The following is a 57,671-nucleotide window of genomic DNA, read 5'->3' as shown; positions in this document are numbered from 1 at the left end:
GGGCGATAATTGATTTTAGTACTGTATTTTATCAAAAGGAAAATTTATTCGTTTTGGGGAAATAAAAACAGCGAAAATTGGCTATAATTGCGTAATATTTAATTGTATGAAACTAAACCAAATCACTATCCTTCTTGCTGCTTTTATCGGCCTATCATCTTGTAAAAAAGAAAATACCGACAATTCGCAGAAACAAGGCTACACCCAATATTTTAACGGTACCGTTAATGGTAAAGCAGTTGATATTAAAACAGAGGCAACATCGCGCTATTTGCAATGTACGGCCTGCGATGTTGAATCTATTGCCGGCGATTGGACAGGCTTTACATCAATAGATAAGGAGGCTTACAAAGTATCGGTAGTTATTGCTGATGATAAGTCGGGAGTTTCAAAAACACAGCGATTGGTGTTCAGGGTATTTGATATTAAAAAGGGGGTATTCAGCTTAACAGGAACTGAGGATATTTATAACCCATTATCATCTTATGCTTTAGTGGTTAAACAGGGCAATACCGATAAGTATGATGTTTTTTATATGGCCGATCCTAAGAAAGCGCCATTTACTATTGAGATTAATAAATATGAGTATAACTCGGTGAGTGCCTTGCCAACTGTTGGGGGTAAATTGAATGGTACGCTTTATAACACCAAAGATGCCGGCGATGCCATAGAAATTAAGGATGCTACTTTTGAAGTAAGATATTAGGTACAATATACCCCATAAACAACAAAAGCGACCAAAATGGGTCGCTTTTGTTGTTTATAATCAAGTTGATATTATCTTGTACCTTTTGGTGCATCCGCCTTATCAACAACAGGGCGTGCATCGCGGTTAGCCAGTTCCCAGCCAGTATAGAATGCCAGTTGGGCACGTTTAGCCAATAACGGGAAGTTAATTTTGCTTACCTCATCACCAAGGCCATGGTAATCGGCGTGTACGCCGTTGAAGTAGAATATAATTGGCACGTTGAAACGGGCAAAGTTATAATGATCAGAACGGTAGTAGAAACGGTTAGGATCATTAGGATCATCGTATTTGTAATCCAGTTTCATTTTGGTGTAGGTATTGTTAGCCTCTTCGCCAATTTTATGCAGGTCTGAGCTCAGCATGTTTGAGCCGATAGAATACACGTAGTTTGCAGAATCAGGTTTACCAACATACTCCTCACCCACACGGCCAATCATGTCGATGTTTAAGTCGGCAATGGTATTAGCCAGCGGGAATACAGGATGATCTGTATAGTACTCAGAACCTAATAAACCTTTTTCTTCGCCAACGTTACCCAGGAAAAGCACGCTGCGGCGAGGGCCTTTTCCGTCTTTTTTAGCCTGAGTGAAAGCGCGGGCAATTTCAAGGATACCTGTAGTACCAGAGCCATCATCATCGGCACCATTGTATACTTTATCGGTAGCACCCGGCTTGGTGTTTAAACCAATATGGTCATAATGTGCCGAGAATACCAAAACCTCATCTTTAAGTTTTGGGTCGCTGCCCGGTAAAAAGCCTAATACATCAACAGCTTTTACATCTTTTTTAGTAGCGCTGATGGTAACTGCTGCAGTAGTTTTAACAACCTGGCTTTGTTTAGCAGTTGCAGCAGCAGTTTTCAATTCGGCAAAAGTTTTTCCGCTTGCTTTTAATGCTGCATCAGCAACAGGTGCAGTTACAATAAATAGTGGGGCAGCCGTGTTTTTTGCAGCAGCTGCGTCTTCAGCTTTTTTAAGTGATAGTTGGCCGCCACCGCTTGGGTTTACGCCATTAAAACGAGCAAGTGCAGCAGCAACGCCTTCGTTTGCAGCTAATATTAATGCAGGTTTTTTCTCCTGGATAGCTTTTACGATAGCACGGCGGCCTTCGCTCATGCGGTAACTGGTGTTAGCAGTTTTGCCTGCTTCTGGCTTGTCCTCATTTATCCAAAGTACCACTTTACCTGCAAGGTCAAGCCCTGCTAATTCATCAGGTGTGCCGAAACCAACAAACACTACCTCTGTACCATTTACTTTAACATCAGCAGAACCCTGAAACACAAAATCTTTCCAGTTAGCGAAAGACTGTCCGTTGATGGTTAGCGGGCTAACATCAACAGTGTTCTCTGTTAAGGGAACATCTAAGAAATATGATCCTTTAACAGGGGCTTGTAAGCCTAATCTTTTAAATTCGGTAGCAATGTAGTTTGCGGCTTTTTCGGCGCCGGGTTTACCGGTTTCGCGGCCCTCAAACTCGTCTGATGCCAGGATGCTCAGGTGTTTTTTTGCATCGGCAGGGGTAATCAAATTACCATACTTTACCGCCGTTGGGTTTTGTGCACATGCCGATGCCGTTATAGCAACGCCTGCTACCCATAGTGATACTTTTTTCATTGTTTATTTTAAATAATAGGTCAGTTATATATTTAGCAGCTTATTTTATCTACGCGCCTTGCGTGGCGGCCGCCCTCAAACTCTTCGGTAAGGAAGGTCTCGATAGTTTTCTTCGCCTCTTCCAAACTCATGTGGCGTGCAGGCAGGCAAAGCACGTTGGCATTGTTGTGGGTACGTGCCGGAATGGCAACATCCTGTTTCCAGCAAAGTGCTGCACGGATGCCCTGATGTTTATTGGCTGTCATGGCTACACCATTGGCACTGCCACAAAGCAATATGCCAAAATCGGCCTCGCCGCTTTCAACAGCGGTGGCAACTAAGTGTGCAAAGTCGGGATAGTCGGCAGATTCAGAAGAATAGGTTCCGTAATCTTTAAAAGAAATATTATCAAACATGCCCAGTATGGCTTGCTTGTAATCAAAACCAGCGTGGTCTGCACCAATGGCTATCTTTAACCCGTTTTTCATCAGCTCAAATTTAAAGTTTAAATATGTTGCCGAAGGTAAAGATTTTGTTGGAAATGGGGAGCGTGTGAGGGGGATAATATCGAACAACGAATGAAAAGTAAACGCGTCATTGCGAGGTACGAAGCAATCTCTTTTAGCAAGTCTGCCATGCAGGGAGTCAAATTGTCCTGAAGAGATTGCTTCGTACCTCGCAATGACGAAATGGGTGGTAACCTTAAACAAAAAAGCCGGATAACAAAGTCTAACTTCATTATCCGGCATTCAAAATTCAGTGTTCGATATTCAACAGGACTTATTCGCCTGCTAATTCTCTTGCTTTTTTGCGTTTTTCAACAACCCCTGCTACCACTATACCTACTTCGTAAAGTACAAACAGCGGGATACTTACCACGGTCATGGTGAGCATATCCGGCGTTGGGGTGATAACTGCCGCAATGATCAAGATGATCACAATTGCATAACGGCGGCCGTTACGCATGTATTTTGGTGTTAATATGCCTAAGCTTGACAATATGTAAACCAATATTGGCAGCTGGAATACCGCACCGCTGGCCAGTGTTAATGTGGCTACCGATGAGATATAAGAATCGATAGAGAACCAGTTGGTGATATCGGCACTTACCGTATAACTTGCCAAAAAGTTAACCGACATAGGGGTAATAATGTAATACCCGAACATGATACCGATAACAAACAGGATGGTAGCATAAAAAACGAAGCCACCTGCTGCTTTGCGTTCTTTCTCGTGCAGGGCTGGCTTTACAAAACGCCAAATCTCCCAAAGCAGGTAAGGGAAACCCAGTACAAGGCCTATCATTAATGCAGAGTTGATCTGGAGGGTAAACTGGCCCGCCATTTCATTATTCATCAATTTTATATTGATCTTGTTTACGCAAAAGCCATCCCGGTGCAGTGCATCGCCCAGTTTACAAAGCATCCGGTATGTCCAGAAACTTGGCTTACTTGGCCCCATAATTACTGTTGCGAAAATAAAATCGTAATAGTAAAACGCAACGCCCATGAATATACAAACGGCAATGGCCGAGCGTACCAGGTGCCAGCGCAGTTCTTCGAGGTGGTCAAAGAACGACATTTCGGCTTCCATGTTCTGGCCTTTTTCCTTAATAGCTTTGATTAATTTATTATCGCTCATTTGCATAAAATCCCCACGTTAGGGTGGGGATATGATTTACGTTGTATATTACTATAAAGATTTTTTGTGGTTATTAAAACTCAAAGGTTTCCATAAACTTGGTTGTGAAGTTACCCGCACGGAAGTTAGGGTCTTTCAGCAACTTTAAGTGGAACGGAATGGTAGTTTTAATACCCTCAATAACAAACTCACTTAACGCACGCTCCATGGTAGAAAGCGCTTCTTCGCGGGTTTGGGCTACGCAGATAACCTTGGCTATCATCGAGTCGTAGTTTGGCGGGATAACGTAACCACTGTAAACGTGGGTATCAATACGTACACCATGGCCACCCGGTGAGTGGAAGTTTGTTATTTTACCCGGTGAAGGGCGGAAACCGTTTGCCGGATCTTCAGCATTAATGCGGCATTCGATAGCGCACATTGTTGGTTCGTAGTTTTTACCTGAGATAGGAATACCTGCAGCAACTTTTATCTGCTCTTTTATCAGGTCAAAGTTAATTACCTCTTCGGTAACCGGGTGCTCTACCTGGATACGGGTGTTCATCTCCATAAAGTAGAAGTTACGGTTCTTATCAACCAAAAACTCTACTGTACCTGCACCTTCGTATTTAACGGCTTTTGCACCTTTGATAGCCGCATCGCCCATTTTTTTACGAAGTTTCTCGGTCATGAACGGAGATGGTGCCTCTTCAACCAGTTTTTGGTGACGGCGCTGGATAGAGCAATCGCGCTCTGAAAGGTGGCAAACTTTACCATATTGGTCGCCTACTACCTGTATCTCAATGTGGCGTGGGTCCTCAACATATTTTTCCATGTAAAGGCCATCGTTACCAAAGGCTGCACCAGACTCAGCACGTGCGCTGTCCCAGGCAGGTTCAAATTCTTCGTCTTTCCAAACTACACGCATACCACGGCCACCACCACCGGCAGTAGCTTTAAGTATAACAGGGTAGCCAATTTTTTTGGCGATAGTAAGACCTTGTTTCACATCAGATAACAAACCTTCTGAACCAGGGATGGTAGGTACACCAGCCTTTTTCATGGTTTCTTTAGCCGAAGCTTTATCGCCCATAGCATTAATCTGATCGGCAGTTGCGCCAATGAATTTGATGCCATACTCAGCACAGATAGCAGAGAACTTTGCATTCTCTGACAGGAAACCATAACCCGGATGGATAGCATCGGCGTTGGTTAGCTCTGCAGCTGATATGATGTTAGGGATATTTAAGTATGAATCGCGGCTTACAGGGGGGCCAATACATACAGCTTCGTCGGCAAAACGCACGTGAAGGCTGTCGCGGTCGGCAGTGGAGTAAACAGCTACGGTTTTAATGCCCATTTCCTTACAGGTGCGTATAATACGCAAGGCAATTTCACCACGGTTAGCTATTAATATTTTTTTAAACATAATTTTCAGATGTGCAAATTACAGATGTGCAGGTGTGCAGATTAATTGAATGCGCTTTATTTGCACATTTGCATATCTGCACATTTGCACACTTACTTAGGTTCAACTAAAAATAACGGCTGGTCGTACTCAACCGGAGAAGCGTTCTCAACCAATACTTTTACAATACGGCCTGATACTTCAGATTCGATCTCATTGAACAATTTCATTGCCTCAATAATACAAACTACGTTACCTGCGCTAATATCGTCACCAACGTTTGCAAAGCTTGGCTTATCTGGTGATGATGAACGGTAGAAAGTACCGATCATTGGCGATTTGATAGTGATGTAGTTTGCGTTTTCAGCTGCTGCAGGTGCCGCTGGTGCTGCGGCAGGCGTTGCTGCCGGCAGGCTTGCAGGTTGTGCTGCAGGTGCTGCTGCCAACGGAGCTGCTTGCGCAGGGATAGTAGCGCTTACATAAGTAGGAGCCTCGTTGGTTTTTATTGTAATTTTAAAATTTTCCTGCTCGATAGAAACTTCATTAACGCCTGATTTTGATACGAAGCGTATTAGATCCTGAATTTGTTTAATATCCATAGTAGCGATAATTGGTTTGGATAAAATTAGTTATTAATGTGCAATGTGCAAATATGCAGATGTGCAGGTGAATTTCGGTTATTTATTGTTAACATGTAGCATCTCAGGATGTTTTGATCTGTTTAACACAAACCATTGCACCTGAGAGGTTACGTTAATAAGCCCATTTAAGGTAGATAGAACCCCAGGTAAAGCCACCGCCAAAGGCAGCTAAGATAAGGTTATCGCCTTTTTTGAATTTGCTTTCCCACTCCCATAAACACAATGGTATGGTGCCGTTGGTAGTGTTACCAAAGCGCTCGATGTTAACGATCACTTTTTCTGATGTTAAACCAATGCGGTTAGCGGTAGCATCAATAATGCGTTTGTTGGCCTGGTGTGGTACTAACCATGCAATATCATCACCTGTAAGGCTGTTGCGTTCTAATACTTCGGCAGCAACATCGGCCATATTGGTTACGGCAAATTTAAACACCGCCTGGCCTTCCTGGTATGCGTAGTGCTCTTTAGCATCAACAGTTTCGTGAGTTGCAGGGTGTAAAGAACCACCTGCTTTTTGGAATAACAACTGGGCACCGGCGCCATCGCTTTTCAATACAGAATCAATAATGCCATAGCCTTCGGTATTTGGCTCAAGCAGGGCACAGCCACAACCATCACCAAAAATGATACAGGTTGCGCGGTCCTGGTAGTTAATGATAGATGACATTTTATCGCCACCTACAACCAATACTTTTTTATGCTTGCCGCTCTCAATGAACTGAGCGCCGGTAGTTAAGCCGAATATGAAACCTGAACACGCTGCCTGCAGATCATAACCCCAGGCGTTTTTTGCGCCTATTTTATGTGCAAGTACGTTAGCGGTTGCCGGGAAAGGCATATCGGGGGTAGTAGTACAAAAGATGATCAGATCGATCTCTTCGGCAGTGATGCCGCGTTTTTTAAGGAGACCCTCAACAGCCGGAACGGCCATATCAGAGGTAGCAAGGCCTTCGCCTTTTAATATCCTTCGCTCCTTAATGCCGGTACGGGTGGTTATCCACTCGTCATTAGTTTCCACCATTGTTTCCAGCTCGTGGTTGGTTAAAACGTACTCGGGTACATAACCATTAACAGCGGTGATAGCAGCAGTAATTTTGCTCATTCTATATTTTCTTTACTGAAAAGCCAGTTTTATTTTGTCAACAAGATTGGTCTCGATCATGTTTTTTGAAAGCAATACCATGTTCTTGATGGCCTCGGGGCTTGAGATGCCGTGGCCAACAACAACAGGGGCATTAACACCTAAGATAGGGCTGCCACCGTATTGTTCATAATTAAAACGATCTAAAAATTCGTCTTTTAACTTCTTTTTAAGTGTGATAACATAGAAAGATTCTGCCAGTTTAAGCATAACGTTGCCAGTGAAGCCATCGCACACAATAACATCGTTATTATCGTTAAACAGGTCGCGGCCTTCTACGTTGCCAACAAAGTTAAACAGCTTGGTATCCTTCATTAAGGGATAGGTTGCAAGGCTGAGTAAGTTGCCTTTTTCCTCTTCTTCGCCTATGTTCATAAGCGCTACGCGAGGGTTGGGGATACCGTAAACAGATTCGGCAAGCAGGCTGCCTAAAACACCAAATTGCAGCAGGTTATCCGGCTTGCAATCGGCATTGGCACCTACGTCCAAAATAATACCCAAACCGCCTTTCAGTTTGGGTACTATGGTAGTCATGGCCGGGCGTGTAACGCCCGGGATATTTTTTACGCTGAACATACTGCCAACCAGCATAGCACCAGTGTTCCCTGCCGATGAAAATGCATCAATAGCACCTTCTTTTAGCATCTGGAAACCCACGGCAATGCTCGAGTTTGGTTTCTGTACAATCGCTTTAGTTGGGTGTTCGCCCATACCAATAACCTCAGTTGTGTGTACAAACTCAAAGTTATCGGCACTAAAGTTATTTTCATTGAGAATAGCGAGGGCAGCTTCCTTGTCGCCAATAAGCACAAGCTGCTGCCCGGCTGTTAATGTTTTACAAGCTTCGATAGCTCCTAAAACCGCTGCTTTAGGAGCGTAGTCACCGCCCATAATGTCTAAGCCAATCTTCATTCTCAGAAAATTAAACTTAAACTGCTACTGCTTTCTCAATAAGGATTTTACCGTTGAAGTAAACGTTACCATCAACAGTGTATGCTCTGTGCGGCAAGTGTACTGCGCCGGTAGTTTGGCAAGTAGTTAATGAAGGCAAGTCAGCTTTGTAGTGCGTTCTGCGTTTATCTCTTCTTGATTTTGAAATTTTGCGTTTTGGATGTGCCATAACCTTTTTGTATTATTTTAATTTTTTGAGCGCTTCCCATCTCGGGTCTGCGTTCTGTTCCTGTTCATCATTTACTGAAAGCTTATTCAAGTTTTTCAGCATTTCCTCGTCACATTGTTTTCCGTCGCCCTGGTTGCTGCAGTTTGCAATAAACGGCAGGGAAACGTTAACATATTCATACACCAGCCCGGCAATATTGATCTCGTGATCGTTTTTGCCGAGGGTAATAATATCATCATCTTCGCCCATTTCCTCTTCGGTGAAGCGGGCAATTTGTTGCTCGTGCACATTAACCGGCTGCTCGTATTCAGCTAAGCACCTGTCGCAGGTGGCGGTTACGGTACCGGTAATATCAAAGTTAAGGATAAGCATCGTTTCCTGCTTGTCCAGTTCTACTTTGCATACCAGGTTAGCCTTTTTTACCAGCGAATAATCAAACTCGCCGAAAAACTCGTCGTTAATCTCGTATTCAAATAAATGCTTGCCCAGCTTTAAGCCGGCGAATGGTATTGAATATGTGCGTAGCGATTTCAATGAGCAACAATTAGCCCGCAAATGTAGGTATTTTTATTAAAACAGGAAAGTGTTTTTTTAATTGGTTTTTAGGGGGATAAAAGAGCTGAAAGTGTTTAGTAACTCATGTCATTTCGAACGAGCGAGAGCGAGGAGAAATCTTCTGCGCCACGCACTTACGCTTGCTTGTCTATGCAGAAGATTTCTCGTCGCCCCAAGGCACATTACACCCCGTCTGCTCTGTCGAAATGACAATAAGAGACCTTAAAACAAAAACGCCCGCGTTAAGCGGGCGTTTTAATATATCTGTGAGCCACTAATTACTTAGTAACGTACATCACCTCTTTAACGGCTTTAACTAAGCGCTCAGGGTTTGGCAGGTACTCCTGGATAAGGGTTGGTGCGTACGGCAATGGTACGTCGCCACCGGTTAAGCGCAGGATAGGTGCATCTAAATAATCAAATGCATCTTTTTGTACTTTAAAGGCAACCTCGGTTGCAATTGAACCTAAAGGCCAGCTTTCTTCAATAATTACCAAACGGTTGGTTTTCTTAACCGATTCGATAACGGTTGGGTAATCAATAGGGCGTACAGAACGCAGATCGATAACCTCAGCACTGATACCTTCTTTTTCTAACTCAGCAGCAGCAGCGTGGATCACTTTCATGATCTTGCCGAAACCAACTAAGGTAACATCGGTACCTTCTTTAGTAACTTTTGCTTTGCCAATTTCAATATAGTAGGTTTCTTCAGGCACTTCACCTTTATCACCGTACATTAATTCAGATTCCATGAAGATAACCGGATCCGGATCAAGGATAGCTGATTTTAAAAGACCTTTTGCATCATAAGGATTTGATGGAACCACAACCTTTAAGCCCGGGCAGTTTGCATACCAGTTCTCAAAGCACTGGCTGTGCTGTGAGCTAAGCATACCCGCGTTACCGGTAGGGCCGCGGAATACAATTGGTACTGAGAACTGACCACCACTCATTGACATCATTTTGGCAGCGCCGTTGATGATCTGGTCGATAGCAACCAGTGAGAAGTTGAATGTCATGAACTCGATGATAGGGCGTAAGCCGTTCATGGCCGAGCCGATACCGATACCTGCAAAACCTAACTCAGAGATAGGTGTGTCAATAACACGTTTTGCACCAAATTCATCAAGCATACCCTGGCTTACTTTGTAGGCACCGTTGTATTCGGCAACCTCTTCGCCCATAAGGTATATATTCTGATCGTTGCGCATTTCTTCCGACATGGCTTCACGTAGCGCTTCTCTGAATTGTATTTCTCTCATTATATTATTAAAAATGAAGTTTTTTAGCGAGGGCAAATATAAGCACTAATGTTAAATATGCAATCAGTATGTATGCATAATAAACCCGTTACATAAACCTTACGCTTTTATGGCATTGGCAAAGTTTAAAACAAGCTCCGGGTTGGGAATGTTTTGCGCGTATTCATCTTTGCGGCTGAAGTAACCTACGCCTGGGTAATCGCCTTTGGCATCGCCGATATGCAGCATTAGCTGAAAATGCAGGTGCGGCGGCCAGCTGCCGTTTTCATCAATATTGCCCAACGCAGCTATCTGCTGATCCTTTTTAATGATATCGCCTACGGCTAATCCTTCAATGCTTGTACGGCTCAAATGCCCGTATAAACTGTACAGCGTAAAGCCTTCCAGCTGATGTTGAAGGATGATGGTGGGCCCGTAATCGCCAAAGTAGTTGTTATCCGCAAAGCTGTGCACCACGCCGGCTATGGGTGCGTAAACCGGCGTACCGGCAGGCCCCCAGATATCTACACCAAGGTGCAGGCGGCGAGGCTCGCCTTCTGTGCCAAATAGTTCGCTGCGATTATAAATGGTACGATGTTCCATGTAGCCACCTACGGCGTACCGGCATTTATTTGCAGCTAAACGCTCATCAACATATTGGCTGAATGCAGCGGTGTCTGACACCAGCTCCGCCGTCAAGTCGGTGTTAGAGATGGTCAAATCAAGCGGGTAAAGCTTATCGCGCAGCAGATCAACATCCACTACTTTGCCAAAAGCATGGGGATGTGCCTTTATGTATGCTGCCAGTTTCTCGGTAGCGGTCATGATACGCTTAGTTCTCGTCGGTATCCGGCTGGCGGTCTTCTTTGCTTATTTTGTCGAATATCTTATCCATGCGCTCAACGTACTCGTTGGTGTCATCAACAAAAAACTCCAGTTGAGGGATAACCCTTACCTGGTCTTTAATGCGGGCACCCAATTTATAACGGATCTCTGATGCATGCGATTTTACCGTAGCCAGCGATTGCTGTGTATTGGTATGGTTAAAAAAGCTGAGGAATACGCGTGCGATAGCCAGATCTGGCGTAACGCGAACTTTAGTGATGGTAACCAGTGTGTTTGGCAGATAGTTCATGCCCTCGCGCTGAAATATTGCGGCCAGGTCTTCCTGAATTACCCCGGCAAATTTTTGCTGACGTTTAGATTCCATAGTATTGTAACGCCCTTAGGGCGATTGAGTTTTTTAATTGATTATATAAGGGGTAATAGCTAAAGCTATGATTTTATTTTAACAGTTTAAACAATTTAAAGGTCCTGCTACCATCAAATTAAAAGGGGAATGGTATATAAAAACAAAGACTTTTAACTTTAAACTTTTGCCTTTATACTTCTTAAAGGTCTTTCTTTATATCATCCAGTTGTTTAACACTAAGCCTGGCACTAATACCCGAGGCTATCAATGCAATGCCAATAACAGTTAAGAACACCAGCCCGAAATCGCTCAGTTTAAAAGCAACGGGGTAGGCATCCAGTACTGAAAGGCTCGATCCCATTTTTATAATTCCGAACTGCATCTGCACTAAACAAACCAGCGTACCAATGGCGAGGCCTACTACGCAACCTGCAAGGGATATCATCATCCCCTCAAAAAAGAAAATGCGTTGTATGAGCGACTTATCGGCACCCAGACTGGTGAGTATAGCAATATCTTTCCGCTTATCTATCACCAGCATGGTTAACGATCCTACTATGTTGAACAACGCTATAATAAGTACAAAAGTGAGGATCATGAAGATTGACCAACGCTCGAAATTGATGGTTTTGTACAGGCTGGTGTTTTGTTCTTTGCGATTTTTTACGGTGTATTTATCGCCTATTTTCTCAATAATAGTTTCCTGCACCTCATCAATGTCGGTGCCTTTTTTATAGTTAATATCTAATGATGATACCCGGTTAGGTTCATCAAGCAGGTCGCGGGTAAACTCAAGTGGTACAATAACAATATCATCAAAATCGGCCTGTATGCCAAACACGCCCGATGGCAGGATAGAGCGAAGTACAAAATCGTTCATGGGGTTGGTTGAGTTACCTGCCGTGCGCTTTGGCGAGAATATTTGCATAGGCACAAACTGGTTCTTTAAACTTACCCCAAGGCTGCCTTGTACGGTGGCGCCTATCACAGCAAAATCCTCACCCTTATCTTTCAAAGTGAACGAGCCAAATTGAATGGTGCTGTCTAACTGGCGGCCTTTCAAAAAATCGTCGCTAACGCCTTTTACCGTACCGATGAACGAGCGGTCGGCGTATTTCATTAAAGCACGCTCCTGTAATACTTCGGTGAAAGAAACAATGCTTGGGTCTTTCTTAAGCGATTGAAAGTATGGTTCATCAGGGTTAAACGTTTTACCCAGGCGCGGCTCTATCTTTAGTTCGGGCGTAAAGTTGCTGTATAAGCCAAGAATAACTTTCTCCAGTCCGTTAAATACCGATAGGATGATGATCAATGCCGCGCTGCCCACCAATACTCCAAGCATGGATATGCCCGAGATAATGTTGATAGCATGTGTCTGTTTTTTTGAGAACAGGTAACGCTTGGCTATATAAATTGAGGTATTCAATGGTTTGGATGTTTGCCTGTTATAACTTACAAATACGGATTATGTTGTTTCTCAAAACCGATTGTTGTTTCGGGGCCGTGGCCAGGGTAAACGGTACAATCATCGGGCAGTGCAAACAGTTTCTCTTCAATATTTTTTACCAGCGTGCTGTAGTTGCCGCCGGGCAGATCGGTACGGCCAATGCTGCTGCGGAATAGTACATCACCACCTATCAGGATATTAGCATCTTTATCATAAAAGCACAAATGCGCAGGCGAATGGCCCGGTGCAAATATCAGCTCCAAAGTAGTGTTGCCAAATTTAACGTTGCCTGTCTCAGGCAAAAATGTATCCGGCAGCGGCGAAGCAGCATATCTGAAACCCATGGCAGGAGCGTAAGCTACTACAGCAGCAAGCGTTTCTGATTCACCCTCGTGGAATTGTGGCTTCAGCCCGTATTGATCAAATACAAAGCGGTTGCCTAATACATGGTCAACATGGCAATGAGTATTTAATAATAAAACAGGCTTCAGGTTATTATCCTTAATAAAGTTTACCACTGCATCCTGCTCGGGGCGGGTGTACATGCCCGGGTCAATGATCACACATTCGCCCGTTTCATCATAAAGTATATAGGTATTTTCCTGGTAAGGATTATTTACAAAGACTTGAACTTTGGCCATGCGGCAAAGGTAAGCTATTGAGTGGAAAGGTAAAGGGTGAAAGGTAAAAGGCAAAAGTTTTCTGCGGATGGTGTGTGAAATTTGCATTATACAAACCTTTAACCTTTCGCCTTTTCCCTTTCACCTCATCTATCTCCACTTAAAGCTTTTGATCATCACATCCACATCCTTCTTAATAAAATTAAGTACTGGTTGTATCGAATCCAGTCGTGGTTCGGAGTTAAAGTATAGTGCCCCACGCAGGTAATGTTTGGTGCTATCTGTCAAGAAAAACTGGGCCGATGATGCCGCGTTGCCATCAATAGTGTAATAGATACCATAAACCTTACGATCGGGGTAATGGATAACGCCCTCATCAATTGATGTGGCTTTTACGGTGTGCTTAAAGCTGAGTTTGTGCGCATCCTCAATCAACTCATTAAATTCTTTTTTTGAGGTGATGGGCTGATAGCTCAAATGCAGCGTGGCATTAAACTGTGGGTATTGTATGTTTTGCCAGCAAGGCTTTGCCCCCGCCGACCTATCTGCTTCTATTTTGGTGTATTTTGGATATTGAAAAGTAAACGGGCAGCCCTGCGAATAATCCTGGTATTCTTTTTTAGGAAACTCGATACGGAAATAACCGCGTGGCTTCGGCGAAAAATCGCTCCCCCCGCAGGCCGCTGCAAATATTGCAACTGCCGCCATCAACACCAATAACTTTACTTTACCGTATTTGAATTCCATATCTCCCAGGCTTTTTCTGCTTGTAATACCAGCATTTCGTAACCGTTTTTAATGGTTGCACCACGCTCTGCACCTTTTTTCAAAAATAGCGTTTCGGGCGGGTTGTACACCAGGTCAAATAAAACATGTTTGTTGGTTACGCCCTCATAGGGTATAGGCGGGCATTCATCAACGTTTGGGTAGGTACCCAGCGGTGTGGTGTTGATAATGAGGGTGTGCTCCTCTACTATTTTAGCCGTCAGGTCATCAAACAAAATACCGCCCTCAACAGGTTTGCGGGTAACAGTTTTGTAGGCGATGTCCCTGTTCTCTAAAGCGCATTTAACCGCCCGGGCTGCACCACCATCGCCCAGTATAAGGGCCTTATCATGGCTCTCATTTATCAGCGGGCCTAATGAGGCGTCAAAACCGTGGATATCGGTATTATGGCCTTCCAGCCAAAGATCATCGTTGTTAAAAGCCAACTCGCCGCTAAAGGCAGTTGATACAGGGCTTTGCGATATCACTTTGATACAGTTTACCGCGCCAACGCGTTTGGCATCATGTTCAATCCAGTCAAGATGTTTTAAAACGTTGATTTTATGGGGGATGGTCACGTTTAGCCCGCAAAGGTGAGGGTTACTGTGCAGCAGCTTAGGCAAGTCGTCTATATTCTCAAGCGGGTATAACTCGTAGGTACAATCGTCAATACCCTCTGCCTTAAACTTATCGGTAAAATACTTTTTTGAAAACGAGTGCGAGAGCGGGAATCCTATAAGGCCAAAATGTTTCATCGCCATAAATATTAAACACAGGTAGTAGCAGCTACCACCTGTGCGGCAATATTAGCGATTTAAATTATTTAATGCACTCAAATTTAACAACCAGTTCCCAGCGTTTGGGGTTCTCCACCAATTTAAACATAGGGTCGGCCGAGTCGTTAAACTCGCAGCGGCGGATGTTCTCAAAGCCTGCATCGCGCAGCTCTTTCTCTGTCGATTCCCAATCCCAAAGCCAAAGGTGCTCCAGGTAACCGAACAGGTGTTTGGCTACAGCTTTCATATTGCGCGGGCGCACTTCGGTACCCATCATCATGCGCTGTATTAAACGGATAGATGCTTCCGGGTCATGTTTCTCGTCCTTATCAGTAATGTAATCACGTATCAAAACTTCCAGGTCGGGCATTATCATCCTGAAAATGCCGCCAGGCTTAAGCATTTTGTAGCTGTTGCGCAGCGCTATCCTGAAATGCTGTAATGACATGTGTTCTAACACGTGCGAGCAGTAAACGCCGTCGGCGGTGTTATCTTTTATGCCCGGCAGGCCTTTGGTGATGTCACCGTATTTTACATTTTTTTCAAACACCTGGCCCAGGCTTTTCTTAAGCAGGAAACCTAAAACCGGAGTATTTTGTATAACGAGGGTTGGTGATACGTCGAAATTTTGCCACTCGGCCGGTGAGGTTTGGCCGCAACCGTAGTGTACGTAAAGTTTCTTATCAGACATTGTTTATCTTGTGGGCGATGTTTTAACGGCTTAAATATAAACCATTTTAAGGCAATAAGGTTGATAATAAAAACAGATATTTATCACTTTAAGCTCTGTAAAACGCATCTTGCAGTATCTAAAACGCGTATTAGGGTAAACACAGTAACACAAGCGGCATGTTAAACAACCGGAATATACTTTGCATCAGCGGTACCGAATGGAGCGGCAACTACATTAAGGCTGTGGTTGAATTAATGAAAGTGCTCTCGGCAGGCAATAAGGTACTGTTTGTTGAGAATGCCTATACCTATAAGGATGCTGTGCTGGGCGTTAACAATAAAGAGAAGATTGATTTTAAGAAAGTGATGGGCCTTAAAAGCCGCATCCGCGAGGTAAAGGTTGAGGGCGGTGGCACGGTGCATGTACTTTTCCCGCCACTGGTTTTTCCCGTAAGTTTTTTGCCCGATGGTGCGCTTTACCGCAAATTATTAAAGTATAATGGCTGGCTGCTTAAACGCACTGTGCGGAAAGCGCTGAAGGAATTGGACATGGAAGATGAGTTGATCAACTTCACATCTTTTAACCCGGGCATGGGCGTGATGACCGGCCATAAATTCAAAGAGAAAACACTGATATATCACTGTTATGATGAGATAAAAGGAGCGCACTCGTGGCTTAGCCGGCACGGATTACGCCTTGAGTCAATTTTTATGAAAATGGCTGATGCCGTTATCGTTACCTCTCAGGGATTATATGATAGCAAGAAGGATGAGGCCAAGCAATGTTATGTTGTTAAAAATGCTGTAAAGGTTGATCTGTTTAAGAAAGGTTTTAAAGCCGAACCTGATAAATCAAAAACAGTTATAGGCTACGTGGGCACGGTTGATGACCGCAGTAATTACGAGATACTGGAACATTTGTTCACTAATATGCCCGATGCCGAATTTGTATTTGTAGGGCGCATATTGAGCGAACGTGGTGTTGCTATCCTTAAAAAATACCCCAATGTAAAAGTAGAAGGTGCCAAACGCCCCGAAGAATTGCCTGCCTATCTGCAAACCTTCAGCGTGGGTATAATCCCCTTTGTTAAGGACGACCTGACCAAAGGTATTTACCCGATGAAGATAAACGAGTACCTGGCAGCGGGCCTGCCGGTAGTAAGTACCAACTTTGGCGATATAAGCGATTTTGCCGGGCTGGTAAAGATAACCGATGATAAAGAAGATTTTCTGAGGGCCGTACTTGCAGAGATTATAAGCGATAGTGCTGATAAAAGGGCATCGCGTTTACAAACCGCCGAAGGAAATACCTGGAACAAACGCGCCGAAGAATTGTCTGATGTTATTGAGCGCGTTGAAGTAGGGCTTGAGCACTAAGCAAGAGGTTTCGCTGATCTCCGAAAATTTGCGTTATTTGGTTATTCTATGAATCCGTACGAACAGAAACGCCGTTGGAAATATTTTTTGCTTGCCTTTGCAGTGGTTATTGCCAGCGGCTCGGTGTTTTATACCAGCTACCTGGTAAAAAAAATCGCCCAAAGCGAACGCACCCGCGCGCAGGTATGGGCCATCAGCATGAAACAGCTGGCTAATACTTATGATAATGATTTCCTGTCGTACGTATTTGCTGTGCGCGATAGCCTGGTGGTGCCCGCCATTGTAACCAAAGCCAATGGCGAGATACAAACCACACGAGGACTGGATTCTACCCGTACCTATATCAAGCTTGATCCCGAAGAAGCCAAACTCAGCAAAAAGAAATACGACCCGCAATACTTTCAAGACGAGCTATCGTACATGAAAAGCCAGCACGAGCCTTTTAAGATCACCATGCTTGGCGAGCCTTTGCTGGTATATTATAAAGATTCGGCTTTGCTTACGCAGCTTAAAATGTTCCCCTACATACAGCTATCTGTAATTGCGGTGTTCCTTTTGGTAGCTTACACGGCCTTCAGTTCGTCGCGGAAATCGGAACAGAACCAGGTTTGGGTGGGCCTTGCCAAAGAGACCGCTCACCAGTTGGGTACGCCTATATCATCGCTGATGGCCTGGATAGAGCTCATCAAAGAGAAGTTTAATGCGGAGAACGACCCACTGATGGGCGAGATGGAGAATGATGTAAAGCGCCTGGAGATTGTGGCAGATCGTTTCTCAAAGATCGGCTCCAAACCGCAGCTTGAGGAGCATTCGGTTTATGGTGTGGTTAAGGAGTTTGTTGATTATTTTAAAGTACGTGTAAGTAACCGCATTACTTTTGAGATGACCGGCAACCGCCGCCTGATGGCCGGGCTAAACATCCCGCTGTTTGACTGGGTACTGGAGAATCTTTTGAAGAATGCAGTAAACGCTATTGAAGGCCCCGGTACCATTAAAGTGCAGATAACCGGCAACAAGCAAAAAAAACTGATATTTATTGATATAAGCGATACTGGTAAAGGTATACCGCGCTCTAAGTTTGACACGGTTTTTCAGCCGGGTTATACTACACGTAAAAGAGGCTGGGGACTGGGCCTGTCGCTTACCAAGCGTATTATCCAGAACTACCACAACGGGCAAATTTCTGTAAAAGATTCAGAGGTGGGCAAAGGTACCACATTCAGGATAGTTTTAAAAACCATGAGATATGATAAAGAGGCCAAAGTCTGACGATCACGCACCATACGCCGCCAACTACGTAAACCAGGTGCCCGATGGCGCAGATGTTTTGGCTTTACTTAAAGATAGCCAGCAGGTAACATTTGATCTGTTCAGCAAACTTACCGATGAACAGGCCATGTATGCCTATGCCGAAGGCAAATGGACGTTGAAAGAGGTGCTGGGCCATATAATAGATACCGAGCGGGTATTCTCATTCCGCGCTTTTGTATTCTCTCGCGAGGATATTTCCCTGCCGGGCTTTGACCAGGATACCTACGTAAACAGTACCGATTTTAATAGCCGCACCATACAAGATCTCGCCAATGAGTTCAAGGCCGTTCGCGAAGCAACATTATATCTGTACCGCTCGCTAAGTGAAGAGCAACTTGGCAGATCGGGCGTGGCCAGTGGTGCGCTGGTGAAAGTTGCCGCCCTGGTTTATATGACAGCGGGGCATGAGCTTTATCATATCAAAGCCGTACACGAAAAATATCTGCAATAAAAAAGGGGCGCAATCTGCGCCCCTTTTTTATTGGTATTAAATCTATCTTCGATGAGTTGCCATTTATTGATTCTCGTTGCCCGTTTCTTCCCGGCCGCCCTTTTGCTCGCTCTTAAATACGATTAAATTACCTGAGGTCTTGTAATTAGCATAAAGCTCTTTCTTTTCAATTACATAAGAGATAACCAATCCAAACCCGCCAAATACTGCTACTAAACCGAAGTATAGGGCTTCGTTCTCATCCTGCGTTGCAGTAAATGCAGTGCGGTCTAAAATATAAGCCACAAATAAACCTAAGCCTGAGCCTATTAATAGAAGGCCCCATTTAAGATTTTGCCAGGGGGCCGGATGTGGTTTATGTTCACGTGGGTCCATGCCTTTTTCAATCATTGCCATGCGTTCACGGTTCCTGATGTAAAAGATCCCAAAGATCATTGCAAACATGCCCAGTGGGACTAAAATTGGTATTAATATTCCTGCGTCCATGATATTTATTTTTTAAATGTGTTGTTGTTAATGCGTTGCACCACCATGGTGTATTTGTATGCTATGACCACATCATTTTTAAGCAGGTTACACCCATTATGAAAATATTTTTTGAAAGACTAAGTTCCCCTCTTGAGAAGGGTTAGGGGTGAGATATCCTGATCATCAAGCACGCGCTATTCATATATATAATATACACTCCCATTAAAAGTGTAAATTAGCATGTAACCTCATCCCGCAAAGTGTAGTCAGAGATGGTGTATAATATGCAAAGCAAGTTTTCTGACATAGAACTGATCCAGCAAACCCTTGGCGGCAACCAATCGGCTTACGCCGATCTGATCAAACGCCACCAGCGTTTTGTGTTTACGCTTGCTTTACGTTTTACTAAGAACCGTGAGGATGCAGAAGAGGTTGCACAGGATTGTTTTGTGAAAGCTTACCGGTCGTTAAGCTCGTTTCAACAACAATCAAAGTTCAGCACATGGTTGTACAGCATTGTATATACCACTGCCATGACATTTTTGAGGAAGAAACGGATTGATACTTCATCTATCGATGATGATGAAACCTATTTACAATTAGAGAATAAGCCCGGCAGTTTCGACGAAAATAACGTAGAGAACAAGTCGCGCTCATATTATCTAAATCAGGCTATTGGGCAGCTATTGCCTGATGATGCTGCCATTATCACGATGTTTTATAAAGGAGAGCAATCGCTTGAGGAAATTGCACAGGTAATGGGCATTGAGGCCAACACCGTAAAGGTGAAACTATTTAGAGCGCGCCAGCGTTTGAAAGAGAAGCTGGAGCGTAATTTAAGACACGAAGTTAAAGAACTGATATGAACACCATTGAAGAAAAGCTTTGGAATTACATTGATGGCACTTGCCCGCCCGAGGAGCAGCTGGCCATTGAGCAGCTTATTGCCACAGACGATGTGTACCGTAAAAAGTACGACGAGTTACTGCGATTGAACAGCGAGCTGGATATGGCAGAGATGGATGAGCCTTCTATGGGCTTCACTTATAATGTGATGCAGGCAATTCGTGCTGAGCATAGTTTGCAGCCTTTAAAGTCGCGCATTGATGGTCGTGTTATCTGGGGGATCGCGGCCTTCTTTATCATCACTATAAGCGCTTTGTTAGTTTATGCATTTAGTACAGTAAACTGGTCAGCCGGCAATACTGTAAATATCCCGGTAAAAGTTGACGCTACAAAACTTACAGGAATTTTCTCAGGCCCTGTGGGTAAGGGTTTTCTGTTCTTTGATGTGGTAATGGGCCTGTTCCTTTTAGACCACTATCTGCGTCGCCTTAACCTGACAAAGCAACAATAACTGTCACTTTTTGTGTATAAAATTCCTTACACTGTGGCAGGCTATTCAGCATTACAGGGAAAAAATACCGCAGAATTTGTGCGCGATAGTGTCCTTGTGACACATTTGGATATATATACTAAACTTTGGTACAGTCTTTGTTATTATTTTAACATACCGGTAATCTTACCGGTTAATTGTGATAAGGTTTAGGTTGAAAGTCCTCCGGAGCAAGTCTGGAGGGCTTTTATTTTTTTATTGGGTTTTGATAACTGTCAATTAAACCATTTCACTAAAAATTCATCTTTGTATTATTACCTTAGTGGTAAAATACTACGATGAGAAAAGCTAAAATTTACTTGTTTGCCACGCTCATGGCGTGCGCAAGCCTATCAACCTACGCCCAGCAGCAAGAGCCACGCATACCAGAAGCAAGTTCAACACAAACCATTATACAGGATTTTGGATTAGGAAAAATTACCATCACCTACTCGCGCCCAAATGTTAAAGGCCGTAAAATATTTGGTGGTATTAACCCGTACGGCCAGGTATGGCGTACCGGTGCCAATGCTGCAACTACCATCAACTTTACAGAGAATGTTGTTTTAGAGGGTAAAAAGGTTGCCGCGGGTACATATTCGCTGTTCAGCATCCCCGAGAAAGATAACTGGACCATTATCCTTAATAAAACCGTTAAACAATGGGGCGCGTACGATTATAAACAGGCCGATGATTATTTACGCTTCACTGTAAAACCGGTTAACGTAAAAGAGAAACGCGAAACCTTTACCATTGCTTTTGCCAACTCTACTACAAAGAGTACAGATATGTATATAATATGGGACCATACCGCGGTGCCTATCCACATGCAAACTGACGACGACGCACAGATAACTGCCAATATTGATAAGCTGATGCAGGGCGAGATCAAAAAACGCCCGTATTTTAACGCTATACAATATTACTATGAGAATGATAAGGACTTGAAGAAAGCCATGCAATGGGCTCTTGAGGCCGAAAAGCTTGAGCCAACCGGCCCATGGTTTAAACTATGGAAAGCCCGTATCCAGCTAAAAATGGGCGATAAAGCCGCTGCCATTGCCACTGCGCAACAAGGTGTTAAACTGGCAAAAGACAGCAAGGATGACGAATATGTTCGTTTGAACGAAGCGGTTATTGACCAGGCGAAGAATTAAAGTAATCCAACGATAGATGAACAAAAAGCCCTGAGAAAATCTCAGGGCTTTTTTATTTCACTTACAAGGCTGCCGGGCAATATGCTATACGTTTGCGGCTGGATGAAAACCAGTTTAATTAACGGGTACGCTTCTTTTATCGCTTTGCGGATACGCTCAATAGAACCCGTAATATCTTCGGTATCAATATCAGGGTCAAAATCAATGATGAGCATCAGTATCACATCATCGGGTGCCTGGTAGGTAGAGAGAACATTCACCACGCGAATAACGGCCTGGTCCTGCTCGGCAAGGGTGCAGATCTTGGTTTGGGTTTCGGGAGCAATGCCCTCACCCATTAACAAACTTCGGCTTTCGCGGGCCAATATGGCCGAGGTAAATACCAATAGCAATCCAACCAATACTGATGCCACGCCATCCAGATAAGGCAGATCGAGGCTTTGGCCTATCAACATTAAAATAAAAACGATCAGCAAGCCTAACACGGCCGCGCCATCCTCAAACAAGACCAGGAAACTGCTGGGGTCTTTGCTTTTAATGATGGCGTCCCACCAGCTTAATCCGTTGCGCACCTGGTTAAATTCTTTGGCGGCAATGATGAATGAAGCACCCTCAAATATCAGAGATAAGCCCAATACGATGTAGTTCCAGATGGGATTCTCTACCGGCTCAGGCTCAATAATATGGTGTATACCCTGGTAAATAGATATACCACCACCCAAGCCAAATATCAAAATAGATACAATAAACGACCAGAAATAAAGCTCCTTCCCATAGCCGAAAGGATGGGTAGCATCGGGCGCTTTTTTGCTGCGTTTTAACCCGTAGAGTAACAGCACCTGGTCAACGGTATCAACCATAGAGTGGATACCCTCAGATATCATAGATGAGCTGCGGGTAAAACCGCCAGCCACAAATTTTGTCACCGCAATTAGCAAGTTAGCAATGAGCGCACTATATATCGATTTTCTGTTTTTGGCCATTTAGCAAATGTGTACCTGTTAAATGCAGAAAGGCGGCTTTGTGTTTGGAGAAATGTTTACGCTGCCGCGGATGCCTGGTCTTTATTACCCATAAAGCTGTTAAACAACCATGCAATAATGATCACACCGATACAGCCGATTGCATTTAACCACAGGTAGGCCACAGTTTCATAGTAACCCATTATGCAGATAATAGCCTCAGTGATAGCCGCTGCAATAAATACCGGCGTAGCTTTGATGTTTTTGAGATAAAAGGCCACCACAAAAACGCCGAGAATGGTGCCGTAGATATAAGAGCCTAACTGGTTAACGGCCTCAAGCAAGTTGCCAATTTTGCTGGCGTAAAGCGCCATGGCGATGCAAACTATCCCCCAAAACAGCGTAGCCAGGCGGGATGCATTTACATAATTTCGCTCGGAAGCGTTTGGTTTTAGCACACGTTTATAGATATCAACCACAGTTGTTGAGGCCAGTGAATTTAACCCACTGGCGGTTGAACCCATGGATGCCAGGAAGATAATGGCGATAAGCAGGCCGATCATTCCCTTGGGTAAATACTGCGTAACAAAAGTGAGGAACACATAATTGGTATCGTTCACATTATCGTTGCCGCTGCTTTTTTTGATAATGTTTACAGCTTTCTTGCGGATGGTGTCCAGATCAGCATTAGCAGTTTTTAGTCCGGCTTTGGCATGGGCTATTTGTTGCTCGTCGCCGCTTTGTTGTACTTTGCTGAAATCCTCAATGTTTGTCTTCTTCTGCTCAAAGGCTTTGTTATACTGTTCTTCAAGCTGATTAAACTCCGGCGCGTACTGGCTTTTCTTTACCTGCTCAACTTCGTAATTATTAAAGAATACCGGCGGGCGGTTAAACTGGTAAAAAGTGAATACCAACACGCCGAGCAACAGTATCAAAAACTGCATCGGGATCTTTATCAATCCGTTCATGATCAGTCCCAAACGGCTTTGTCCAACTGATCGCCCGGTCAAATATCGCCCCACCTGGCTTTGATCTGTACCAAAATAGGATAGTTGTAGGAAGAAGCCGCCGATGATGCCGCTCCAGATATTGTAGCGGTTATTGGGGTCAAACTTCCAGTCGATGACGTTCATTCGGCCCTCATTACCGGCCAGTTTTATGGCATCCACAAAACCAACATGCTTGGGTAATAACCAAACCACAAAGCATCCTGCCAAAAACATCCCCAAAAAGATAATGCTCATTTGTAGTAGTTGCGTGTAGGATACGGCCTTTGCGCCGCCATAAACGGTATAGAATAACACCAGCCCACCAATAAACAGCGTGGTATAAGTAGTGTTGATATGTAATATGCCCGAGAGAATGATGGCCGGTGCATAAATGGTAATGGCTGTAGATAAGCCGCGCTGAATAAGGAACAGCAGGGCGGTGAGTGCACGGGTCTTCAGGTCGAACCGGTTCTCTAAAAACTCGTAGGCGGTATAAACTTTTAGCTTGTGGAATATAGGTACGAAGGTAATACATAGCACAATCATGGCCAGCGGAAGGCCAAAGTAGAACTGTACAAAACGCATCCCGTCGCCATAAGCCTGGCCCGGTGCCGAGAGGAAAGTAATGGCGCTGGCCTGTGTAGCCATTACCGAAAGGCCCACATGGTACCAGGGCAGCGAGCGGTCGCCGGCAAGGTAATGGTCAATGTTTTTACTGCGGCCGCTTTTCCAGATGCCGTAGGTAACAATGCCCAGCAGGGTAAGGGTGAGAACTATCCAGTCGGTTATGCTCATTCAAATGCATTAGTGATGAGCCAAAATATAAAAATTAAAAAAACCAGCCATACGATAACAATACCGTAAAACTGGTTCCAGTTTTTTATGAATGAAGGCAGGTCTGTGTCGTTAGACCTCTTCACGGCCTTTCACTATAAATTTAATGAAAATCGCTGCGGTTAATAAGCCTAAAACACCACCAACAGGTATCCAGATAAAGCCTCTTTCAACAATGGCGCCTACAAATAAACCACTTACCAATGCTACCAGGTAATAGATGTAATCGTAGTTTTTCTCTTCCTGGTGGTGTGGGTGATGATGATGTGACATAGTATTTAATTATAATAATGCGATGCAAATTTAAACTAATAACCTATTGCTGCCTAATGATTTTTAAAGCAAATTTAATGTGAGGCCGAAGCCAGAATTGGAATTACTGCTTATCCGTCCCATGAATGGGACGGCAATGAATTTTTTTGATTCATTGCCGTTGGCTTCAGCCAACGGATGACGGAATGCAGGAGTTGGCTTTAGCCAAAAACCGATCATGCTTTCACAACATGCCATCCATACGCAGCAGCAAACTCTTCAACTTCTGCTTCAAAAGATTTTTTGGCATGATGCTTTTCTTGATTTTTAATGTAGTTCGCTACAGCTTCTAACTGAGATTCGCTTACAGAAACTGCAAAATAATCATCCTGCCAACCGAAAACTTCATCCATAAAACCTTGGCGGTTAAACCAAAAAGAAGATTCACCCTTTATAAGATGAGCTACCTTTGAGATGCTTTGATCTTTTCCTAATGATACGAGGCAGTGGATATGGTCAGTATAGCCATTAATTGCCTGCAAGAAAATTTCCTTCTCTCTGCAATTCTCAATAATATGCTGCTGTAGTTTATATCTCGTTTGTTTGGTAAGCCAGGGTTGTCGGTTTTTGGTTGAAAATACTAAATGAACCCAAATCTTAACGAATGACATGATAGCTGGTTTTGGCTAAAGCCAATATAGCAAATATCTTCATCCGTCCCATGAATGGGACGGCAATGAACTGAAGTTTTAAGGGAACAGCAATCGGGTTTGGCTAAAGCGAGAAAGGAAATTCGCCTTATCCGTCCCATGAATGGGACGGCAATGAATTGAAGTTTTAGGGGAACAGCAATCGGGTTTGGCTAAAGCCAGAAAGGAAATTCGCCTTATCCGTCCCATAAGTGGGGCGGCAATGAAAAATATATTAACTCATTGCCGCCGGCTTCAGCCGACGGTTCTTAAAGCAATAGAAGCTGGCTTTAGCCGAACAACCAGAAGATTATCAGTTTTTAGGCTTACTCAATAAATTTATAAATAATCTATACGCGCCGGGCACGCCTGCAGGCAATTCCCTAAAGAAAGCCAGCGAGGTATATACAAAACGCCCTTTGCCATAATTTGTTACCAGCAATGAGCCTTTATTTGGTGCCATACCGGTGTCATTCATTTGCAAAGGGGTAGCGTAATGGCTGTCGATATTATCAGCAAAGTAAAGCCCGCGCTCCTGTATCCAGCCATTAAAATCGGCGTCGGTTATTTTGTTAGGATAGTTTAGCACAGCATTCTGCGGGTCAGTTACGGTTACTTTGGCATCTTCTTCGGTAACGCGTTGGTTAACCAGTGTGAAGGGGTACGGACCAATATCTTTGGTAACCAAACCGTTGTTCACATTGTATTGTACTACCAAATTGCCGCCGTTGTTTATATATTCCATTAAACGCGGCTGCTGGTAAGCAATGCGCTGACTAACATTAAATGCACGTACGCCCAATACAATGGCATCATAAGCAGAAAGGTCGCCGTTTAGGATCTCGTTTTCGCTTAGCAAATGTACATCGTAACCCACTTCGCGTAATGATTCTGGGATCAGATCGCCGGCACCGGCAATGTAGCCTATCTTTTTACCAGCAGTTTTCAAATCAATGCTTACCAGTTTAGCCTCTGCCGGCGGGAAGATGGTGATAGCCGGAATGTGGTTGTAGCGTATATCCAGGATGCCCTGAGAAAAGGTTTTGCCATTCACATTTACATCAGCCTGTAGTTGCGCAACATTGGTTTTGGAGTCAGTAGGGGCAATGCTGAAAGTTGCCGTCCACTCATCGCCTTTATGTTTGTTGCTGAAATCTATCTTAGCGGGGCTGATCTTCCAACCTGCTACTTGTTTCAGGCTGATGCTACCGGTTGAGTTAGTGAAGCTTTTTAATTTAAGCTGTACGGTTTGTGGCTGCGTGTTATTAAATACGTAAAGCTTCTCGGCAAGGTTGGCAGTTACCGGTGGCGTTATCTCTAATGGCTGATAGATCTCGCCACGGGCAGGATCAACGTATTTGTACATTACTTTTCTAAAGTATGTAAGCTTTTTCCCATCAATAGTGAAATCAAACTTTGCTGTAGGAACATCTTCGTTTTCAGGGTTGCCCGCAAGAGTATCGTTAGCAAGCGAGTAACTGCCTAAGCTACGAGGTGATTCCAGCCAATACGGTTGTGAATTTTTATTAAGAAATATGGGTGGCAACTCCCTTGTAAGTAATTGGTTCGGCTCCAAAACATATCCCTTAATATTTATGGCCGTGCTGCTTATCTCGTCGCCCAAATTTATTTTCAATGCACTGATAGGAAGTTCGTATGGCGTTATTAGTTGCGCAGTTATATTCAGCTTATCACCTACTGCATAAACCGGTTCTTTAGCATACGCTTCAAACCACAACCCCGCACACTGCGCTATCAGGTCTTTTAGTTCTTTTGTTTTTTGTTTGTGCCAGTAGTCGTAGCTGGAGTTGGCTACTTCGGTTAATCTTACTGTCTGAAATGCTTTGTTGGTAGCCACAGTTTGGTCAACATCGCCCAACAGATCTACCAAAGACTTCACCGACGCCTCCGGTGCATCGCTATTAAATGCTTTATTGATAGCGATAAGCTTGGTTGCGATAGCCGTACCGAACGGTATTCTGTTCCAGCTTAGATCAACGCCATCCATCAGATCATTTTTTGGGGCATCTCCCAGGATAGTTTTGAAATACTCAAAAGCATCACCGCGTTGGCGTGCCGAGCCAAAGCCTTGTGTTTTGTGGTTGCTGCGGCTTTCGGCTGCTATTTCACCATAGCTTTTTCCCAGCACAGCGTTGTATCCACCTACGTTTATCTTAAATTGATCTGGTGAGGTAGTATTCACACTGCCAAAACTGAAGGTATTCCATAATAAACGCTTGGCCTGCCATACGCCTACATATTTCAGTTGCTCTGGGTAACGTTTTGGATCTGCAGCAGCGCTGAATGCTTCCTGCGCCAATATGGCCGATGCGGTGTGGTTACCATGGCCGCCTTCGCCGGTGGTTGGAAAACGACAGATCATTACATCGGGCCTAAAGTTGCGGATCACCCATACCATATCGCCCAACACTTTATCCTTGTCCCAAAATTTTAATGTCTCTTCAGGATTTTTTGAAAAACCAAAGTCGTTGGCACGGCTAAAAAATTGCTCTGCACCATCAACACGGCGTGCCGCTAACAGCTCCTGGGTGCGGATCAGGCCTAATAATTCGCCTTGCTCGGTGCCTATCAGGTTTTGCCCGCCATCGCCGCGGGTTAATGAAAGGTAACCGGTGCGGTAATGTTTTTCCTGAGCCAGGTAGCCCAGCAGACGGGTATTCTCGTCGTCAGGGTGGGCGGCTATGTAAAGCACGCTACCCAGCACGTTCAGCTTTTTAAGGTTTTGTTTGATAGCGCCGATATCAGACGACGGCGCAGTTTGCGAAAAAGCCTGTGAGCAAATGAGTAGCAGGGAAAAAGTTAACGACGATAAGCGTTTCATGCTGGCAAATATATCTGAAAGATAGCGGGATAAATATAACTTAATTGTCAATAAGTAAGGCCTCTCCCCAAACCCCTCTCCGAAGGAGGGGGGCTTTTAAATGCCGAATGATTTAAGTCTCCCCTGTCGGGGGAGATTTAGAGGGGGCTTCTCAAAAAAATGAAAATCACGTGTTTTTACGTGGTTTTTTATGAACCCCGCTGTTTACTTTTGGCATGTCTAAACCTTATTATAATAAGACTATAGCAAACTTATAGTGCAAGTAAGTTTTAATATAGTGAATATCAGTTGTGTTATTGGAATAAGCTCTGATACGAAAGCCGCGCGACGCGGCTTTTCGTTTTTACAAACAATTGGTTCAATAATTGCTTCAAAACATATCGTTCCGTGTAACTCATACACACCCTTAATTTAATCAATCGATTAATTTTTTCTTTCTGTAAATCAATAACTTATAATCAGATGACAATTGTGTGACTACATTAATCAATCGCTTGATTAATTTTGTGCGGGACAAAAGAAAATGGAAAAAGAAAAAGTAGATAAAAAAGACCACATACTTGATGTTGCCGAGCGTGTTTTTGCCGAGCAAGGCTACGATGGTGCATCAACCCGTATGATATCTGGCGAGGCCGGTGTTAATATGGCTATGCTTAACTATTACTTCGGCTCTAAAGAGGGTGTGTTCCTGGCCATTTTTGAGCGCCGCATCTCTGCTTTCCAGGCTACCCTGTTAGGTATAGGTAACGATGAAGATCTTGATGCATGGGGAAAGCTGGCACAGTTTGTTGACCGTTACCTTGATAAGGTGATCAATAACAATTGCTTCCATATTATGCTTAACCGCGAGATCTCTAAATCTAAGAAGACCGACCTTACAGATAAGATCACCAGTATAGTGATGAAGAACGTTTATGTTTTTCAGGACATTATTGAAGATGGTATTAAAAGCGGCGCCTTTAATAAGGATGCAGATAAAGAGTTGTTGGTGGCTACTATGTTCGGTACTAAAAATTACATTGTTAATACCCCGCACATATCATCGGCAATATTAGGGCACGATGTGATGGATCTGAAGACACAGGAAGAGATCATCAAACCCCGCCTTAAAAAATATATGAAAACACTCCTCAAAGCTTATTTAACCCACGAAAATGACAACAAATAACATATCTCCGAAACCTTTATTTAGCAAAACGCTAAAGGCCGCCGGACGTATTGCCTTGCTTATGCTGGCTACGTTTGCTGCCGGTAGTGCTTTTGCGCAAGACAGGGCCATTACGCTTGAAGAAGCCCTGAAGCTGGGCATCGACAATAGCAAGGTGCTTAAGCTGTCGCAATCACGTATTGACCAGGCAGTATCGCAGTACCAACAAGCCAAAGACCGCTCGCTGCCTACCGGTAAAGCCAGCTTTGGTTACAACCGTGCGCAGATTCCTGCCAACACTTTAAACCTTGGCGAAGAAAAATTCAGTCTGCCAACCAGCGCCAATGCATGGTTAGGTACTTTATCGCTTAACCAAACTATATGGGCAGGCGGTAAACTGCGTTACGCACAAAAAAGCACCGAGTTACTTACCGAAGTAGCCCGTTTGGATGCCGATAACGATAAAGACCAGATAGCTTACGCCGTTATTAATGCTTACTACAACCTTTACAAAGTGTTGCAAAGCAAAAAGGTAGTTGACCAAAACTTAGCTACTATTGATGGCCAGATCAAACAAGCGCAACGCTTTTTCGATCAGGGCTTAGTTACTAAGAATGATGTATTACGTTTCCAGCTACAACGCTCAAACATCGAGCTGAACGGTATCGACCTGGAGAGTAATCGCAAGATCATCAACTATAACATGGATATCCTTTTAGGCTTGCCTGAAGGTACCGAGTTGAGCATTGCTCAGATAGATAATTCCGCCAAGGATATCGCACCGCTTTCAAATTACCTGGATAGCGCGATGATCAACCGCCCGGAGTTACGCCAGTCTGATGTACGTGCAAAAGTTGCCGATTACAATGTAAAAAGCATCAAAGCTAATTTGTCGCCAAGTTTATCGGCATCGGGTAGTGCTTACTACGTTGGTATCTCAAGCAATCCTATCCCTAAAAGCGGTAACTACATTACCCCTATATCATTAGGTTTAACCTTGGGTTGGGACTTTGGCGCACTTTGGACAAACAAGAACAAAGTGAAACAAGCTCAATTAGAGCGCGAAGAGGTGACCATTAACAAAGGCATCGAAACGGATAACATCCGCAAAGAGGTAAACGAAAATTACCAGACCTACAAAACCGCTGTTGAAAAGATAAACCTGCTGCAAACATCAATAAACCAGGCTCAGGAAAACAACCGTATCCTGGAAAATAAATACCGCAGCAACATATCATCATCAATAGACCGTGCTGATGCACAAACCTTACTGTACCAGGCAGAAATTAACCTGGAACTGGCAAAAGCCGACGCAGGCCTTGCTTACTACACATTATTAAAATCAACAGGAAAACTTAACAAATAATACTCAAACACAATGGCAACTCAGGAAACCGAAACTAAAAAGAAACCGAACAAAGTTCTCCCTATTATATTAGGTGTTATACTTATTGGCGGTGCTATTTTTGGTGTAAAAGAATATATATACTTCAGCAAACACGTTGATACCGACGACGCCCAGATTGACGGCGACATTAGCCCTGTTGTGGCACGCGTTGGTGGTTACGTTGATTCTATCTTATTTGAAGAAAACACCCACGTTAACAAAGACCAACTACTGGTTAAAATCGACGACCGCGATTACAAAGTAAAAGTTGAGCAGGCCGCTGCTGCAAGTGCAGGTGCAAGTGCCGGTATCAACGTAGGCCAGTCACAGATCTATGCTACTGCTGCTAACTCATCAAGTGCTAAGGCAGAAGTTGCATCAGCTAAAGCCCGTTTAGATAAAGTACGTAAAGATTACGACCGTTATGCTAACCTGGTGAAAGATGGTTCTGTAACACGCCAGCAATTTGACCAGGCTAAAGCCGACTTAGATGTTGCGCAAGCAAACTACCAGGCATCTCTTGACCAATACAAAGCTGCACAAGAACAAGTTGGTACAACCCGCAGCCAGTTAAAAGTTACCAATACCAGTGCAACCGGCCGCCAGGCTGAGGTTGATTTTGCTAAACTGCAATTATCATACACTAACATTAAATCGCCTGCTACCGGTTTAGCGGCTAAAAAGAATGTACAAGTTGGTCAGTTAGTACAGGCAGGTCAAACACTGTTCTCAATTGTTAACGATAACAGCTTATATATTACTGCAAACTTTAAAGAAACGCAATTAGAGAATATCCGCAACGGCCAAAAAGTAGATGTTAAAGTTGATGCTTACCCTGACCTGAAAATTGAAGGCCAGGTGTACAACTTCTCGCCTGCAACAGGTGCTAAATTCTCATTGTTGCCACCGGATAACGCTACAGGTAACTTCGTGAAAGTGGTACAACGCGTTCCGGTTAAGATCAAACTGAGTGGTAGCAAAGAGGATATCGCTAAACTGCGCCCTGGTATGAGCGTAGACGTTTCTGTAATTACAAAAGACTAATAAAATGGCTGAAACTGGCTTTAAAAAGTGGATAATTACCATTACGGTGATCATGGCATCGCTCCTGGAGCTGATTGACACGACCATTGTAAACGTAGCTATACCACACATACAAGGTAACCTTGGTGCAACCCTTGAGGATATTGCATGGGTGGTTACCGGTTATGCCGTTGCAAACGTTATCATCCTGCCCATGTCGGGCTGGTTAGGCGGGCGTTTCGGCCGTAAAAATTACTTCCTTACATCCATTATCGTATTTACAATAGCCTCGTTCCTTTGTGGTAACGCAACTACGCTTAACGAACTGGTTATCTTCCGTATCCTGCAGGGTATTGCCGGCGGTGGTTTGATCTCAACCGGCCAAACCATCCTGATTGAAACCTGGCCACGCGAGCAAATAGGTACCGCTACTGCACTTTTCGGTTTAGGTGCGGTGGTAGGCCCAACAGTAGGCCCAACCATTGGTGGCTGGATAACTGAGAATTACTCATGGCCGTGGATCTTCTACGTAAACTTACCTGTTGGTGCATTGGCGGCATTCCTTACGTTCACTTATATAAATGAGACGCCCAAGGAAGCCAAGAAGCCCATCGACTGGTGGGGTATTATCCTGCTGGCAGTTGCGGTTGGTAGTTTACAAACCATCCTTGAAAAAGGTGAGTCTGAAGACTGGTTTGCTAAAACGTACATTATTGTATTAACTGTTGCAGCGGTACTGGGTTTCATCCTGTTTATATGGCGAGAGCTGAGTACAGATCACCCGATAGTGAACTTCAGTATTATGCGGCATCGAAGTTTTGCCGTGGGGATGTTTACATCCTTTATACTCGGATTTGGTTTGTATGGTTCGGTATTCGTGTTCCCGGTGTTCTGTCAGAACCTTTTGGGCTTTAACGCACAACAAACCGGCGAGCTGTTGTTCCCTGGTGGTTTGTGTACCATTGCCATGATGCCTTTCATCGGTAAAATGCTTAACAAAGGTATCCCGGCGCAGTTTATGGCAACATTGGGTATGTTCTTGTTCTTTGTATTTACCTGGATGCTGAGCAACTCAACCCTGGCAACAGGCGAGAAAGATGTATTGATACCATTGCTGATTCGTGGTGTAGGTATGGCCCTGTTATTCGTACCATTAACTACCCTTGCAATGGCCGATCTTAAAGGCCCCGAAATTGGCCAGGGATCTGGTTTGAACAACATGATGAGGCAGTTAGGTGGATCATTCGGTATTGCGGCTTTAACTACGTTGATACACGTACGCCAGGGCTTACACCGCTCGAACCTGATCACTAACATTAACCCTTACAACCCGGCATTTACCGAGCGTTTTAACCTATTGATGCATGGATTTATGGCAAAAGGTAAATCGATGCTTGATGCTACGCACATGGCTTATGCAGCCATCGAAGGTACGGTAATAAGGCAAACCATGTTGCTTACGTATGATGATGCTTACTGGGTATCAGGACTGATCATGCTGTTCTCTATCCCGTTATTATACCTGCAGCCGTTTAAGAAATTGAAAGCGGTGGCAGATGCCCACTAAAAAACAAAGCCGTTCTGTTATTTCAACAGAACGGCTTCTTCCAAAAAATCAACAATTAAATTCTGTATTAACCCTTCGCCACGCTGCCTATACACAGTAATGTTGTAAAACAGCACAACATTGGGAGATTACTATCTTTAAGCCTTAAAATTAAGCCTTTTTAATTAACAAAGCCAAATTAAACAGGATTATTATTTTTGCACACAGGCCTTTTTAACCGTTGATTAGAAAATAATTTTACCGGTAGCGGTAACCAATGACGCTATTCTTACGGCGTCAAAAATGCGCTCCTCAGTAGTGCCTAATTTTATCAGCGAATCTTCGTGCGCGTTCACACACATCTCACAGCCGTTAACTGCAGATATAGCCAGGCTCATCAGTTCAAAAAACTCTTTACCGGTAACAGGTTTCATCATTAACTGCATACGGATACGCGCCGGGATCTGGGTGTATTTCTCTTTCTGCGTAAAATGCCTAAAACGGTAAAATATGTTGTTTGATGCCAGTAACGATGCGCAACCAACAGCTTCGGCAACATCGGCATCAGTAGCTTCGTTTTGCTTGGCAACGGTGGTATAATATTCTATAAGCGGTTTGTTTTGGTTGTTTACCGCGGTGCTCAGCGCCAGCAGGGCACACTCTTTAGCGCTGATGTGCTCTGAAGTAAGTACGCTGGTAAAGTTCAGTTTAAAATCGCGCAGGTAGCGGCTTTCGCCTGTTTCTAAAAGTTGCAGGGCATCGGTACGGTAATCTGCCGGCTGGCCTATAGTACCTAATATCTCTTGTATCAATTCGGTGCTTTCGCTCATGGGAAGTATAGATATAAAAATGTGCAAATTCCAAATGTGCAGATGATACTAATTTGCACATCTGCACATCTGAAATTTGCACATCAAATAATTATAAGATTAAATAATTATGCAGTTAAAGTTTCCTGGCCTTTTTCCCAGTTACAAGGGCAAAGCTCATCAGTTTGTAAACCATCTAATACACGTAATACTTCTTTAACGTTACGGCCAACGCTCAGGTCGTTAACTGATACCCAACGGATGATACCTTGTGGGTCGATGATGAAAGTAGCACGGTAAGCAATTTTCTCGTTTGGCTCTAAAATACCCAGCTCTTCTGCTAATGATTTTGAAGTATCAGCAAGCATCGGGAATTTAAGGTCGCGCAGGTCATCGTGGTGAGTTCTCCATGCAGCGTGAACAAATTCGCTGTCAGTAGAAGCGCCGATCAAACGGGTTTCGCGGTCACGGAACTCGCCAAAGTTTTTGTTGAACTCAGCAATCTCGGTAGGGCATACAAAAGTGAAATCTTTTGGCCACCAGAACATTACGGTCCAAACGTTATCTTCGTTAGTAAGGTAGTCTGAAGTTAAAGTTTCAAACTCTTTACCTTTTTCTAAAGAAACAACGGCAGTTTTACTAAAAGCAGGGAATTTTTGTCCTATTGTTAACATAACGGATGTATTTTTAAAATTTATGCAACAAAGATACGGTTTTGAGAGCCTCAAAGCCCATCTTTAGTTTCTATAGGATATAGGTTTTTTCTATGTTTTTAAAGGCTTGTATGTAAGTGTGTTATATACACAACTCCATCCAAAAGGCGTGTAAATAATGCGGTTTGCGGGGCTTTGAAACGCTTTTATAAATCAATTTGTTTGTTTATAATTGATACATGAAAACCAAACCTGTCATCATTATCGGCGCATGTATTATTGCATTTATAGCCGTTTTTTTGTTTGTGCGTTCAAAGCGCTTAGCCAACCCCGAGAAAGCCGAGGTTATGGCCTTCCTTAACCAGTTTAACGGCGCACTGCAATTACAGGATACCAAACTTGCCGCTACCTTTTTTGATGAAAGTATCGACAAAAAAACAGTTAACGGCCTGGTGAATGTATTAAGCAACAAAACCGGTCTCGGCACAAACGCAAAACCTTTATTTAAACTCGACCTGAATACCGAAGACAGCGAGATAAACTTTAGCAACCCCGAGTTAGCTGAGGTTTTCAGCGTTGTGCATCTTAATTATAAAGACATTCCGGAGAGTACTACCACATTAACTTTCACGCTGCATAAAACCGGCCCGCAGCAATTCAAAATATTTAAGGTTGATGCGGCTAAGCTGGCGGCTACCTATACCGCTTTTCAGAACAACATTATTAACCTTACCGTACCCGAAGAGAAGTTATTTAGCCCGCAAACGCTGGCTGCATTCAAAATAGCAGAGAGCCTTAAATCGCGTTACGATAGTATCTTATGGTTTCAGCAGATCAATAACAAACCATGGTTTTATGTTACTAAAGGAAAGCTGCCTGAGAGTTTATATTGGCCTACTGATGCAGAACGCGCAAAGCCGGAGTATAAGATGGGCTTGGTTAACGCTGATCTGAAAGAAGTGATACCTGTTGAGTACGATCTGATCCACAATATAGGCGGCACTATAGATGGGCTTATCGAGGTAGAAAAAGGCGATAAGAAAGGTTTTTATAGTACCGAAGGTAAGCTGATAGTGCCCGTAAACTACGAGCAGATATTACCGCTGAATGATGATGATAATATAGCGCTCCTTAAAAACGGGGCCGACTATTCTTATCTTAAAAAAGATCTCACCACAGGCGAACCCATAGCTGATTTTAAGATAGCTGATATCTTACCTAAGATCAAACATTATGGTGATTCATATAAGGTTGATGAAAAAACTTCTGACAAGTTATTAGAGTACAATAGCCGGGTTCAATTTACATCACTGATCATATCGCCATCGTATTTGGCAGAGTGGCACATGATGCCCAAATTTTTAGACCTGCCTGATAAACTTCGTCACCCTGGTGCTGATATGGAAGGCGATGGAGAGGGCTATGGCTATGTGGAAGTTAAATTTAGCGGAGAACAAAAAAGCGAGGACAATTGGTTTACAACGGCATTTTATTCTGTATTGGAAGATTACCTTGGCGGCAGGGGTGGTTTATATGAAAACAGAGCAATGCTGCTTGTTGATAAGAAACAGAACCGCATCCTGGGTTTTGATGCCAGCAGCTATCACGGTAACGGAGAGGGCGGCGCACCGGTAGATGGCATTTGCCGGGAAAACTTTGTTAAGGCTATTAACGATACGCTTTTTGAGTTTAAAACAACTTCAACCCTTTTTGCAGAAATGTATGCTAAAGACACCTACCTGGATGAGGGGCCTTATTATCATTATTTAGAGCTTAAGGGTGGCAAGCTGGTGGCAAAAGAAAGTTCGAGATTGTTCCCCACGCAGTTTGTAAAACTGGACGATTCTTACCTGGCGGGATGTTACAGTATAACCAACGGGCAGTATGATGAAAAACTGAAGCAAAAAACTTTAGACCATTTAACGCCGGAAATGCTGCAGTATATGAAGAACGAGATATATGCATCATACCATTACAAGTTTAAAAACCAAAGATGGGATAAGATATTTGATGACAGGTATTACGTGAATGAGAAGGATAAAAACGTTTCGGTAGAAGACTCATTAACCGCCATTGATAAATACAACATCAATTGGATAAACAGTAAACTAAACCCGCAGAAACCGGCGGTACTGGCCGCGCAATGAGGGTTGCTTACAGTTTATTAAGATACTTCGCTTTGTTTTGGGTAACGGTACTCTCAGTAGGTACTGTTATCCAATATGCTTTCTTTAAAGAAGGGAATTTCTTCCTGCGGATAAAAGAGCAGGCTGTAGCCACCGGCTGGTACATGCCTGCATTTTACTGCCACGTATTCGGCAGTAGTTTGATACTGATAGCGGGCTTTTTTCAGTTCTCAAAAACGGTGTACAGCAAGCCGCGTTTGCATAAAGCATTGGGTAAGCTGTATGTGTTGGGGATATTGTTCTTCGCAGCACCCGGCGCTTATGTCATGACGTTATTTATTAATCGTGGTGTGGGCGTATTTACATCATTCCTGTTGCAGAACACGCTTTGGGTGATATTTACAACCCTCGGCTGGCTTACCATTTTAAAAAAGAATGTTGGCAGGCATATAAAAATGATGCGCCGTAGTTATGCCCTCGCTTTTGGCGCTGTTACCCTCAGGTTTTATATATGGCTGTTCACGGTGCTGGGGTTCGGGGTAAATTTTAATCATAACTATCTTATCATCGCCTTCCTGAGCTGGGTGCCCAACCTGCTTGTGGCCGAGTGGCTTAACCGCAACAGTAAAGCCATAGCTTTGCAATAATGCCATGCGCTGCAATTGTAATTGGCAAACAGAATATTACATTTGTAACCCCGCGTAACATTCCATTTATATTATTTTAATGTTGTACGATATCTGTTGTATTGGGCATATTACCCTTGATAAAGTTGTAACCCCCAAAGCCGAAAAACACATGGCCGGCGGTACTGCCTTTTATTTCTCAAACGCCATCCGCAATATGGATGTGAAATACAAACTGGTTACAGCCGTAGCCGATAGCGAACTGCCGAGCGTTGCCAAACTCACCAACAAAGGCATTGAGGTTAAAGCCCTGCCCAGCCAGCATAGTGTATACTTCGAAAATATTTACGGAGAAAACCAGGATAACCGTACCCAGCGAGTGCTGCAAAAGGCCGACCCATTCACTGTTGATGACCTGAAAGATACCGAAGCTGTGATCTTCCATCTCGGTGCTTTATTGGCCGATGATATGTCGACAGAGTTTATTAAAGCGCTTTTTCAGCGCGGGAATGTTTCAATTGATGCGCAAGGTTACCTGCGCGAAGTATTAGACCAAAAAGTACACGCCATCGACTGGGCCGATAAACGCGAAGCTCTGCAATATGTTGATATCCTGAAAGTGAACGAACACGAATTGGAAGTACTAACCGGCCACGCTGATATTAAAGAAGGAGCTAAAGTATTAGCCGAATGGGGTGTAAAAGAAGTGGTGGTAACCCTTGGTAGCATGGGTTCTGTTATCCTTAACGATAATAACTTCTACACCATACCCGCGTACAAACCAACCGAGGTAGTTGATGCCACCGGTTGCGGCGATACCTATATGGCAGGCTACCTATACAAACGCGTTAAAGGTGCCGATATACAACAAGCCGGCGAATTTGCCGCCGCCATGGCCAGCCTCAACATAGAAGCATACGGCCCTTTTGAAGGAACTGAAGAGGATGTGCTGGCGATGATGAAGAGGTGATCCGATTATTACGATCGTAATTAAACAGTTTTAAACGATAGATTGGTATGGCAAAAACAATCCTGCTTCATTCCACGGTTACCTGCCCGGCCTGCCGGTTTCAAAGCGACGAAGAAATGCCGGTAGATTCTTGCCAGTATTTTTACGAATGTAAAAACTGCGCTGTGATCTTAAAACCCCTTAAAGGTGATTGTTGTGTTTTTTGCAGCTACGGTACCGTAAAATGCCCGCCTATACAACAGGGGGAGTCTTGCTGTGGGTAGTTGAACAAAACGCAAGCAGGGTACTTATGTAAGTTGAAAGCTTAACTCATTTTAGGACGAAATTAGAAACTTAGACCGGCGGGAGCGAGTGTAAATTTTATACTTTGTATTCTTCGCCAGTTGAGTAATTGTCAAACACATCTATTAGATAAGAACAAAATGCGGATGTTTCATTCAGTCTTGATTCTAACCGATTTATTTCAACGCCCGCACCTACTTCCGCAGCTGTTAGATTACCATGGGCGATATTAATTCTATGGCCAACAATTTCTTTTAGAGCTGATTGGAATTTAATATCGTGGCTATATGGCTTAGAAATGTTAAAGACGTTACAAATGCTTTGAAGTTGAGGAGCCTGAATATTTTTACCATCGGTGGGAAACAAATGTCCCTCAATCGCAACCTCGCTATTCAATAACAAGTGGTTAAACACTTCATGCCTTTTATCCCATTTAGCTCTATTTGCATTATTTAAAGATTCTAAATTTTGATGTAAGGCTAAACTGTAAAGAGAAGGTTTTAATTCAGTTATTTTTAACTTAGCTGAGTTTATATGCTCTATAGTTTGACTCACTAATTGGATTGCCACGTATTCAATTAAACCATAAAGTTGAACATAAACTAAACCTTTCAGTGTGTTTAAATGACGAGGAATACCCTTGGGTGCGGATGGAAGTTGTGGTCTCACAAATTCGATGATTTCTCGAATCTCAACAATGCGTTGAGTAGTATTAAGTTTTAAATCGTCATACATTATTTACCTAAAAACTTATCTCGGGAAAATTCTATCCTCTTTTTTACTTTACTTTTTGTGTTGGTAGCTCCAATAGTTGCACTTCGCAATTCAGGATCTATTATCCAGTCGAAATTTTTTAGGAAAAGCTTCTGGCCTGTTTTAATTGCTAAAGCTGCACCTACAGCAATACCTTCAAATAAATTAGTAGGAGTGGTTGTCCTATTTAAAGTAATTCCGTTAGGCATGCCTTTTAGTGCATCAAATGTTTTGTTGAAAACTTCTTCTGCATTTTTGTAGTCAAACTTTTTGGTAGATTCAGCCATGAAATCATTCAAAAAATCAACTACGCTATGATCGAAGAATTTATAGTTGTAATAAAACGCAAAAAATCTCAATATAAATTCTTCGCTTGTTGCATCACTTTGTTGAGCCTTCGTTAGTTTAACTGTCTTTTTAAAATTGATATCTGATGATAAACGTTTTAAAAAGTCATTAAATCGCCCTCGATAAACACAGCTTCTGATTTCTTGATTTGATAGCGCAACCCCGCCAGTATTCAATCTTTCAAATAAATCGAATCGTACCATTAAGTCACTTTTATCGCTTAATGTGGTTATTTTTAGTGGTTTGAGTAAAAAGTCAAGTTGTACTGTTTTTGGAAGTTGCTCGAATTTTTTATCGTTGAATGTTGTTAACTTGGTTAGTTCTGATAATGTTAGTACAGAAGAAAGTGTAGTCTTATCTCTTGCTTCCTTACTTCCTGCAAAAGATATTATGCTACTTAGTCTTTGAACACCATCAATGAGTTCCCAAGTGCCGTCTCCATTCGCAGCCATGTATAGACTCGGAACAGGAATTCCTAAAAATATAGATTCAACTAATTCTGATTGTCTTTCGGTGTTCCATCGAAATTGGCGTTGATAGTCTGGTGCTATATCAATGATATTATCAGAAACCATTGATATTAATTCTTTAACGCTTATATCGTAGGTGTTGAAATCTACCTTGCGCTTTTGTTCACTTAGTTGAGATGTTAAATCCATGGAAGAAAGTATAAGTTAAAACAATAAGTGTTTAGTCGACAAACAAAGTTAATCATTTACGTTTTACATCCCCAATTGGTTCATCACATACTCAAACACAAACGTCCAGTTATCAATGGCTTGTTGGGTACTTTGGCCGCTACCGTGGCCGCTGTCAAAATCCATGTGCAGGATGATAGGGCTGGTTTGGCCGGGATTGTTCTGCAAGGCTGCCACGAACTTTTTGGCGTTCATTGGGTCAACACGGGTATCGTTGGCACCGGCAGTTACCAGCATTGGCGGTACGTTTACACCCGCACGGATATTCTGGTACGGCGAGTAACGCAACAACCAGCGGAACTGCTCTGCATCTTCAGATGAGCCGTACTCCGGGATCCAGTAACGCGCTATCAGGAATTTGTGGTAACGCAGCATATCCAGCAACGGTACTTCACAAACAATAGCTTTAAACAAGTCAGGACGCTGGGTTGCGGCAGCACCCATCAGCAGGCCGCCGTTGCTACCGCCAAGGGCAACTATCTTACTTTCGGTGGTGTATTTCTCTTTTATCAGCCACTCGGCACAGGCATAGAAATCGTCAAAGCTGTTTTGCTTTTTGGCAAGCATACCATCAAGGTGCCATTTCTCGCCAAACTCGTCGCCGCCACGGATGCCCGGCTGCACTACAATGCCACCTGCTTTAATGAACGGTGCATAAAAGCCATAATACCCCGGCTTAATACCCGACTGGAAACCACCGTAAGCTGTTAACAGCACCGGATTCGTGCCATCCAGTTTAATATCCTTGCGGTGCACCACAAATACCGGTACGCGGCTGCCATCTTTAGAAGTATAGAATTTTATCTCGCCGGTAATATCGCTCATATCAACCGGTAACTGGCGCTGGTAAAACAGCTTCCACTTATAATCTTTAGGTGAGCAAACGTAGGTTTTTGGCGTAGAGGTAAAGGTAACCAGCGATATGTAAAGCTTATCTTCCTCGCGGTCGTAGCTCATGCCGCCAATGCTGCCCTGCTCGGGCAGTGGAACGGGGCGCAGTTTTTTACCGCTGATGTTGTAAATGGTAAGGCTGCTCTGGATGTCTTTTTTATTCTGTACAATAATGCTGTTGTCTTTGGTGATCACTACATCTTCCATAACATCCTTGCTCTCCGGTATCAGTACTTTCCAGTTCTTGTACTCAGGGTGTAGTTTATCGGCCACCATTAAGCGGCTGTTTGGCGCATTATCATTGGTCTTGATGTACAGCTTATTACCGATAGCCTCAGGATAAGCCTGGAACTTTTTGCTGTTGTAGATCAGCTTGCCATCCTTCATGCTGCCGGTTGGGCGCATCTTCAGGCTGTTTGAGTAGAAATCGCCCTCGCCGCTGAAAGTTACATCGCTGTAGCGGTTATCGTAAATAAAGAAACTGTTTTTAGCATCGGCAGTAGTGCCTACAAATACAGCCTTCTCAATAGGCTCGCCAACTTTTATGTAATAGGTTTTTAGCGGGCGTTGCTTATCCACATCTTCTTGGCTACGCAGGGTTACATAAGCATGCTGCTGATCTTTACACCACTGGAAACCGCTGGTGCCGGTCAACGGCTCGTGGATCTGTTTGCCGGTACGGGTATCAATAAAGTAAACCGTATTTACTTCAGCGCCGCTCTTTTGCGCGCTTATGGCAGCGCGTTCACCATCGTAAGTATAAGAAATACCACTGGTAGAGATCTTGCCATCAGCATCAAGCGTAACCGGATCCCATATCAGGATCTTTTTGCCATTAATAATGGTGTAGGTTTTATATTGCTTATCGCCCTTCTTTTTCACCGTTTGGAAAACGCGCTTGCCTACGTTGTTCAGCGGGCCTTCGTAATCCATGTTGAGGTAAGCGGCAATGCCGGCTTTAAGATCAGGGTGTGTTTTTTGGGTCTTGTTCAAATATTCAACACCATAATCGTGTTGCTTTTTGGTCCACTCAATAACATCCTCATCTTTTTTGTCTTCCAACCAGCGGTAGTTATCGGTTAACTGAACACCGTGCAGGGTATCAACAACGGGTTTAGCTTTAGTTTTAGGCGGATCGAATTTTACTTGCGCATTTGCAGCCATAGCAGCAGTAGATAATAAAGTAATCAGGGTGATCTTTTTCATTGTGATGGTTAATTGAGCTAAATATAGCAAAAAGTCCCTTGCTGTTGGGCAAGGGACCTCTTGTGAATATCGAACATCGAATTTTGAATGTGGAATGATGAAGTTGGAATAGAACTTCGATGTTCAAAAATCGACATTCAGTGTTCGATATTATCAATCTTTACACCGCCTCTATCAGCGGCTCTTCGGGCATTATAGCATCTTTCTTAAGCTGTGCACGTTTCTTAGCCAGGTTGTTTACACGCCACATCAAACCGATGCTGATGATGGATATCACCACAATCACATAGCCTACTACATCGTAATGTTGTATAGGCGCGCCTTTGTGTGCCTGCACCACTATTTTACCGGCAGCTATGGCGGCAATACCACCTGCAATTTGCTGCAGCGATGAGTTGATACTCATAAAGGCTCCACGATCGGCAGCATCTGGTATGGCACTGGTTAGGGCCGATGAAGGGATCATTCGGCTCATTACGCCAATCATCATGGCTATGTTAAATACCATGATCAGCGGTAGCGGGGTTACACCCAGGTTGGTATACAGTAGGCAGGTGATCATCATCCAGATAGATGCCGCAACGAAGATCTTAAACTTGTCTATCTTATCGCTCAGTTTACCTATGAACGGCATCACCACCAGCGAGCTAATTCCTGATACCATCAGCAACATCGTTAATTGCTTGTAGTTAACGCCCAGGTTATTCACCGCGAATGTGCTCCCGAAAGGCATCATCATAAAACCACCTATTGATAGTAATGCTGTTGAGGTGAACGCAATCCTGTAATTACTGTTTGACAACGTTTTTATTAAATGCGAGAACACAGATCTGTCATGCTGTAACGCTAAGTGTGCCGTAATTGGTTTAAGGTACATGGCAATGGTAACGGCAATTAATACGCTTAAGCCTGCCACCATCCAAAACGGTGCTTCCCACTGCCAAAGGGTGGCAATGTAGATACCAATAGGTACACCCAAAACCTGACTGGCGCCAAAGCCCATCTGTATAAAACTCATTACCTGCCCGCGTTTCTGCATCGGGAAAACATCGGTGATGATAGCCATAGAGATAGAACCTATAACGCCACCAAATAAACCGGTGATGATACGCGCGGCAACCAGGGCTACGTAGCTATGCGCCATTCCGCAGAAAATGGTACCGATGATAAAGCCGCAGTAAAAGAATAACAGCAGTTTCTTACGGTCAAACTTATCGGCGAATGCAGCAGTCAACAGGCCGCTGATACCTGCGCTGATGGCATAGCCCGATACGGCGACACCAAAGGCAGATGGTTTTAATGATAGGGATTTCATCAGCATATCGCCAAGGGGCGACATCACCATAAAATCCAGTATCACCGTGAACTGGGTGATGGCCAGTATAAATATTACAAATTTTTGGTAGCCTGTTAAGGCTCCCGATTCTTCAGTTTTCATTTTTGTGTGGGGTCAAGTTAATTCACAGCACTGGTGGCCGTGGGTATTTAATAATTCAATAATCTGGCAATGGCTGAGGTGGTGCGATACTATACGCAGTACGCAATCCTCATCTTCCATATCAATACTCCAGCTTTCGATAGCATGGTTACCATCAAGCAGGGTATGAAGCAACTGCTTATCGCCATCGCAGTTGATGTTGGTTTTAAATATCAAAATGTGGTCAAAGCTTTCCATAGTTCTAATGTTATTTCTTTAGCGCCTTTACAGCAAGTTCAAAGGTTTTCCAGAGTACTTCATCTGTAAGTTTAAACGCTCGCCCGCCCATGCTTTGGCCTTCCTGGTCAAACCTGATGAGCGAGTACAGCGGGCCGTAGGCTATAGACCAGTAGGCTTCAAACGGCATTGTTTCAACCTCACCGCGGTTTATTGCGTTATGCATAAAAGTCCCCATAGCTATTTTAAAATCGGAGAGAAAAGTCTCCAGAAATTTTTCCTGATAGCTGGAGTTTCTCAGTTGCTCAAAAAAAGCGTTCATCACCGGGTTCTCTTTTACATATTGGTAGCGGTTGCGCCACTGTACACGCAGGCCATCCTCAAACCGCATATCCGGGTCAAAGTCTTTGGTCATTGCAGCACTCATTTTTTGGCCTTCGTCTACAGCTATATTGACGATCAAATCGTCTCTATCTTTGTAATAGATGTAGAGTGTGGCTACCGAAATGTTACAGGCACGCGCCAATTTATTCATGCTGAAGCCTTCCAGGCCATCTTTTACCATCAGCTCAATGGCCGTTTTTTTAACGAGTGCAACTTTATTATTATCTCTTGTACGCATAGCTTTGATACAAATATAAATGAATATTCATTTATTTATAAAATTAAATTTTTATTAAATGCTCTTAACATTGTTGTTACATCCAGAAAATGAGGCAGATGTTAGGTTGAGATGGGTATATTAGCTATAACCAATCTATCGAGACCTTGAAAAGTATTTTATTGACTACAGCTGTTTTATTAACAGCTTACGTTACGTTTGCCCAACCAGGTAAAACAGAAATTGCCCGCTGGCAGGATAATAAAACAGGGGCAATATCCATTACCTGGGATGATGGCTCCATTAATCAGTTTAAAGTGGCGTTGCCCATATTAAATAAACTGCAGTTGCCTGCTACGTTCTTTATCATTACCGGGCAGATCCCCGGCTCAAAGTATCATGGTAAATTTATTGGAAGGCCTGTGGCTGATATTATTAAAGAGACGGCTACCGTCCCTACCAATAAAGATAACCTTTTTGAACGGGCATCTGCAGCTGGATATCTTGGTTTGGTAGGCCCGCTGGATTATCATTATAAAGCAGGCTCATTAGTTGATGCCGGTAAAACCGATGAGGCCATAAAAGTAATAGATGAGTTATATACTAAGGTGCGTAATAACCAGTTTAAGCCCGGTGTACAACATAACGACGAATACAAGGATGCCCACGGCACTACCTGGGATGATATAAAACGATATGCTGCGCAAGGCCACGAGTTTGCCAGTCACATGATCACCCACCCGCGTTTGGCTGTTTTAGATGAGCCCAACATGCTTTACGAGATGGAAAAAAGCCGGGAAGAGATAAAGGAACATCTTGGTGAGCGATACACCTTCTCTGGCGAGGGGCCATTTGGGACGGAGAACGAACGGGTAATGAACTATGCTTACAAAGTTTACCCTGCGCTGCGCAACCGCATGCCAGAGCCTTGGTTAAAAGAGATAAGCCGTAGTGATAAAGAAAACCCCGGCAACAGTGGTAAAGAATATGTACAGTTACAGCGTGGCGCAACCACAAAAACACCTATGCCTATGATGAAGGCTTGGGTTGATACAACGATGAACAGGAAAGATACCTGGCTGGTGTTAACTATTCACGGTGTTGACGGCATTGGCTGGGAGGCGCTATCGCACCAAACACTTCAAGAGTACTTCAACTATATTAAAACCCGGAAAAATAAGTTATGGGTAGCCACTTTTGGTGATGTTGCTAAATACATGCGCGAGCGCCAGGCAGCCGCCGTGAAGGGAATAAACACCACGCGGGGAATACAGGTTACGTTAACACACTCGCTTGATAAAAGCCTTTATGAATACCCGCTTACACTTAAAACCTATGTGCCGGCAATATGGGCCAGGGTTAGGGTTAAGCAGGGCACCAAAACTATAATCAATATAAACACCCATAAAGACGCCATTGGAACCTATGTAACGTATAGGGCGCAACCCAATGGTGCGCCCGTAATACTTAATAGGTTATAAGCGGTTAGTAGAAATATGTTGATATACGATGTTGGGGATGTAACACCGATTACACTATCGGGCATAAGCCCGATAGGTAACGATGTACACAGTGATTCAGAAAATCCCCCTTCTAAATCGTATTAATCAGTGTTTTTTTTTTATCGGCAGTTTCCCATACGCTGCCATATACGTATGAACTTTTATGGCAGGTGTTACATTCGTAACGTTTTAGGGGTAACCAAAAAAGGAAAGTTTTTACCAATGCCTGTCGCCTTACTCGGCTGGTTAAGCGCCCTCGCCCACAGTGCGGGCATTTTTTAGTTTGTCTTGTTTGCATTGTAGGGGTTTGTAAACGTCAACAATTTTAGTTTAATCAATAGTTTTAATGTTGCAGCAACAGATCCATCTGTATTGATACAGCTATTAGGGTAAGGGTATCAGATAAAGACCTACCTCGTTTAATTATTACATTAAGCAGGTAAATCCTTAATTAAATTGGATCGGCTGGTTGCGTTTGTCAAATATCAGCTTAAAAATCTCTTTTAAATCATTTTAAGGGGTGGACAAAATCGCGACAAATGCGGTATTTAATTCCAATTAGTTGTAATTACAGCATATTTACCACGGTTTCTACCTCTTCATTGTCATCTATATTCATTTTCTTGCGCAGGCGTTGCTTAGCTTTCTTTACACCGTCAACAGTAATCCCCAGCATGCCGGCCATTTCTTTATTGTTAAGTTTTAACTTAATTAATGCTAAAAGTCTAACATCAGTATCTGATAAACCTTCGTACTTATGCCTCAAGTTATGAAAGAAATTGCGATGAACTTTTGTAAATAATTTTTTAAAATCTTCCCAGCTTTCATCCGTCATAATATGGGCCTGCATCAGTTTCTCCAGATTGGCAGCAAACTCACGGTCGTTAACGGTTATTTGTAAACGTTCAAGTTCGCGCTTAAAGCCTTCTATCATTTCGTTTTTTTGCCTTAGGTTTTCGGTATACCCGCTTAAGGCAGCTTCAGCATTCTTTCTTTCCTGCTCAAGCCTCAATAATTCTGACGCCAGGAGCGCCCTGTCTTTTTTTGCTTTAAGGCGTTGCCTGTTAAACACTAAAATGCCTATAACAATAAGCAGTAGCAACACTACTATAATTGTATTTTGCTTGTAGGCAGCAACGTTGGCGCTCTTCTTTAAATTATTGAAATCCTCGCGGCTTTTTTGTTTTAACCATTGCAGTCGTATGCGTTCTATGGCAGCAATATTGTCGCGCTTGGCAAGGCTATCCATTAGCTGTTCAGAGATAAGGCGGTAATGTTCTGCCTGTGCCGGTTGTTTTAACTTGCTTTTTACCTGTGCCAGCAAATCATAATATTTTATTCGCTCGTTTAATACGTTCTCTGATGTTACCGATAGTACCTTGTCAACGGTGTCTAATTGTGCGGCGGCAAGTGTTGCATTGTTAAATTTAAGGCTGATACGTACTATACGCAACATCGCGATAGCTGAATTTACATCCTGGCCATATTTTAATGATTGACTGTAATCTTCGCGAATAAGCGGCAAGGCTTCATTATATTTCTCTTGTAGTAGATAAACGGAGCCTATGTTGCCTTTTGCAAGTGCTACCCAAACGGTATCGTGTATTTGCACCGCAAGTTTTAAAGCACTGTTAAAGTAATTTAATGCGGGCGGATAGTTACCGCTGTTACGGTAGGTTAAGCCAATGGTGTTAATGATGTTTACCCGTGTGCGTGAAGGTTCGGGCTGGTATACCAGTGCGTTTTTTAGGTTTTCACGCGCATCGTCATAATCGCCTAAGGCATAATAAAAATTGGCAGTTTCAGAAAACAGGTTACCCATGCCCGGCACACTTTTAAAGCCAACCTCTTTAAGGTTCTTTTCTGATAAGAGATAATACCGGCAGGCATCGATATTTTTTTTGTAGAGGAAAAAGTAATTGGCCAGCCTGTGCTGGTATATACCGGTTTCCATCTGCCTCTTTTCATTTTCAGCAAATTCTACTGCTTGTTTATAATACCGGGTGCTTAAATTATTGTATCCGCGGTTAACAGAGTAATAATCGGCACGTATATCAAATACCGCGCATTGTAGTGGAATATCATCAAGTGCAACAGCTACCTTATGCAGATCGTCAATAGTGCGCATAGCGTCGGCCTCTGTCATTTTGCGGCATGGCCTTGAAAGCGTGCGGGCTATATCAACTCTCCTGTCAGCAGCAGAATCTTTTAAGCTGTTAAAAACGCCCGGGCGATAAACAGGAATTTCAACTACCTTTTTGGCAGTACACAGTGTCGGGATGCAAAGCATTATCCATAGCAGGATACCACTAAACAAACTGACCTTTAAGATGTGCAATCTCTTTGCGGCCACGGAGTTTAAACAGGTTAAGTAAGCAGGGGGATTTGCTTGCTAAGTTAGTAAACCTGCAGGCAATAAAAAAACGGTTATTTTAGCTAATATAAAGGCCTTTTTTACCCTGTTAATCAACTACTTTATCGGCCTCTGGTGCATGTATCTCCGTTAACGATAACGGAATGAGTTTTTTGGTTTTTAAGAAGGTTATTGTAACGATAAGGAGTGTCATGCTGCCACCAAAAATTACGGCTGGTATGGTGCCCATAAGCTTCGCCGCCATGCCCGATTCAAAGTCGCCTATTTCATTTGATGAGCCAATGAACATCGAGTTTACCGCCGATACACGCCCGCGCATGTGGTCTGGAGTAAGCAATTGCATTAGTGTGCCGCGTATGATAACGCTTACACTATCAAACGCTCCCTGCATAAACAAAAATACCAGCGACAGGTAGAACACGCGCGAAAGCCCGAAACAGATGATGGATAAACCAAAACCTGCAACTGCTATTAACAGGTTGCGCCAAGGGCGGTTCATGGGCGAGAAGCGCACCATTGTGATCATGGTAAGTGCGGCACCCAGTGAGGTGGCCATACGCATAATACCCAAGCCTTCGGGGCCAACTTTTAATATATCTAAAGCAAATACAGGTAACAATGCTACCACGCCGCCAAAAAATACCGAAAACAGATCGAGGCTCATGGCATAGAACATTATCTTGTTGGTAAACACAAAATCGAGGCCCTCTTTAAGACTTTTCCAGATGTTCTCTTTTGGAACAAACACAGGTGGGAATTTGCGTAGCCTGTAAACCAGTACCAGGGCTACCAGCATAAACGCCAGTATCACTATAAAGGTTGCTGTCATCCCGCTTAAACCGGGGATAAGGTGCCCGGCAAAGCCATAAATGGCACCACCGGTTAAGGGGCCTAAGATGGATGCCACCTGCCAGCTTGAGCTGCTCCAGGTGCTGCCGTTGGGGTATAATTCTTTGGGGATGCTATGCGCATAAATTACAAAAGTTGCCGGGCCATAGAAAGCGCGGGCAAGGCCGTTACAAAATATCATAGCGTATAATACAGGTAGTATCCACGTATGGTGTATGTATGGCCGCAAGTCATCAAGTGTTACAGTGAACATAGCCAGTGCAGCCACGAAAACCCCTGCAAATATGATGAGAAGCATTTTGCGTTTTTCGTACTTATCGGCAATATAACCACCATACAGCGCAATACCTACCGCCGGGATAGCCTCGGCCAAACCGATGAAAGCTATGGCTATTTTACTATGCGTTAGCTGATATATGTAGAAACCCAACACCGTTGTTTGCATTTGATAAGCAAACGTGAAAAAGAAACGCATCCCGATGTACGAACGGAAATCTTTGTATCGTAATGCGGCAAATGAATCTGGTTTTTGGGGGGCGGGTTCGTCTGTTGGCACGGCAGTGTGATTAATGGCCGCAAGTTACAACAGCAAACTTGCGGCTCAAAGCTTTTAAATGTAAAAGTTTTACAGGTTTAAGCCATGCTGGTCAATCAAGTATACCATTGTGGCTATTGCTGCAGCACCTAAATGTAGTTCGCGTTTGTTTACGTTCTCAAACACATCATTTGCAGTGTGGTGTATATCGAAATAACGCTGTGAATCTGGTCTGAAACCTATGAGTTTTATAGAAGGGATGGTTTCTTTAAGCGGTTCAATATCTGTACCGCTGCCACCTGCAACTAAGCGGTCGGCCTCGTACGGCTCAAGCAGGCCTTTAAACTTAGCATTGATCTGTTTCAGGAGAGCCGGAGATGCATCCTCAAAACTAAAGCCGCGCGGGGTAAAGCCACCCTCGTCGGTCTCGATAGCTGCAATATGTTCTTCTTTATCTGCGGCGGCTTGCTCAGCATATTTTAAACCACCTTTATGGCCGTTTTCTTCGTTCATGAAAAATACCGCGCGAATAGAGTTTTTGGGCTTATAACCGGTAGCCTTTAAAATGCGCAAAACCTCTACAGATTGTACTACACCGGTACCATCGTCATGTGCGCCCTCGGCCAGGTCCCATGAATCCAGATGGCCACCAACCGTGATGAACTTGTTAGGGTTTTCGCTGCCTTTTATCTCGCCGATAACGTTGTATGACTTTACATCGGGCAGGGTTTGGCAATTTTGTTTAAAGTAGAATTTTATAAGCGGCAGTTTACGCAATCTCAGCATATTGCTCAGCTTGTTTGCTGCGAGGGTTGATATGGCTGCTGCAGGTATCTTCTTTACACCGTCAACATAAACTGTACCGCCGGTATGCGGATAATCATCTAAAGCCGGTGTTATCGAACGCACGATGGCACCCACCGCACCATATTTAGCTGCTGCGGATGGCCCCGCAAAACGCTGGATACCCGCTGCACCGTAACCGGAGCCGGTTTCGATAAACCGCTGATCAAACGCGCCGTTAAAGAAAACTATTTTGCCTTTTATTATACTTTCGCCAAGCGTTTCCAGTTCTTTTAAACTTTTTACCTCAACGATGTTGGCTGTAATACCATTGGCAGGGGTAGCTATTGATGAGCCTAAAGCGGCAATTGGTACTGATATCTTTTTGCTGCCATCAATAATATAAGCCTGTTCTTTTGCGCCGCGTACCCAATGCGGTACCATTACTTCCTGCAGGTAAACTTTATCAAAGCCGTAGCTGTCCATCAGTTTTTTGCTCCATGTAACGGCTTTTTCGGCGCCCGGCGAGCCGCTCAATCGCTGACCGATCTTTTTACACAGGTACCGCAGGTTTTCATAGGCCTGGCCGTTAACTAAAGCTTCGTCATAAAACTTGCGGATGATAACAGAATCTTGCGCCTGCGAAGCGGTAGCAGAAAGGAATAATGCAGCTAATAGTAAATATCTTTTCATGATAAGATGCGTTTAGGCAAATGTAATATTTGCCTGCGCAAAAGCCAACCTCAGGAGATCTTATCCCAGGTTAAGCCATCATTTTTTTGCTGAAAAGCACGATTGAGGATCTGGTTTTCAGGAGCAGCCAGCTGAGGGTCTTTTTCAAAGATCTCTATCACTACGTTGCGGGCTTGTTGCAGTACTTCCTGGTCGGTGGTAAGGTCGGCAACTTTAAGGTCGAGTACGCCGCTTTGCTGGGTGCCGGCAATATCGCCGGGGCCGCGTAGCTGCATATCGGTTTCGGCAATTTCAAAACCATTGTTGGTTCGCACCATAGTATTTAGGCGTATACGGCCATCATTGCTCAGCTTTTCTTTACTCATCAAAATACAGTATGATTGCTCGGCGCCACGGCCAACACGGCCTCGTAACTGATGCAATTGCGAAAGGCCAAACCGCTCGGCATTTTCAATGATCATTACCGACGCATTGGGTACGTTAACCCCAACTTCTATCACGGTAGTGGCTACCATTATCTGTGTTTGGCCTTTTACAAAGCGTTGCATCTCGGCTTCTTTGTCAGCAGCTTTTAGTTTGCCATGTACTACGCTGATGTGGTATCCAGGCAACGGAAACTCGCGTAACATGATCTCGATACCGTCCTGCAGATTTTTAAGATCAAGCTTTTCGCTTTCCTGTATTAGCGGGTACACTACATAGATCTGCCTGCCTTTGGCAATCTCTTCGCGCATAAAACCAAACATGCGTAAACGCTGTGCTTCGTAATAGTGGTGCGTTTTGATGGGTTTGCGGTTGGCCGGCAACTCGTCAATAACTGATATATCCAGGTCGCCATACATAGTCATGGCCAGGGTGCGTGGAATAGGGGTAGCAGTCATCACCAGCATGTGTGGCGGTACGGCAGCTTTTTTCCAGAGCTTTGCACGCTGCTCAACGCCAAAACGGTGTTGCTCGTCTATCACAACCAGGCCAAGGTTTTTGTATTGTACCTTATCTTCAATAAGCGCATGGGTACCAACCAGTATATGTAACCTTCCATCCTCTAAACGCTCATGAATACCCTTGCGCAACTTCTGCGGGACCGAGCCGGTAAGCAATGCAATATCAATAAAACCTTCGCCTACCAGACTTTTAATGGTTTCGTAATGTTGGGTGGCCAAAATCTCGGTAGGTGCCATTATACAGGCCTGGAAACCATTATCAAGGGCCAATAGCATGCACATTAGCGCTACCACTGTTTTGCCGCTGCCCACATCGCCCTGCAGCAAGCGGTTCATTTGTACACCGCGCTGGGTATCTAACCTTATCTCTTTTAAAACCCGTTTTTGCGCATTGGTTAGCGGGAAGGGAAGTTTGTGATGGAAAAATTCGTTAAAGTAATCGCCTACCTTATCAAATATATTCCCTTTGAATTTTTGGGTATGCAGTAACTTGTTTTTAAGCAGTTTGAGTTGCAGAAAAAACAGTTCTTCAAACTTAAGGCGGTATTGTGCTTCTTTTAGCTGGGTGGCATCTGCAGGGAAATGGATGCCGCGATATGCTTCGGCACGGCCCATTAGTTTAAAACGGTTAATGATGTATACAGGCAGGTTTTCTTCAATGTGTCGGCCGTTTTGTTCTAACAGTATGGTAACCAGCTTTTGAATGCCTTTGCTATCTAAGCTAAACTGTTTTAACTTTTCGGTAGAGTTGTAGGCAGGCTGCAGGGTAAGGTTGCCTTTTTGCTGCGCTCCGGGAACATACAATTCCAGCTCGGGGTGCGGCATCTGGGTTTTGCCGTTAAAGAAACCGGGCTTGCCAAACAGTACATACACCTTGCCGGGCACTACCATTTTCTCTACCCATTTTATACCCTGGAACCAGGCCAGTTCAATAACGCCGGTATCGTCTTTGGCTTGTACAATAAGGCGCTTGGTGTGTTTCTCGCCCATTATCTCTTTTGAGATAACACGGGCCAACACCTGCACATAAGGCATATCCGGTTGGATGTCCTTTACCTTATAAAATCGCGTACGGTCAATATACTTGTAAGGGATGAGCCTTAACAGATCCTCAAAAACGTAGATCTGCAGCTCTTTCTTCAGCACCTCGGCACGTGAGAGGCCTACACCTTTTAAATACTCAATGGGTGTTTGGAGATGCTGATTGTTCAAGGCTAAATACTCAGTCCTTTAATGCAATAACAGATATTTCAACATTAACGCCTTTAGGCAGGGCAGATACCTGTACGGTTTCGCGTGCCGGGAAATCAGCAGTAAAATATGAACCATAAACTTCGTTAACCTGTGCAAAGGTTTGCATATCGGTTAAAAAGATGGTTGATTTGATGATCTTATCAAAACCAACACCGGCCTCGGTTAAAATGGCTTTAAGATTTTCCATTACCATTTTAGCTTCGTCGGTAATGCCGGTGGTTACAATTTCGCCGGTAGCAGGGTTTGCCGGGATCTGGCCCGAGATAAACAATAAGCCGTTTGCGGCAACAGCCTGGCTGTACGGGCCTATTGGTGCCGGGGCTTTATCGGTGTTGATAATAGTTTTCATGATGATGCGTAAGTGTTTTATTTAGAAAAGAAAAACCATTGTACAAGCTTGTATACAATGCCGGCTAAAAACATGATAATAGCAATAGCATTTATAGTATGCATCACTTTAAGGTTAAAGCTGGTTGGCCTGTTTGGGTCTTTTTTCCTGAAAAAGTACATATCACAAAGTTAATAAAAAAAGGAAGCCCCCCGAGTTATTCGGGGGGCTTCTTAATAATATTTAATTAGATATTATCTTACTTGGAAAGCAACACGACGGTTAGCGATACGACCTTCTTCAGTTGAGTTATCAGCAATTGGTTTAGTTTCACCAAAAGCTTTAACTTTTAATTTTGAAGCAGATACACCAGAGTTAACTAAGTAAGTTTTTACAGAGTTAGCACGGTCACGTGATAAAGTCATGTTGTGAGCAGCAGTACCTTCAGATGAAGCGAAACCTTGTACTTCAACAGTTTTACCTGATGAACGTAGGTCAGCTGAAGTAGCATCTAAAGCTGGGTAAGAAGAAGTTCTTAATACTGAGCTATCAAACTCGAACTGGATGTTAGAGTAAGCTACACCTGCAGCAGTTGAATCTGCTTTAGGGAACACGATAACACAACCAGAACCGTCAACAACGCTACCAGCAGGAGTGTTAGGGCATTTGTCAAATTGATCAGATACACCGTCACCGTCAGAATCTTTTTTAAGATCGTTAACTGCGTTTTCTACGTTAGTTACACGGCCTTTAAGAGCTTCAACTTCTTGACGAAGAGCAGCATCGTAAAGTTCATCGTACATCATAGCAACTGGGTTAACCCACTCTAAGCTTGGTTTTGAGCTTGAGCCCAGAGTGAACTCTAAACCACCGTAACCATAAGAGTAGTGGTCTTTTCTGTTTTGGCCAGTAGTACGACCATCAAAGTTACCACCATCAATAAAGTTTTGAGTGTAACCGAAGTTTAATGCAACTGCTTCGCTTAAGCGGAATTTAACACCAGCACCAACCGGGATAACGTATTCTTTAACCCATTTGTTAGTAGCAGCGTTACCAGCAGCACCGTTTTTGTAGTCAAAAGCAGTACCGTTAGCAGTAGTACCAGTTGGGTTGTACATAGCTAAACCAGCACCAGCGTTGATGAAGAAGTTAACAGAGTTTTTACGACGAATGAAGTCGATAGTTGCAACGTTAACAACACCACTTAAAGTAGCTTGGTAAAAACGGGTTGAGTAAGAAGCTTGGTCAACAGTGTTGTCACCAGAAACTTTACCACCGCGTACGTCTAATTGTAAACCAAAGTTGTGGCCCAATTGATCGCGAACAGAGATACCGTAACCTAACTCGATTTTGTTGTTTTGGTAATCGTTACGGCTACCACCGGTTGCAAGGTTTGCAGAAGTTGCACCTGCGTTGATACCGATGCTCCAGGTTCTGTACTGACCTCTACCGCCAAATACTTTAGCGTTAGTAGTTGTAGCTGACATTGTAGTGTCTGCCATAGTTGTAGTAGTAGTTGTAGTGGTAGCGGTTGAATCCGTTTGCGCACTAACTACACCAGCAACCAGCATAGACGCAAATGATAACGCTACTGATTTTCGTAATGTAGAATAATTCATAGTTTTAAGATTAAACGATTTAATTGTGATTTTTTTCAAAATTAGTAATTATGTTTGAAACAAATACCAAATCCTGTTCCAAAATTCACAATATCTATTACAAACTTCAGAATAGTTTGTTTTTTGGAAAATCAATATTTTTTAGGTTATGAAATATATTCCTGTTGACGAACAGTTATTTACAATTAATAGAAAAAATTTCGTTTCGCGATTAAAATCCAATTCTATAGCCATCTTTCACTCCAATGATGAATATCCGAGAAATGGTGATCAAACTTTTATTTTTAAGCAAAATCCTGATTTTTTTTATCTCTCAGGTATAGATCAGGAACAAAGTGTACTGGTTTTATATCCCGATTGTCCTAATCCACTATACAGAGAAGTACTATTTTTAAGACAAACCAATGAACACATTGCTGTATGGGAAGGTCACAAGTACACTAAAGACGAAGCACGCAAAGCATCGGGTATACAGCAGATATTTTGGCTGCATGAGTATGAAAGTATTTTACATACTATTATTAACTATGCTGATAATATTTATATAAATACTAACGAGAATGACAGGTATGCCCATACCGTTCCGTACCGTGACCTGCGTATGCTTAAAGATCTTAAAGAGCGGTACCCATTGCACAACTACGAGCGCTCGGCACCCATCCTGCGCGACTTGCGCGTGGTGAAGTCTGATATTGAAATTGCCCTGACCCAAAAAGCCTGCGATATTACCCGCGATGCTTTTATAAGGACATTGAAATTTGTGAAACCCGGCGTTACCGAATACGAAATAGAAGCCGAGATAACCCACGAGTTTTTAAGGCAGCGCGCTACCGGGCACGCTTACAGCCCTATCATCGCATCGGGTAAAAATGCTATCGTATTACATTATATAGATAACAACCAGGTTTGTAATGATGGTGATGTGATCCTTTTTGATTGGGCTGCCGAGTATGCTAATTACAATGCCGACATGAGCCGCTCTATCCCGGTTAGTGGCCGCTTTACCAAACGCCAGCGCGATGTTTATGATGCAGTGTTGCGCGTTTTCCGTGCGGCATCAAAAATGATTGTTGCAGGTACTGTTTGGAACGAGTACCACACCGAAGTAGGTAAAATAATGGAAAGCGAGCTGATAGGCCTTGGTTTACTTAAAAAGCACGAGGTTGAAAAGCAAGACCCTAAAATGCCTTTATATAAAAAGTATTTTATGCACGGTACCTCGCACCACCTGGGTTTAGATGTACATGATTACGCCAGCCGCTACAAAGATTTTGAAGTAGGCAATATCCTTACCTGCGAGCCGGGTATCTACATCCCCGAAGAAGGTTTGGGTATCCGTTTGGAGAATGATATCCTGATCACCAAAGATGGTAACCGCGACCTGATGGCGCATATCCCTATCGAGGCTGCGGAGATCGAGGAGTTAATGAACTCTTAGTAGAGAATCAAGAGTCAAGACACAAGAATCAAGACAGAACTAATCTTGATTCCTGATTCTTATCTCTTGACTCTTCGATGAGGCTTCAGCCGCGAAGCGATACATATTAAACCCACCCTTACTTAAAGCTTGGGCAATTTGCTGCCTGAGCTTTTTTTTATCGACGCCTTGCATGCGGCGTTGCTGTATAATATGATACACCTTTTCGGCAAGCAGCAATTCTTTGCGGGTATTGGGTTGCAGCGGGGCGGAGAGCATAAGGTTTACCACAGCATCTATTCCCTCATTTTTTGAGGCCACGGTTTTTAGTACGGGGATATCGCGGCCGTTATCATGGTGTAATATCTTTTTCAGGTTATTGATAAACAGGTCGGCACCATCACGGTC

General features: G+C 43.5%; 57 protein-coding genes (2 of these 57 cut by a window edge). 18 read left to right on the top strand and 39 right to left on the bottom strand.

The genetic code is table 11. The features are described from left to right. Both D0C36_RS12235 and D0C36_RS12230 read left to right on the top strand, forming a co-directional pair. Positions 1-9: the 3' portion of a hypothetical protein gene (locus D0C36_RS12235; protein WP_117391913.1), read on the top strand. The gene continues 675 nt to the left of window position 1, outside the view; 9 of the gene's 684 nt are visible here — the last part of the coding sequence; the start codon falls outside the window, past its left edge; it ends in the stop codon at positions 7-9. Between the two features lie 97 nt (positions 10-106). Further along, the gene (locus tag D0C36_RS12230) at positions 107-706 is read left to right on the top strand and encodes a DUF5025 domain-containing protein (RefSeq protein ID WP_117391912.1); all 600 of its coding nucleotides are present in this window, start codon (positions 107-109) and stop codon (positions 704-706) included. Between the two features lie 71 nt (positions 707-777). On the opposite strand, the gene D0C36_RS12225 is transcribed toward D0C36_RS12230, so the two are convergent. From D0C36_RS12225 to D0C36_RS12145, 17 genes are all read right to left on the bottom strand, one after another. Then, positions 778-2,361, bottom strand: coding sequence for a M28 family peptidase (locus D0C36_RS12225; RefSeq protein WP_117391911.1), 1,584 nt, complete (start codon positions 2,359-2,361; stop codon positions 778-780). Positions 2,362-2,393: 32 nt separating this feature from the next. Continuing rightward, positions 2,394-2,828, bottom strand: coding sequence for a ribose 5-phosphate isomerase B (gene rpiB / locus D0C36_RS12220; protein ID WP_117391910.1), 435 nt, complete (start codon positions 2,826-2,828; stop codon positions 2,394-2,396). 292 nt (positions 2,829-3,120) lie between these two features. Next, complete coding sequence (gene tatC / locus D0C36_RS12215; protein WP_117391909.1) at positions 3,121-3,981, bottom strand: twin-arginine translocase subunit TatC; 861 nt, start codon at positions 3,979-3,981, stop codon at positions 3,121-3,123. A gap of 73 nt (positions 3,982-4,054) precedes the next feature. Then, entirely contained in the window at positions 4,055-5,389 is a 1,335-nt protein-coding gene (gene accC / locus D0C36_RS12210; protein WP_117391908.1) for an acetyl-CoA carboxylase biotin carboxylase subunit, read from the bottom strand. A gap of 92 nt (positions 5,390-5,481) precedes the next feature. Continuing rightward, positions 5,482-5,967, bottom strand: a complete 486-nt coding sequence (gene accB / locus D0C36_RS12205) for an acetyl-CoA carboxylase biotin carboxyl carrier protein (protein ID WP_117391907.1) — start codon at positions 5,965-5,967, stop codon at positions 5,482-5,484. A 154-nt stretch (positions 5,968-6,121) separates the two neighbouring features. Continuing rightward, positions 6,122-7,111, bottom strand: coding sequence for a beta-ketoacyl-ACP synthase III (locus D0C36_RS12200; RefSeq protein WP_117391906.1), 990 nt, complete (start codon positions 7,109-7,111; stop codon positions 6,122-6,124). 12 nt (positions 7,112-7,123) lie between these two features. Further along, the gene (gene plsX / locus D0C36_RS12195; RefSeq protein ID WP_117391905.1) at positions 7,124-8,062 is read right to left on the bottom strand and encodes a phosphate acyltransferase PlsX; all 939 of its coding nucleotides are present in this window, start codon (positions 8,060-8,062) and stop codon (positions 7,124-7,126) included. A gap of 16 nt (positions 8,063-8,078) precedes the next feature. Then, entirely contained in the window at positions 8,079-8,270 is a 192-nt protein-coding gene (rpmF, locus tag D0C36_RS12190; protein ID WP_117391904.1) for a 50S ribosomal protein L32, read from the bottom strand. A 12-nt stretch (positions 8,271-8,282) separates the two neighbouring features. Further along, the gene (locus tag D0C36_RS12185; RefSeq protein ID WP_117391903.1) at positions 8,283-8,804 is read right to left on the bottom strand and encodes a YceD family protein; all 522 of its coding nucleotides are present in this window, start codon (positions 8,802-8,804) and stop codon (positions 8,283-8,285) included. 299 nt (positions 8,805-9,103) lie between these two features. Next, positions 9,104-10,087: a pyruvate dehydrogenase complex E1 component subunit beta gene (locus D0C36_RS12180; RefSeq protein WP_117391902.1), complete on the bottom strand. Its 984-nt coding sequence runs from the start codon at positions 10,085-10,087 to the stop codon at positions 9,104-9,106. Positions 10,088-10,186: 99 nt separating this feature from the next. After that, on the bottom strand, positions 10,187-10,891 hold the full coding sequence (locus tag D0C36_RS12175) for a peptidoglycan DD-metalloendopeptidase family protein (protein ID WP_117391901.1): 705 nt from the start codon (positions 10,889-10,891) through the stop codon (positions 10,187-10,189). Positions 10,892-10,898: 7 nt separating this feature from the next. Then, positions 10,899-11,276 (bottom strand): 30S ribosome-binding factor RbfA, encoded by a 378-nt coding sequence (rbfA, locus tag D0C36_RS12170; RefSeq protein ID WP_117391900.1) that lies wholly within the window; start codon positions 11,274-11,276, stop codon positions 10,899-10,901. A 181-nt stretch (positions 11,277-11,457) separates the two neighbouring features. After that, entirely contained in the window at positions 11,458-12,600 is a 1,143-nt protein-coding gene (locus D0C36_RS12165) for an ABC transporter permease (protein WP_394339843.1), read from the bottom strand. A 110-nt stretch (positions 12,601-12,710) separates the two neighbouring features. Continuing rightward, complete coding sequence (locus D0C36_RS12160; RefSeq protein WP_117392741.1) at positions 12,711-13,346, bottom strand: MBL fold metallo-hydrolase; 636 nt, start codon at positions 13,344-13,346, stop codon at positions 12,711-12,713. Positions 13,347-13,475: 129 nt separating this feature from the next. Then, a complete protein-coding gene (gldD, locus tag D0C36_RS12155; protein ID WP_449406634.1) occupies positions 13,476-14,033 on the bottom strand; it encodes a gliding motility lipoprotein GldD in 558 nt (185 codons plus the stop codon). Between the two features lie 14 nt (positions 14,034-14,047). Beyond that, a complete protein-coding gene (locus tag D0C36_RS12150) occupies positions 14,048-14,851 on the bottom strand; it encodes a shikimate dehydrogenase family protein (protein WP_317126771.1) in 804 nt (267 codons plus the stop codon). A 58-nt stretch (positions 14,852-14,909) separates the two neighbouring features. Further along, positions 14,910-15,557 (bottom strand): class I SAM-dependent methyltransferase, encoded by a 648-nt coding sequence (locus D0C36_RS12145; RefSeq protein ID WP_117391897.1) that lies wholly within the window; start codon positions 15,555-15,557, stop codon positions 14,910-14,912. Positions 15,558-15,715: 158 nt separating this feature from the next. Between D0C36_RS12145 and D0C36_RS12140 the strand changes: the two genes are divergently transcribed. From D0C36_RS12140 to D0C36_RS12130, 3 genes are read left to right on the top strand one after another with little or no spacing between them, the layout of a single operon-like run. Beyond that, a complete protein-coding gene (locus D0C36_RS12140; RefSeq protein ID WP_117391896.1) occupies positions 15,716-16,915 on the top strand; it encodes a glycosyltransferase in 1,200 nt (399 codons plus the stop codon). A 48-nt stretch (positions 16,916-16,963) separates the two neighbouring features. After that, the gene (locus tag D0C36_RS12135) at positions 16,964-18,184 is read left to right on the top strand and encodes a sensor histidine kinase (RefSeq protein WP_117391895.1); all 1,221 of its coding nucleotides are present in this window, start codon (positions 16,964-16,966) and stop codon (positions 18,182-18,184) included. Continuing rightward, a complete protein-coding gene (locus D0C36_RS12130) occupies positions 18,162-18,677 on the top strand; it encodes a DinB family protein (protein WP_117391894.1) in 516 nt (171 codons plus the stop codon). Before D0C36_RS12135 ends, D0C36_RS12130 begins: the two co-directional genes overlap by 23 nt. Positions 18,678-18,740: 63 nt before the next feature. Here D0C36_RS12130 and D0C36_RS12125 read toward each other — a convergent pair whose 3' ends face one another. After that, positions 18,741-19,163: a DUF6249 domain-containing protein gene (locus D0C36_RS12125; protein WP_199502012.1), complete on the bottom strand. Its 423-nt coding sequence runs from the start codon at positions 19,161-19,163 to the stop codon at positions 18,741-18,743. Positions 19,164-19,429: 266 nt separating this feature from the next. Here D0C36_RS12125 and D0C36_RS12120 point away from each other — a divergent pair, with 266 nt between their 5' ends. From D0C36_RS12120 to D0C36_RS12110, 3 genes are all read left to right on the top strand, one after another. Beyond that, on the top strand, positions 19,430-20,011 hold the full coding sequence (locus D0C36_RS12120; RefSeq protein ID WP_117392739.1) for an RNA polymerase sigma factor: 582 nt from the start codon (positions 19,430-19,432) through the stop codon (positions 20,009-20,011). Next, positions 20,008-20,502: an anti-sigma factor family protein gene (locus tag D0C36_RS12115; protein ID WP_117391893.1), complete on the top strand. Its 495-nt coding sequence runs from the start codon at positions 20,008-20,010 to the stop codon at positions 20,500-20,502. Before D0C36_RS12120 ends, D0C36_RS12115 begins: the two co-directional genes overlap by 4 nt. Before the next feature lie 317 nt (positions 20,503-20,819). After that, positions 20,820-21,677: a DUF2911 domain-containing protein gene (locus D0C36_RS12110; protein ID WP_117391892.1), complete on the top strand. Its 858-nt coding sequence runs from the start codon at positions 20,820-20,822 to the stop codon at positions 21,675-21,677. A gap of 41 nt (positions 21,678-21,718) precedes the next feature. Here the strand turns inward: D0C36_RS12110 and D0C36_RS12105 are convergent, their stop codons facing one another. From D0C36_RS12105 to D0C36_RS12085, 5 genes are all read right to left on the bottom strand, one after another. Then, the gene (locus tag D0C36_RS12105; protein WP_117391891.1) at positions 21,719-22,660 is read right to left on the bottom strand and encodes a cation diffusion facilitator family transporter; all 942 of its coding nucleotides are present in this window, start codon (positions 22,658-22,660) and stop codon (positions 21,719-21,721) included. Between the two features lie 56 nt (positions 22,661-22,716). After that, on the bottom strand, positions 22,717-24,423 hold the full coding sequence (locus D0C36_RS12100; protein WP_117391890.1) for a sodium:solute symporter: 1,707 nt from the start codon (positions 24,421-24,423) through the stop codon (positions 22,717-22,719). A gap of 111 nt (positions 24,424-24,534) precedes the next feature. Further along, the gene (locus D0C36_RS12095) at positions 24,535-24,735 is read right to left on the bottom strand and encodes a hypothetical protein (RefSeq protein WP_117391889.1); all 201 of its coding nucleotides are present in this window, start codon (positions 24,733-24,735) and stop codon (positions 24,535-24,537) included. A 215-nt stretch (positions 24,736-24,950) separates the two neighbouring features. Next, positions 24,951-25,385: an IS200/IS605 family transposase gene (gene tnpA / locus D0C36_RS12090; RefSeq protein ID WP_117391888.1), complete on the bottom strand. Its 435-nt coding sequence runs from the start codon at positions 25,383-25,385 to the stop codon at positions 24,951-24,953. Positions 25,386-25,716: 331 nt separating this feature from the next. Continuing rightward, positions 25,717-28,245 (bottom strand): PIG-L family deacetylase, encoded by a 2,529-nt coding sequence (locus tag D0C36_RS12085; RefSeq protein ID WP_117391887.1) that lies wholly within the window; start codon positions 28,243-28,245, stop codon positions 25,717-25,719. A 523-nt stretch (positions 28,246-28,768) separates the two neighbouring features. Between D0C36_RS12085 and D0C36_RS12080 the strand changes: the two genes are divergently transcribed. Genes D0C36_RS12080 through D0C36_RS12065 form a run of 4 tightly spaced genes read left to right on the top strand, consistent with a single transcriptional unit; the run spans position 28,769 to position 33,369 of the window. Next, complete coding sequence (locus D0C36_RS12080) at positions 28,769-29,413, top strand: TetR/AcrR family transcriptional regulator (RefSeq protein WP_117391886.1); 645 nt, start codon at positions 28,769-28,771, stop codon at positions 29,411-29,413. Then, a complete protein-coding gene (locus D0C36_RS12075) occupies positions 29,400-30,758 on the top strand; it encodes a TolC family protein (protein ID WP_117391885.1) in 1,359 nt (452 codons plus the stop codon). The genes D0C36_RS12080 and D0C36_RS12075 overlap by 14 nt, the downstream gene beginning before the upstream one ends. 12 nt (positions 30,759-30,770) lie before the next feature. After that, positions 30,771-31,823 (top strand): HlyD family secretion protein, encoded by a 1,053-nt coding sequence (locus D0C36_RS12070; protein ID WP_117391884.1) that lies wholly within the window; start codon positions 30,771-30,773, stop codon positions 31,821-31,823. Between the two features lie 4 nt (positions 31,824-31,827). Then, entirely contained in the window at positions 31,828-33,369 is a 1,542-nt protein-coding gene (locus D0C36_RS12065) for a DHA2 family efflux MFS transporter permease subunit (protein ID WP_117391883.1), read from the top strand. A gap of 224 nt (positions 33,370-33,593) precedes the next feature. Here D0C36_RS12065 and D0C36_RS12060 read toward each other — a convergent pair whose 3' ends face one another. Then, positions 33,594-34,178: a carboxymuconolactone decarboxylase family protein gene (locus tag D0C36_RS12060; protein WP_117391882.1), complete on the bottom strand. Its 585-nt coding sequence runs from the start codon at positions 34,176-34,178 to the stop codon at positions 33,594-33,596. 107 nt (positions 34,179-34,285) lie between these two features. Beyond that, positions 34,286-34,831 (bottom strand): peroxiredoxin, encoded by a 546-nt coding sequence (locus tag D0C36_RS12055; protein WP_117391881.1) that lies wholly within the window; start codon positions 34,829-34,831, stop codon positions 34,286-34,288. A 218-nt stretch (positions 34,832-35,049) separates the two neighbouring features. Here D0C36_RS12055 and D0C36_RS12050 point away from each other — a divergent pair, with 218 nt between their 5' ends. The 4 genes from D0C36_RS12050 to D0C36_RS24915 all read left to right on the top strand — a co-directional run bounded on the left by D0C36_RS12050 (position 35,050) and on the right by D0C36_RS24915 (position 38,795). Continuing rightward, on the top strand, positions 35,050-36,957 hold the full coding sequence (locus tag D0C36_RS12050) for a YARHG domain-containing protein (RefSeq protein WP_117391880.1): 1,908 nt from the start codon (positions 35,050-35,052) through the stop codon (positions 36,955-36,957). Continuing rightward, the gene (locus D0C36_RS12045) at positions 36,954-37,583 is read left to right on the top strand and encodes a DUF2306 domain-containing protein (protein ID WP_117391879.1); all 630 of its coding nucleotides are present in this window, start codon (positions 36,954-36,956) and stop codon (positions 37,581-37,583) included. Before D0C36_RS12050 ends, D0C36_RS12045 begins: the two co-directional genes overlap by 4 nt. A 79-nt stretch (positions 37,584-37,662) precedes the next feature. Continuing rightward, entirely contained in the window at positions 37,663-38,532 is an 870-nt protein-coding gene (locus D0C36_RS12040) for a PfkB family carbohydrate kinase (protein ID WP_117391878.1), read from the top strand. Between the two features lie 47 nt (positions 38,533-38,579). Then, positions 38,580-38,795, top strand: coding sequence for a GDCCVxC domain-containing (seleno)protein (locus D0C36_RS24915; RefSeq protein ID WP_117391877.1), 216 nt, complete (start codon positions 38,580-38,582; stop codon positions 38,793-38,795). A 97-nt stretch (positions 38,796-38,892) separates the two neighbouring features. Here the strand turns inward: D0C36_RS24915 and D0C36_RS12030 are convergent, their stop codons facing one another. The 6 genes from D0C36_RS12030 to D0C36_RS12005 form a co-directional block, all read right to left on the bottom strand. Further along, positions 38,893-39,549 carry an MAE_28990/MAE_18760 family HEPN-like nuclease gene (locus D0C36_RS12030; protein ID WP_117391876.1) on the bottom strand — a complete coding sequence of 219 codons (657 nt, stop codon included), beginning with the start codon at positions 39,547-39,549 and terminating at the stop codon, positions 38,893-38,895. Then, complete coding sequence (locus D0C36_RS12025; protein WP_117391875.1) at positions 39,549-40,574, bottom strand: DUF262 domain-containing protein; 1,026 nt, start codon at positions 40,572-40,574, stop codon at positions 39,549-39,551. The genes D0C36_RS12030 and D0C36_RS12025 overlap by 1 nt, the downstream gene beginning before the upstream one ends. 63 nt (positions 40,575-40,637) lie before the next feature. Further along, positions 40,638-42,710, bottom strand: coding sequence for a prolyl oligopeptidase family serine peptidase (locus D0C36_RS12020; protein ID WP_117391874.1), 2,073 nt, complete (start codon positions 42,708-42,710; stop codon positions 40,638-40,640). Positions 42,711-42,870: 160 nt separating this feature from the next. Continuing rightward, a complete protein-coding gene (locus D0C36_RS12015; protein WP_117391873.1) occupies positions 42,871-44,148 on the bottom strand; it encodes an MFS transporter in 1,278 nt (425 codons plus the stop codon). 12 nt (positions 44,149-44,160) lie between these two features. Beyond that, positions 44,161-44,385, bottom strand: a complete 225-nt coding sequence (locus D0C36_RS12010) for a hypothetical protein (protein ID WP_117391872.1) — start codon at positions 44,383-44,385, stop codon at positions 44,161-44,163. A gap of 10 nt (positions 44,386-44,395) precedes the next feature. Further along, positions 44,396-44,986, bottom strand: coding sequence for a TetR/AcrR family transcriptional regulator (locus D0C36_RS12005; protein WP_117391871.1), 591 nt, complete (start codon positions 44,984-44,986; stop codon positions 44,396-44,398). A gap of 146 nt (positions 44,987-45,132) precedes the next feature. Between D0C36_RS12005 and D0C36_RS12000 the strand changes: the two genes are divergently transcribed. Further along, on the top strand, positions 45,133-46,446 hold the full coding sequence (locus D0C36_RS12000) for a polysaccharide deacetylase family protein (protein WP_158557107.1): 1,314 nt from the start codon (positions 45,133-45,135) through the stop codon (positions 46,444-46,446). A gap of 589 nt (positions 46,447-47,035) precedes the next feature. Here the strand turns inward: D0C36_RS12000 and D0C36_RS11995 are convergent. The 7 genes from D0C36_RS11995 to D0C36_RS11970 all read right to left on the bottom strand — a co-directional run bounded on the left by D0C36_RS11995 (position 47,036) and on the right by D0C36_RS11970 (position 55,846). After that, the gene (locus tag D0C36_RS11995; protein WP_147321988.1) at positions 47,036-48,820 is read right to left on the bottom strand and encodes a tetratricopeptide repeat protein; all 1,785 of its coding nucleotides are present in this window, start codon (positions 48,818-48,820) and stop codon (positions 47,036-47,038) included. 109 nt (positions 48,821-48,929) lie between these two features. Continuing rightward, positions 48,930-50,246 carry an MFS transporter gene (locus D0C36_RS11990; RefSeq protein ID WP_117391868.1) on the bottom strand — a complete coding sequence of 439 codons (1,317 nt, stop codon included), beginning with the start codon at positions 50,244-50,246 and terminating at the stop codon, positions 48,930-48,932. A 69-nt stretch (positions 50,247-50,315) separates the two neighbouring features. Next, the gene (locus D0C36_RS11985) at positions 50,316-51,701 is read right to left on the bottom strand and encodes a M20/M25/M40 family metallo-hydrolase (RefSeq protein ID WP_199502011.1); all 1,386 of its coding nucleotides are present in this window, start codon (positions 51,699-51,701) and stop codon (positions 50,316-50,318) included. A 50-nt stretch (positions 51,702-51,751) separates the two neighbouring features. Beyond that, positions 51,752-53,857, bottom strand: coding sequence for an ATP-dependent DNA helicase RecG (recG, locus tag D0C36_RS11980; protein WP_117391866.1), 2,106 nt, complete (start codon positions 53,855-53,857; stop codon positions 51,752-51,754). A gap of 10 nt (positions 53,858-53,867) precedes the next feature. Beyond that, complete coding sequence (locus tag D0C36_RS11975; protein WP_117391865.1) at positions 53,868-54,248, bottom strand: RidA family protein; 381 nt, start codon at positions 54,246-54,248, stop codon at positions 53,868-53,870. 17 nt (positions 54,249-54,265) lie between these two features. After that, positions 54,266-54,409 (bottom strand): DUF6728 family protein, encoded by a 144-nt coding sequence (locus D0C36_RS24675; protein ID WP_199502010.1) that lies wholly within the window; start codon positions 54,407-54,409, stop codon positions 54,266-54,268. A gap of 72 nt (positions 54,410-54,481) precedes the next feature. Then, complete coding sequence (locus tag D0C36_RS11970) at positions 54,482-55,846, bottom strand: OmpA family protein (protein WP_117392738.1); 1,365 nt, start codon at positions 55,844-55,846, stop codon at positions 54,482-54,484. A 148-nt stretch (positions 55,847-55,994) separates the two neighbouring features. Here D0C36_RS11970 and D0C36_RS11965 point away from each other — a divergent pair, with 148 nt between their 5' ends. Continuing rightward, complete coding sequence (locus D0C36_RS11965; RefSeq protein ID WP_117391864.1) at positions 55,995-57,284, top strand: aminopeptidase P family protein; 1,290 nt, start codon at positions 55,995-55,997, stop codon at positions 57,282-57,284. 39 nt (positions 57,285-57,323) lie between these two features. Here the strand turns inward: D0C36_RS11965 and meaB are convergent, their stop codons facing one another. After that, positions 57,324-57,671 carry the 3' portion of a methylmalonyl Co-A mutase-associated GTPase MeaB gene (gene meaB / locus D0C36_RS11960; RefSeq protein ID WP_117391863.1) on the bottom strand. 576 nt of this gene lie beyond the right edge of the window, so only the last 348 of its 924 coding nucleotides appear in the window; its start codon lies beyond the right edge, outside the window; the stop codon is at positions 57,324-57,326.

This window comes from Mucilaginibacter conchicola (assembly GCF_003432115.1).
Classification (GTDB): domain Bacteria; phylum Bacteroidota; class Bacteroidia; order Sphingobacteriales; family Sphingobacteriaceae; genus Mucilaginibacter; species Mucilaginibacter conchicola.
This window is presented reverse-complemented; position numbering and strand designations above follow the sequence as displayed.

What these genes read in the sequence shown, in the direction of transcription:
- D0C36_RS12230 (WP_117391912.1), top strand. Translation starts at nt 107, where the DNA reads ATGAAACTAAACCAAATCACTATCCTTCTTGCTGCTTTTATCGGCCTA.
- D0C36_RS12225 (WP_117391911.1), bottom strand. Translation starts at nt 2,361, where the DNA reads ATGAAAAAAGTATCACTATGGGTAGCAGGCGTTGCTATAACGGCATCG.
- rpiB (WP_117391910.1), bottom strand. Translation starts at nt 2,828, where the DNA reads ATGAAAAACGGGTTAAAGATAGCCATTGGTGCAGACCACGCTGGTTTT.
- tatC (WP_117391909.1), bottom strand. Translation starts at nt 3,981, where the DNA reads ATGAGCGATAATAAATTAATCAAAGCTATTAAGGAAAAAGGCCAGAAC.
- accC (WP_117391908.1), bottom strand. Translation starts at nt 5,389, where the DNA reads ATGTTTAAAAAAATATTAATAGCTAACCGTGGTGAAATTGCCTTGCGT.
- accB (WP_117391907.1), bottom strand. Translation starts at nt 5,967, where the DNA reads ATGGATATTAAACAAATTCAGGATCTAATACGCTTCGTATCAAAATCA.
- D0C36_RS12200 (WP_117391906.1), bottom strand. Translation starts at nt 7,111, where the DNA reads ATGAGCAAAATTACTGCTGCTATCACCGCTGTTAATGGTTATGTACCC.
- plsX (WP_117391905.1), bottom strand. Translation starts at nt 8,062, where the DNA reads ATGAAGATTGGCTTAGACATTATGGGCGGTGACTACGCTCCTAAAGCA.
- rpmF (WP_117391904.1), bottom strand. Translation starts at nt 8,270, where the DNA reads ATGGCACATCCAAAACGCAAAATTTCAAAATCAAGAAGAGATAAACGC.
- D0C36_RS12180 (WP_117391902.1), bottom strand. Translation starts at nt 10,087, where the DNA reads ATGAGAGAAATACAATTCAGAGAAGCGCTACGTGAAGCCATGTCGGAA.
- D0C36_RS12175 (WP_117391901.1), bottom strand. Translation starts at nt 10,891, where the DNA reads ATGACCGCTACCGAGAAACTGGCAGCATACATAAAGGCACATCCCCAT.
- rbfA (WP_117391900.1), bottom strand. Translation starts at nt 11,276, where the DNA reads ATGGAATCTAAACGTCAGCAAAAATTTGCCGGGGTAATTCAGGAAGAC.
- D0C36_RS12165 (WP_394339843.1), bottom strand. Translation starts at nt 12,600, where the DNA reads ATGCTTGGAGTATTGGTGGGCAGCGCGGCATTGATCATCATCCTATCG.
- D0C36_RS12160 (WP_117392741.1), bottom strand. Translation starts at nt 13,346, where the DNA reads ATGGCCAAAGTTCAAGTCTTTGTAAATAATCCTTACCAGGAAAATACC.
- gldD (WP_449406634.1), bottom strand. Translation starts at nt 14,033, where the DNA reads ATGGCGGCAGTTGCAATATTTGCAGCGGCCTGCGGGGGGAGCGATTTT.
- D0C36_RS12150 (WP_317126771.1), bottom strand. Translation starts at nt 14,851, where the DNA reads ATGGCGATGAAACATTTTGGCCTTATAGGATTCCCGCTCTCGCACTCG.
- D0C36_RS12145 (WP_117391897.1), bottom strand. Translation starts at nt 15,557, where the DNA reads ATGTCTGATAAGAAACTTTACGTACACTACGGTTGCGGCCAAACCTCA.
- D0C36_RS12140 (WP_117391896.1), top strand. Translation starts at nt 15,716, where the DNA reads ATGTTAAACAACCGGAATATACTTTGCATCAGCGGTACCGAATGGAGC.
- D0C36_RS12135 (WP_117391895.1), top strand. Translation starts at nt 16,964, where the DNA reads ATGAATCCGTACGAACAGAAACGCCGTTGGAAATATTTTTTGCTTGCC.
- D0C36_RS12130 (WP_117391894.1), top strand. Translation starts at nt 18,162, where the DNA reads ATGATAAAGAGGCCAAAGTCTGACGATCACGCACCATACGCCGCCAAC.
- D0C36_RS12125 (WP_199502012.1), bottom strand. Translation starts at nt 19,163, where the DNA reads ATGGACGCAGGAATATTAATACCAATTTTAGTCCCACTGGGCATGTTT.
- D0C36_RS12120 (WP_117392739.1), top strand. Translation starts at nt 19,430, where the DNA reads ATGCAAAGCAAGTTTTCTGACATAGAACTGATCCAGCAAACCCTTGGC.
- D0C36_RS12115 (WP_117391893.1), top strand. Translation starts at nt 20,008, where the DNA reads ATGAACACCATTGAAGAAAAGCTTTGGAATTACATTGATGGCACTTGC.
- D0C36_RS12110 (WP_117391892.1), top strand. Translation starts at nt 20,820, where the DNA reads ATGAGAAAAGCTAAAATTTACTTGTTTGCCACGCTCATGGCGTGCGCA.
- D0C36_RS12105 (WP_117391891.1), bottom strand. Translation starts at nt 22,660, where the DNA reads ATGGCCAAAAACAGAAAATCGATATATAGTGCGCTCATTGCTAACTTG.
- D0C36_RS12100 (WP_117391890.1), bottom strand. Translation starts at nt 24,423, where the DNA reads ATGAGCATAACCGACTGGATAGTTCTCACCCTTACCCTGCTGGGCATT.
- D0C36_RS12095 (WP_117391889.1), bottom strand. Translation starts at nt 24,735, where the DNA reads ATGTCACATCATCATCACCCACACCACCAGGAAGAGAAAAACTACGAT.
- tnpA (WP_117391888.1), bottom strand. Translation starts at nt 25,385, where the DNA reads ATGTCATTCGTTAAGATTTGGGTTCATTTAGTATTTTCAACCAAAAAC.
- D0C36_RS12085 (WP_117391887.1), bottom strand. Translation starts at nt 28,245, where the DNA reads ATGAAACGCTTATCGTCGTTAACTTTTTCCCTGCTACTCATTTGCTCA.
- D0C36_RS12080 (WP_117391886.1), top strand. Translation starts at nt 28,769, where the DNA reads ATGGAAAAAGAAAAAGTAGATAAAAAAGACCACATACTTGATGTTGCC.
- D0C36_RS12075 (WP_117391885.1), top strand. Translation starts at nt 29,400, where the DNA reads ATGACAACAAATAACATATCTCCGAAACCTTTATTTAGCAAAACGCTA.
- D0C36_RS12070 (WP_117391884.1), top strand. Translation starts at nt 30,771, where the DNA reads ATGGCAACTCAGGAAACCGAAACTAAAAAGAAACCGAACAAAGTTCTC.
- D0C36_RS12065 (WP_117391883.1), top strand. Translation starts at nt 31,828, where the DNA reads ATGGCTGAAACTGGCTTTAAAAAGTGGATAATTACCATTACGGTGATC.
- D0C36_RS12060 (WP_117391882.1), bottom strand. Translation starts at nt 34,178, where the DNA reads ATGAGCGAAAGCACCGAATTGATACAAGAGATATTAGGTACTATAGGC.
- D0C36_RS12055 (WP_117391881.1), bottom strand. Translation starts at nt 34,831, where the DNA reads ATGTTAACAATAGGACAAAAATTCCCTGCTTTTAGTAAAACTGCCGTT.
- D0C36_RS12050 (WP_117391880.1), top strand. Translation starts at nt 35,050, where the DNA reads ATGAAAACCAAACCTGTCATCATTATCGGCGCATGTATTATTGCATTT.
- D0C36_RS12045 (WP_117391879.1), top strand. Translation starts at nt 36,954, where the DNA reads ATGAGGGTTGCTTACAGTTTATTAAGATACTTCGCTTTGTTTTGGGTA.
- D0C36_RS12040 (WP_117391878.1), top strand. Translation starts at nt 37,663, where the DNA reads ATGTTGTACGATATCTGTTGTATTGGGCATATTACCCTTGATAAAGTT.
- D0C36_RS24915 (WP_117391877.1), top strand. Translation starts at nt 38,580, where the DNA reads ATGGCAAAAACAATCCTGCTTCATTCCACGGTTACCTGCCCGGCCTGC.
- D0C36_RS12030 (WP_117391876.1), bottom strand. Translation starts at nt 39,549, where the DNA reads ATGTATGACGATTTAAAACTTAATACTACTCAACGCATTGTTGAGATT.
- D0C36_RS12025 (WP_117391875.1), bottom strand. Translation starts at nt 40,574, where the DNA reads ATGGATTTAACATCTCAACTAAGTGAACAAAAGCGCAAGGTAGATTTC.
- D0C36_RS12020 (WP_117391874.1), bottom strand. Translation starts at nt 42,710, where the DNA reads ATGAAAAAGATCACCCTGATTACTTTATTATCTACTGCTGCTATGGCT.
- D0C36_RS12015 (WP_117391873.1), bottom strand. Translation starts at nt 44,148, where the DNA reads ATGAAAACTGAAGAATCGGGAGCCTTAACAGGCTACCAAAAATTTGTA.
- D0C36_RS12010 (WP_117391872.1), bottom strand. Translation starts at nt 44,385, where the DNA reads ATGGAAAGCTTTGACCACATTTTGATATTTAAAACCAACATCAACTGC.
- D0C36_RS12005 (WP_117391871.1), bottom strand. Translation starts at nt 44,986, where the DNA reads ATGCGTACAAGAGATAATAATAAAGTTGCACTCGTTAAAAAAACGGCC.
- D0C36_RS11985 (WP_199502011.1), bottom strand. Translation starts at nt 51,701, where the DNA reads ATGAAAAGATATTTACTATTAGCTGCATTATTCCTTTCTGCTACCGCT.
- D0C36_RS11975 (WP_117391865.1), bottom strand. Translation starts at nt 54,248, where the DNA reads ATGAAAACTATTATCAACACCGATAAAGCCCCGGCACCAATAGGCCCG.
- D0C36_RS24675 (WP_199502010.1), bottom strand. Translation starts at nt 54,409, where the DNA reads ATGTACTTTTTCAGGAAAAAAGACCCAAACAGGCCAACCAGCTTTAAC.
- D0C36_RS11970 (WP_117392738.1), bottom strand. Translation starts at nt 55,846, where the DNA reads ATGAATTATTCTACATTACGAAAATCAGTAGCGTTATCATTTGCGTCT.
- D0C36_RS11965 (WP_117391864.1), top strand. Translation starts at nt 55,995, where the DNA reads ATGAAATATATTCCTGTTGACGAACAGTTATTTACAATTAATAGAAAA.